This window comes from Bradyrhizobium sp. USDA 4516, from assembly GCF_054055915.1.
Genome location: NZ_JBSRXT010000001.1, coordinates 4,146,206 through 4,201,294, shown reverse-complemented (window position 1 = coordinate 4,201,294; position 55,089 = coordinate 4,146,206). Strand labels below are relative to the sequence as shown.

The following is a 55,089-nucleotide window of genomic DNA, read 5'->3' as shown; positions in this document are numbered from 1 at the left end:
CGTTCACGCGTCGCGCGTGAGCTTGAGCGATTCAAGAAAGCGCTGCGGCACAGGGCTAAAACGCACACACGCTTCGTTAGTGATTCTTAACAGCCGTTCATCTTCAGCGCATCCGACGCGTGCTGCGCGCGACATCGCAAGCACGCGTTAGGGAAATTTGCCGCTATCGCAAAAAAATTCTTGCGCCACGAAGTCAAAAGACTTATTTCCTGCCTTGCCCAATTTCGCACGTGCCTGTGGTCGTGTGTCAGTCGGTAGGTATCCGGACAAGAGGCCGGACAGCCGCCAAGGGGTGGAAGAACCGAGGGTCGCTTACGTCCATCAGGACACGAGGCGGCCAGCATCTCTCTCCAGGGATGCCGTTGAAGGTCTCACCACTCTTTGCAACCGTGACTGGCAGCCGGAGGCGAACCGGCGCACCCCGCTCTCAACGGGGGACGCGACTTAAAGCAACGACGGATCGGGCTTTTTTGGTCTCTACCGGCGGTCCAACGCCGGCCCGGGCTACTGAAAAGGCTTGTCCTTCATTGCCAGGTGATCGGGCGGGAAACTCTCCCAACCAATCCACGGCAGCACAGTCTGGTTTGAGTCTCTTGGCCTCAACGCGCCTCCATCGCGCGATGTGGCCGAAGCGCTCTTACCCGACGTCACGTTGATGCGGATCCCGTCGCTGGGGCCGTTGGAGAGTGCCATGACTGAACGTATCCAGGAATTCCTGCGCCACCGCCGCCAGGATGGACTCGACACCGAGCCGTGCCTCGTCGTCGACCTCGAAGTCGTGCGCGACAATTACCAGACCTTCGCCAAGGTGCTGCCGGACAGCCGCGTGTTCTATGCGGTGAAAGCCAACCCGGCGCCCGAAGTGCTGTCGCTGCTGGCCTCGCTCGGCTCCTGCTTCGACACCGCGACGGTTGCGGAAATCGAGATGGCGCTGGCCGCCGGTGCGACGCCGGACCGCATCTCCTATGGCAACACGATCAAGAAGGAGCGCGACATCGCGCGTGCCTTCGCGCTCGGCATTCGCCTGTTCGCGGTCGATTGCGCCGCCGAGGTCGAGAAGATCGCCCGCGCCGCCCCCGGCGCCAAGGTGTTCTGCCGCATCCTCTATGACTGCGCCGGCGCCGAGTGGCCGCTGTCGCGCAAGTTCGGCTGCGACCCGGAGATGGCGGTCGACGTGCTCGACCTCGCCAAGCGCCTGGGCCTGGAGCCGTGCGGCATCTCGTTCCATGTCGGCTCGCAGCAGCGCAAGGTGAAGGCGTGGGACCGCGCGCTCGCGATGGCGTCGACCGTGTTCCGTGACTGCGCCGAGCGCGGGATCAACCTCACCATGGTCAACATGGGCGGCGGCTTTCCGACCAAGTACCTCAAGGACGTTCCTCCGGTCCTGCAATATGGCCGGTCGATCTTCCGCGCGCTGCGCAAGCATTTCGGCAACCAGATTCCGGAGACGATCATCGAGCCGGGCCGCGGCATGGTCGGCAATGCTGGAATCATCGAGACCGAAGTCGTTCTGATCTCGAAGAAGAGCGACGAGGACGAGGTGCGCTGGGTCTATCTCGACATCGGCAAGTTCGGCGGTCTCGCCGAGACGATGGACGAGTCGATCCGCTACGCCATCCGCACCCCGCATGACGGGGCGGACATGACGCCGTGCGTGCTCGCGGGCCCGACCTGCGACAGCGCCGACGTGCTGTACGAGAAGCTGCCGTATCCGCTCCCGGTGACGCTCGAGATCGGCGACAAGCTGCTGATCGAAGGCACCGGCGCCTATACGTCGACCTACTCGTCGGTGGCGTTCAACGGCATTCCGCCGCTGAAGACCTACCACATCTGACCCGCCTCGTTTTCGAGGCCCGATAAACCGGGAGCCGGCCCCGCCGGCTCCTCCCCGATCATTTTCGATTTTCCTGAACGACGCTTGCCGCGGCGTACGACATGCCGTTGCAAGCGGGGACTGACGTGCCATGACTGCAAAACGGAACACCCCCGTTGCCCTCATCCGAGATGCCGCCCCGTTCGCGATCCGTGCGGAGCGTGGCTCGGACGTCGTCGCACGCGAAGCGCTGCTGGATGCCTGCTTTGGCTGTAATCGCCATACGCGCACCTGCCAGCGCCTGCGCGACGGACGCGCGCCCGCCGAAGGCCTGAGCCTTGCGGCCGTGCGCCAGGACGGCCGGCTGGTTGGAACCGTGCGGTTGTGGCACGTCAGCGCGGGGGGCCGCAGCGCGCTGATGCTGGGGCCGCTGGCAGTCGATGACGACTGCCGCGGCCTCGGCGTCGGCGCCGCGCTGATGCGGCGTGCGCTGGCGGTGGCCAAGGCGCGCGGCCACGGCGCCGTGATCCTGCTTGGCGATGCGCCCTACTACGCCCGCTTCGGCTTCACCGCGGCCAAAACCGGCGAGTTGTCGCTGCCGGGCACATTCGAGCGCGAGCGGCTGCTCGGCGTCGAGCTTGTCGCGGGCGCGCTGGATGGCGCCTGGGGCATGATCACGCCGACCGGCGCGCCGCTGCCCGAGGCCAAGGCATCGCGGACGCGATCCCGGACCCGGAAGGCACCGCTCGCCGTGCCGCACGCGGCGTAAGGCGGGCCGCCATGTCGGAGCACCTTCCCATCACCGATGGCGCGCGCCCGCGTTGGCGCGGCCTCGTCACCACGGTCATGCTGATCCTGATCTCGGTGATGATCGTCAGGGATATCCTGGGCCGGCGCTGGACCGGCACGCCGCCATCGCCGCCGGACGCCACGCAGCAGTCCCGCTAACGCCGCCCGCGCCAGGCCTGAACCAAGGGGTTGCGCGGGCGCCAAAAATGCCCGTAAACCCCGCGCAAAGCCATTTTCAGTCGAGGTCCAATATGTCCCGCCGCCTGATTTCCACCGGCTCGCCCTTTGAGAAGACCGCCGGCTACAGCCGTGCCGTGATCGATGGCGACTTCGCCTTCGTCGCGGGAACCACCGGCTATGACTACGCCACGATGACCATGCCATCAGATGTCACGAGCCAGTCACGGAACTGCTTCAAGACCATCGAGGCCGCCCTCAAGGAGGGAGGCTTTGCGATGGCCGACATCGTCCGCGCGACCTACTACCTCACCGACGCCCGTGACGTGGATGCCCATTTCGCGGTCTGCGGCGAGGTCCTCGGCGACATCCGCCCGGCCGCAACGATGCTGATCGTCGCGGGGCTCTACAAGCCCGAGATGAAGGTCGAGATCGAAGTCACCGCGAAGCGTCGCAACCCCTGATCCACCCTATCCGCCGCTAGGCACTCTCCTGGAGAAAATGATGAGCCCCGCCTCGCAGATCTACGCGAAGATCACAGGTCCCATTGTTATGATCGGCTTCGGCTCGATCGGCAAAGGCACGCTGCCTTTGATCGAGCGGCATCTCGATTACGACAAGTTGCGCGTCACCGTGATCGACCCCAAGGACGAGGGCCGCAAGGCGCATTGCGAGAAGCACAACGTCAAATTCATCCAGAAGGCCGTGACCAAGGACAATTATCGCGACCTGCTGAGCCCGCTGCTCACTGAAGGCGGCGGCCAGGGCTTTTGCGTCAATCTGTCGGTCGATACCGGCTCGACCGACATCATGGAGCTGTGCAACGAACTCGGCGCTCTCTACATCGACACCGTCAACGAGCCCTGGCTCGGCTTCTATTTCGATTCCTCGAAGGGCCCGGAAGCGCGCTCCAACTACGCCCTTCGCGAAGTGACGCTGGCCGCCAAGAAGGCGCGCCCCGCGGGCTCGACGACGGCCGTCTCCTGCTGTGGCGCCAATCCCGGCATGGTCTCATTCTTCGTCAAGCAGGCGCTGCTCAATGTCGCCGCCGATCTGAAGCTCAATGCCCCGAAGCCGAAGACCAAGGCCGAATGGGCGGACTTGATGCGGCAGGCCGGCGTGAAGGGCATCCACATCGCCGAACGCGACACCCAGCGCTCCAAGTCGCCGAAAGAGCCTGACGTCTTCGTCAACACCTGGTCGGTGGAAGGTTTCCTGTCGGAAGGCGTGCAGCCGTCCGAACTCGGCTGGGGCACCCATGAGAAATGGATGCCCGAGAATGCGCATACCCACGAAGCCGGCTGCGGCGCCGCCATCTATCTGATGCAGCCCGGCGCCAACACGCGCGTACGCACCTGGTGCCCGACCCGCGGCGCGCAGTATGGCTTCCTCGTCACCCACAACGAGTCGATCTCGATCGCCGATTACTTCACGGTGCGTGACGCATCGGGCACGGCGATCTATCGGCCGACCTGCCACTATGCCTATCACCCGGCCGACGACGCCGTGCTGTCGCTGCATGAAATGTTCGGCCGCGCAGCGAAGATGCAGGAAAAGCATCACATCCTCGACGAGAACGAGATCGTCGACGGCATCGACGAGCTCGGCGTGCTGCTGTTCGGCCATGACAACAATGCCTACTGGTACGGCTCGCAGCTCTCCATCGAGGAGACCCGCAAGCTCGCGCCCTATCAGAACGCCACCGGCCTGCAAGTGACCTCCGCCGTGCTCGGCGGCATGGTGTGGGCGCTGGAAAACCCGAACGAAGGCATCGTCGAGGCCGACGAGATGGACTTCGATCGTCTGCTGGAAATCCAGCTACCCTATCTCGGCCCCGTGAAGGGTTTCTACACCGACTGGACCCCGCTGACGGATCGTCCGGGACTGTTTCCGGAAGATATCGACACCAGCGATCCCTGGCAGTTCAAGAATATTCTGGTGCGCTGACAGGGTCATCCCGGGATGCGCGCTTAGGCGCGCAGACCCGGGATCTCGAAATCGTGGCGCGAGATTCGCAGGTGCGCGAGTGCGCACCATGGTCCATCGCCGACGCGATGCCCCGGAATGACTTCGTCATCTCGCCATGTAGTCGAACGCGACCGAGCCAAGGCCGAGGGTCAGGTCTGCCTTGAAATGCAGCGCCGAGACCACCTCGCGCACCGGCAGGCGGGCGACATCGCATAGCGCGTGCGGAAACAGGCCGAGCGCGGCGGGGCCGGTCCAGGCCTCCTTCAGCGTGATGTCTTCCAGATGAAACCGCACCAGCTCGCAGATCCGCGGGCTGCCGTCGACATGCGGGATGATCTTCAGAATGAAGTTCGGCGCCGTCATCGACTTCAAGACGGTGTCGTGGTCGACCTTGCGATGCTTGTAGCCCATGGTGGCGGAGGCGCAGAGCACCGAGCCGTAATGCAGCGAGCCGACCAGCACGTCGCTCTCGACCTCGATCCTGGGCTTTGCCAGCTTCTTCGGAAATCCCCACAGCTCGCGGCCGCCGGCGATCGGGCCTTCATCGTCGAGATACATCGCGTGGGTGTAGGCGCCCTCCTCGCCCCTGAAGCGAACCGGGATCACCTGCCCGGTCTCGGTGTAGTCGCCGAAACCGGTCGAGTCCGGCATGCGGATGAACTCGTACTTCACCACCGGCTCGGCGACCTCGAGCGGCTCCGGCACCACGGCGGCGAGCGCTTCCGGGTCGGTCTTGTAGGTGATGATGAAATATTCGCGGTCGAAGAACCGGTAGGGCCCCGGCGGAAACGACGGGTTGGTGAGCGGCATCGAATAGGCGGTGCGCCGGACGTCCTCGATCTTCATGGCAGGCCCCATCTGTCGTTGGCGAGACGACAGATTATGGAGTGTGCCGGTGGCGGAGGCGAGACCGTATAATCGGCAGCGTCCGTCAAATCCGCGTCACAATGCGGGCCGCGGCGCGCTTACTTTTTCTCGATCGGCGGCGCGGTCTTCTCCGCGGGCGCGGGCGGCAGCACCGGCTTGGCGCCGGCCTTCCGTGCCTCATCGTCGGGACGCGCCGGCTGCGGCGCCGGCGTGGTCGGCCGCTCGCCGCCCGGCTTCGACTCGGCCGGCGGCGCCGTCTGCTGCGGCTCCGGCGTCGGCGTCGGTTGCAGCGGCTGGGTCGCCTGCGCGATCTCCTGCGGCGGAGCGGCATAGATCGCGTGCAGCGAAAGCACCGCGATCGCAACGCCCGCTGCCACCAGCGTCGAGGCGATCAGCATGTCGATTCGCAACCTGGTCCGATCCACAGCCATCTCGTTCACCTGCGCCTTGTCCACGGGGTCAACGATCCCGCCACGGCATGGTTCCGAAGCGGTGCCTGCGGGAACCTCGGCTCAATCCGTGGTGCTGACTTCCCAGGTCGCGTGCCGCACGCCGGGCTGATGCTGCAGGTCGACCACCACGGCATTCAGCTCGTTGGGCTCGACCGCGGTCGAGACCAGCGTCGCCACGATCTCGAGGAAGTCGTCGCCGGCCTCGACCACGTCGACATCGGCAACAGGGTAGTTCGCGGCCTCCAGCTTCTCGACCAGGCGATCACGCATGTCTGGCAGCGCTTCCGGGGTAACCGCGAGCTTGAAGTAGTAGGTCGCCTCCGAGGCCTTCTCGTTCAGCGGGATGCGGTTGATGGCGTTGACCAGCGGACGCAGCAGCGTGTTGCCGGCGATCACGAACACGGTCAGCGCCGCCGCCTGCGCCACGAGGTCGGCACCGGCGCAGGAGCCGACCGCGGCCGAGGCCCACAGCGTGGCCGCGGTGTTGAGGCCGCGCACATCCATGCCCTGCTTCATGATGACGCCGGCGCCGAGGAAACCGATTCCCGACACCACATAGGCGATCACCCGCACCGCGCCGTCGGCGCCGGCCAGATGCATCGCGAGGTCGACGAAGGCGGCAGCGCCGACCGCGACCAGCACATTGGTGCGCAGACCCGCGGTGCGCTGCCGGTACTGCCGCTCAGCGCCGATCAGGGTGCCGAATACAAAGGCCGTGGTCAGGCTGACCAGCGTGTCGATGAAGTCGGCGAGCTGGAACGTGGTGAGAAATCGCATGACGCTGCGGCCCCGGCGCGAGCTTCGTCTTTTGACGCGTTTTCTTCATGCGATCCGGTACTCACTTCGCTCGAAAACGCTTCGTCTGCCGCGATCTCTTACATTTCCACGATGCCCGCGTCACCATCTTCCGTGCCGAAGGCGAGCAGCGTGCCCTTGGCATTCCATCCGAGCGCCGACACCGCCGTGCCGGCGTTCCGGCGCACCAGGATCTCGGCGCCGTCCTCGAGCCGGACCATCAGCACGGTGCCGTCGGCATAGCCGACCGCCATGATGTCGTTCTTCGGATGGCAGGCGACCACGGCGACCCGCGCCGGCATCGGCGCCAGCATCGCCGGCTCCTTGCCCATCGGGCCGTCCTTGCTGGTGAACGGCCAGACGATCACGGTATCGGCGCCCGAGGTCGCGAGCCCCTTGCCGCCGACACTCCATGACATCGAGCGCACCCGGCCAGGATAGCCGCTCATCCGCATATGCCGGTTGTCGGCGAGCCGCCAGCCATGCATCGCGGGCTCGTGCATCGCGGTGACGAGGAATTTGTTGTCCGGGCTGAACATGACGGCGAGATGCGAGCCGGCCCATTCCAGAAACTCCGGATTGGCCGCCATGTTGGGAAACCACAAGGTCACGCCGTTGTAATGCGCGATCGCAAGCCGCAGGCCCTTCGGCGCAAAAGCAAGCCCGCCGACGGTCGACGGTACCTCGAAGGTTTTCTCCTCGCCCTTGGGATTGCGCACGAACGCGGTCTTGCCCGCCGACCATGCCAGCGTGCCCTCGCTGTGCAGGGCGACGTTGTCGATCCAGCGCCGCTTGGCGTCGGTCGCAATGACAGCGGTCTCGCCCTTGGCGTCGATCGCGACCAGCTTGCCGTCGTCACCGCCGGTGACGAGCCGCTTGCCGTCGGAGGCGGCGCACAGGATGGCGCCGAAATGCGTCTGCGTCCGTGTGATCTCGCCTTCGGCGGTCGCGATCGCAACACCCTCCTCGGCGCCGACGAAGAACGCGCGGTCGCCGAGGAAATGTACCGAGCTCACCGCCGCGCCGAGCGGCAGCGGCTTGACGCGGTCGGTGATCGAAACGATGGAAGAAGGGGCCTCGCCCGGATCGAACTCTTTCATCACGTGGTGATGCACTGCTCGAAGCCGTCGCGGATCACCTGCTCGGGCAGTTCACGACCGATGAACACGACGCGGCTCTCGCGCTTCTCGCCGTCCTTCCATTTCCGCTGATGGTCGCCCTCCAGCATCATGTGGACGCCCTGGAACACGTAGCGGTCGTCATCGCCGGTGAAGGCGAGGATGCCCTTCGATCGCAGGATCTTCTGGCCCTCGGTGGCGACGAGCTGCTGCAGCCAGGGCATGAACTTGGTCGGGTCGAGCGGCTTCTCGGAACGCAGCGACAGCGATTGCATGTCCTCGTCGTGATAATGCTTCAACCCGCCATGGCCATGGTCGTGATCATGATGGTGGTGGTGATCATGGTCATGCTGATGATGATCGTGATCATGGTCGTGATCGTCGCCGGCCTCGAGGAAATCGGGCTCGATCTCCAGGATGCGGTCGAGATCGAACGCGCCGCGCTCCAGCACGTCGGTCAGCCCGACCTGGCAACGCTCGGTGCGGTGCAGCTTGGCATAGGGATTGATGCCGCGGATGCGGGCTTCGACCTCGGCGAGTTCGGGCTTTGAGACCAGGTCGGTCTTGTTCAGCACGATGACGTCGGCGAACGCGATCTGGTTCTTGGCTTCCGGCGCGTCCTTGAGGCGGTCGCTCAGCCATTTGGCATCGGCGACGGTCACGACCGCGTCGAGCCGGGCGTTCTTCTGCACGTCCTCGTCGACGAAGAAGGTCTGCGCGACCGGCGCCGGATCGGCAAGGCCGGTGGTCTCGACGATGATGGCGTCGAACTTGCCCTTGCGCTTCATCAGGCCGTCCATGATGCGGACGAGGTCGCCGCGCACCGTGCAGCACACGCAGCCATTGTTCATCTCGAACACTTCCTCATCGGCGCCGATGATGAGGTCGTTGTCGATGCCGATCTCGCCGAATTCGTTGACGATGACGGCGTATTTCTTGCCGTGGTTTTCCGACAGGATGCGGTTCAACAGCGTGGTCTTGCCGGCGCCGAGATAGCCCGTCAGCACGGTCACAGGAATTTTTTGCGAAGCTTCAGCCATAACAACTCCGAAGGAACTCTTTGTTTGAACATGATCTTATCGGAAAACCGGACCCCACTTTTCCGGATCATGCTGGTCCGCGCTCAACCCAGACAGGGAGGCCCCTGCCCTACTCGGCGAGCGCGCTGGTCAGGGCCTTTATATTGTGCCTGACCATATCAATGTAAGTGGGTGCATCGCCCTTTTCGGCCGTCAGACCGTCCGAATACAGGGTGCCGCCGACCCGGGCGCCGGTCTCGGCCGCGATCCGCTCGATCAGGCGGGGATCGCTGATATTTTCGAGAAAAACTGCCGGAATTTTCGCAACCTTGATCTGGGCGATGATGGCGGCGATATCGCGCGCGCTGGGCTCGGAATCCGTGGACACGCTGAGCGGCGAGAAGAACGTGACGCCGTAGGCGTCAGCGAAATAGCCGAAGGCGCCATGGGTCGAGATCACCTTGCGCCGCGCCTCCGGCACTTTCGCCACCGCCTCATGCACCTCGCGGTCGAGCGCCTCGAGCTTGGCCAGATAGGCGTCGGCATTGGCCTTGAAGATGGCTGTCTGGTCGGGGGCCGCGGCGATCAGCCCGTCGCGAATATTGACGACGTAGATCTTCGCATTGGCCACGGATTGCCAGGCATGCGGATCGTCATGGCCGCCCATCTTCCGTGGCATGATCCCCTTGGTCGCCACCGCGACCGGTGCCTTGCTGCCCGAGGCCTGCAGCAGCCGCGGCATCCAGCCCTCGAAGCCGAGACCATTAATCACCACGAGCTTGGCGTCGGCGACCTTCTTGGCATCCGCCGGCGTCGGCGCGTAGACATGCGCGTCGCCGTCGGGCCCGACCAGCGCCGTCACGTCGACATTATTGCCGCCGACATTGCGCACCATGTCGGCGAGGATCGAGAAGCTCGCGACGACATTGATGCGTTCGGCGGCGCGCGCCGGTCCACTCGCCAGCAGCAGCGCCAGACCAATCAAACCGAACAATCGCCGCATCGTACTCACGCCTCGAGATGGCGGCCGGGAAACAGCTGCCGCACCAGGCCGCTGACATTACCGAACAGCAGCGACACAATATACAGCCCCGCCGCGACCAGGATGATCGCGGGGCCGGATGGAATCCGGGTCTGGTACGACAGCACCAGTCCGGCATAGCCCGACAGCATCGCGCTCACCACCGCGATGCAGATCATGGTGGTGATGTCGCGCGACCAGAACCGCGCAATGCCCGCGGGCAGGATCATCAGTCCGACTCCGAGCAGCGTGCCGAGCGCGTGGAAGCCGTTGACGAGGTTGACCACGACCAGCGCGAGGAAGGCGAGATGCGCCGGCGCGCCGGCCCGGCTCACGGTGCGCAAAAACACCGGATCGACGCATTCGATCACCAGCGGGCGATAGATCACCGCGAGCACCAGGAGCGTGAGGGTGGCGTTGAACGCGATCACCAGCAGCGTCTGGTCGTCCATCGCCAGGATGTTGCCGAACAGCACGTGCAGCAGGTCGATATTGGTGCCCTTGATGGACACGATGGTGACGCCGAGCGCGAGCGAGACCAGATAGAAGGTCGCAAGCGAGGCGTCCTCCTTCAATTCGGTGGTGCGGGCGACGAGGCCGGCGAGCAGCGCCACGGCAAAGCCCGCGATCAGGCCGCCGGTCGTCATCGCGAACAGGTTGAGCCCGGACAGCAGGAAGCCGATCGCCGCCCCCGGCAGTATCGCATGCGCCATGGCGTCGCCGACCAGGCTCATCCGCCGCAGCATCAGGAACACGCCGATCGGCGCACCGCCGAGCGACAGCGCGATCACCGCCGCCAGCGCGCGGCGCATGAACTCGAATTCGGTGAAGGGCGTGACCAGCGCGTCGGATAGCATCGGCGTCAGGCGGCCCGCGAGCGTGGATCGGCGGCGCAGGCCGCGGCGCTATCGTCGAACGCCTCGCACATCCGCATTGCGACCATCAGATTGTCCGCCGTCAGCGCCTCGGCGGTCGGTCCCCATTCGACCGGGCCGCGCGCCAGCAGCAGCGTCTCCGGGAAATTGTTGCGCACCATGTCGAGGTCATGCAGCGCCGCCAGCACGGTGCGCCCCTCGCCGTTCCACCGCTTCACCAGCGCCAGCAGGTCGGCGGTGGTCTTGGCGTCGATGGCGTTGAACGGCTCGTCGAGCACGATCAGCCGGGCATCCTGCAACAGCACGCGCGCGAACAGCATGCGCTGGGTCTGGCCGCCGGACAGCGTGCCGATCGGGCGGTTCTCGAATCCGTTGAGGCCGACGGCGGCGAGCGCCGCCAAAATCTTCTCGCGCGCGGCCTTGCCGATGCCGCCGAAGAAGCCGGTGGAGCGCCACAACCCGGTGCCGACGAAATCGAACACCGAGATCGGGAAGCTGCGGTCGATGTCGGCAGATTGCGGCAGATAGGCGATGTCGCGATGATCCAGCCCGTCGAGATCGATCACGCCCGAGAGCGGCTTGAGCACGCCGGCGATGCCGCGCAGCAGGGTCGACTTGCCGGCGCCGTTCGGGCCGATCACGGCGAGCAGCGCACCGGCCTCGACGGCGCCATTGAGATGATGCACCGCCGGGTGGCGGTCATAACCGAGCGTGACGTCACGGAAGGTAACAAGAGCAGCCACCGGTCTCACCTCATCGCCAGCCAGACGACAGCCCACAGGCAGGCACTGACCGCGAGCGCCGCGAGCAGTCGGCCCGGCACGGGCATGCGCAGGATCGACCAGTGCGCGGCCTGCGCCGGATGCGCGTGCGGGGCGTGGCTGTGCCCGTGGGGGGCGTGGCCGTGATGGTGGTCCTCGTGGGTGTGCGTATGCGCCATGGAACGACTGTTATATTATAACATAACGCGAGTCTACAAAGGAGGAACTCATGGCGGACCCGCAAAACCGGGGAGATTTGAGCCGCGCCGGCAGAGTGACGTCCCGGTCGACAGCTTTGCCGGAAACCTGCCTGGATGGGAACCGTTGGCTACCTGCGCCGGAGCGAAGGCAGACCCGTGCGCAGTTCTCTCCGCGTCGTCCTGGCGAAGGCCGAGACAACGGCGAATCCGTGGTGCAGATTGCGAGGCCCGCCTGCGCGCCTCAAATTCAGTGTCGTCCCGGCGCAGGCCGGGACCCATACGCCGCGGCGGGTGTTGTTGACGGGACTCGTTATTCCAACGGTGCGTAACGATCGGCATTTGTGGTTATGGGTCCCGGCTTTCGCCTGGCTTTCGCCGGGACGACACTGAGTGTGTGGAGCCGCGAGTAAGACAAACTTCTGCGCTCTCGCGATATGAATTGCCCGAGCTTTGACTTTTCAATCCGCCCTCTCTTGAACTGAGGGCGCGGGAAAGCCGGGTGTCGATCGCACCCATGGGCTCCGTGCGGGGACTTGACACGTTTTGCTGAGTTGTCCGTCGGCAAATCACCGATTGGCGTGGGGAAAATACCGGCGGAACGCCTTCGGCGACGGAGAGGCTGCCCTATGCGAAGAGGCAGCCCTATGCGACCAGCACATAGACCAGCATGGCAGCGGTGATCGCCATCCAGACGAGCGAGAGGCGGAAATACAGCAGGTCCCAATTCATGGGCGCGAGCGTACACGCCCGCGCTGACGTCAACCTTTCACCAGGTTAAGGCATCGCGGATTTAGTAACTAAGCACGCCAGCGGAATGGATCAGTGGTTGGCACGCCGAAAGACACAGCCCTGGCCCTCAATTTATGAACATGGCAATCGCCACGAGGATGACCGGGCTTAGCCCCATCAGTACGACAAACACGCTGTAAAGTAGGTTGCCCATAACGCCGCCCTACGTTGGAAGGAGAAGCTATGCCGGGAGGAACTCGGCAAGCCAGTGCAGTTTGTGCCAGCGGTGTTCGAGCTTTGGGAATTACCCAGTTATCTCCGGGACCTAGCTGGACATCCCCGTAACACTACGTGGGCGACACAGCTCAGGCAGAGAAAAGGGCGACGAGCGCCACCACCGCCAAAGCGGTAGCGACGCACCCTGCGATCATGACCCAGTCCTGACGCTTCGCCATGCCGGGCACGCTCACCCTGGCCAGCGCAGGTCGTGTTGACCTAGGTCAACCGGCCAAAATCATTCATCGGCCGTCGAGGCATCACGCAACGAAGCGCCCTCACGCCTCGCGCGCGTAACTCTTCAACCGTGCCTGGAGCACAGCGATCGGGAGCCTTTCAGCCAGGCGGCGGCGAGCGGCAGGCGGCCGGCGCTGCTGCCGCGCTTCAGGCGGAGCGGCACAAAGCGGACGCCGGGGATCGCCATCCGCGCGGTCCAGCGCGGCACGATGGCAACGCCGAGCCTTGCCGCGACCATGTTGACGATGGTCTGCTTCTCGTCGGCGATCTCCTGGATATGCGGCGTCAACCCGGCCTCGTCGAACAGTTTTGTCATCAGATCGTGGCTGTGCGGCCGCGAGCGGCGTTCCGGCACGATCAGGGGCTGATCCGCGATGTCGGGCAGCACGATCTGCTTGCGCCGCGCCAGCGCGTGCTTGTGCGACAGCGCCACCACGGCGGTCTCCTGCAACAGCGGGACAAATTCGATGCGGCGGTCGGGCCGCTCCGGCGGGCGCACGAAGGCGAGGTCGAGCGCACCAGACAGCAGCTTCGGCAGCAGGCGGATGGTCTTCTCCTCGAGCAGTTGCACGGCAACATCAGGATGGGCGGCGCGGAGGTCGCGCAGCAGCGGCGGCAGCAGGCCGGCCGCCGCGCTGTCGATCGCGCCGATCCGGAAGCGGCGCGCCTGTGGCTTGCGCAGCCGACGGCGAAAGCCGTTCTCGATCGCCAGCAGCTTGATGTGGCGGCCCAGCGCCGACGGCATCGTCTGCAGGCGCAGCGCCGCGCGCCCGAAACGCAGTTCTCAGCAGCCGCCACGAAGCAGCGAAGCTGGTGCAGTTCCAAGACGTGGGGATTCCTTTCGGCTCAGTCATCGTCATGGCCGGGCTCGTCCCGGCCGTCCAGGTCTTCCTTTTATGCAGCCAAGACGTGAATGCCCGGCGCAAGGCCGGGCATAACGCGTTGTGGGGGAAGCGATCGAGCTCGTGTGCTCTCCGGCAAGAGCCGGGCGCGTCGTCACAGTGCGGGGGTCCACCTGTTGCGATGACGGTAGAGCTTTGACAGGCTGAAGTTTCCGACCTCTTGTTCGCCCTTGCGGAAAATGGCTATCGCCTTCTGAACGCTCATTTCCGAAATGATATCGGGCCGGCTTCCACAGAGCATGACGAGCTCGAAGATCAGATTGGTGAGGGCGGGCATATCGGTCCATTGCTGCGTCTGATAGGGCTCCTCCCAATGAGCCCAGGCCCAATCTTCGATCAGATAGAGACCATCGCTCTTGAGATAATGGAAGGACGCCTCGAAGCTTGCTCGCGAGAGCTCGTATTGATGCGAGGCGTCGTCGATAATCATATCTATTCGCTGGCCGGGGAATTCCGTCCTGATGATGGTCTGGACGCGCGCGGTGTCGCCTTGCGACGTATTGTAGTATAATTTGACGCGGTCCGTCAGACCGTGGTCGCGGATCAGGCCAAGCACCGCTGGGCTCGCAGGTCTGATATCGATCCCGACGAACTTGATACGTTCCTCGATCGCGGCAAGAAGCAAAGCCGAACCACCTTCGAAGATGCCGAATTCCAGGATATTGGTAACCCCGTTCTCGCGAATGAGGCTTTTGTAGCGATCAATCATCCCGCGGTTCTTGATGATCGCGATGGAATCCTTCGTCGTCCTGGCATCATTGAAGTTCTGCCTGATCAGGCCAAACTTCATGTTGTTGATCACGAAGGTATTCTCATCACTCCAGACTTCATCCATTGGGAACCCCCTGTCGATATTGACTCAATTAACTGATCGCTGTTGTTTGCCCTGTGGCGTGCAGAGCCTCTCCTGCCAGATAAGCGGTATTTTTTCTCCATCCTCCGACGGTGCTTGGCGCAATTCCTCGCCTGCAATCTGCATGCCTGGCGGACATGGCCACGCAGTTGTCATCGAATCACTGGCCGATTTGCATCCGGCGCCAGCCGTTGTAGTTGAGATCGATGACGAACCGACGGCACACGCCTTCGGATCGATCCGCGTCGGCCACACCAGCTTGAACGGCGGAAGTGTCGGGCGTCGGCCCGCCGCGTTGGCGATCACTTTGAGACGCCGCACGCCTTCAGACAGCGTCGGCTGAATCCAGCCGCCTTCGGAGCTCTCGTTCCAGGCATAGATCACAACGCTCTTGAAGCGATCGTTGCGCGGATTGTTGGCCGCCTGACTGATTGCAGCACGGATTTGCCGTGTCCATTCCTCATCGGTGGCAGGTTGACACCAGTCCGGATTCGGCTTGCGAGTTTTCAGTTCCTGAGGATCGCGCAAAGCCGGTCGATAATCCCAGCCAAGCGTCACGGTTGGCAGGAAGCCTCCAGAACCATTCTGGGCTTCGGCTTGCCAGGCTTTCTGTGCAAGAGCCGCGCAACTGGCGTACGGCAGGGATTTTCCATTCGACCCAAGGGCGGTCGCATATGTACTCGCCGCATCAAATCCTATCCTGTGAGCAACGGGCTCCGTCTCGGACAGGTTGAAGAGCAAGGCAACCAGGTAGAGATCTCGGCCGGTCGCGGCCTTGACCCGATCCCTCATATCCTTCAGGGCCGCCTTTGTACCCTCTTCACCCCCAAGCCCCTTTATCCACGGGGTCATCGTACCAAGCAGGAAGAACACAGGCGCCGAGCCGTCGCTCGCCCGCATGTAATCCGGCCCAGCTACCGCTTTGCTGATTGCATCACTCACCATCGGCACATCACGAGGGGGGAATGACAGGTTGAAATTCAGCGCGTATTTGATGCCGAGCTTGTCTGGAAGCCGAAGAAAATTTCCCAACGCCCGATTGAGCGCCACGGCTCGACTGGGATCGCGTCCCCAGGACGAACTCTCCAGGTAGTAGCCGAAGATGAAATAATCCAAGCCTGCGGACTTCGCGTAATGCACGTCCGCATTCAGTGCTCGTTCGGTGTTTCCGGGAAAACCGAGATTTCCGTTCGGCAGACGCTCTGTGTAATACGGAGCGCGCGCGCGCAATCCAGGGTCGGCCAGGACCTGCCCATAGGGACTGTCGAGACTCCAATTGTCCCACCGAATGGCACCTAATGAGACCTTGCTCGACGAGGCCGGTGCCGCAGTTGGTGCGGCGGGCGCTGCGGGTGCCACGGCGGAAGGACTGCCCTTGCTCACCTGAGCCATGGCTGGGAGTGAGGAGACTGCCGTCGCAAGCACAACAAGCAGACGGATCGAGCAGTGTCGGGCTGTCCACATCATCACTTTCCCTTGGTCCAAAGCCGCCATGATGCGGCTCGGGATTTCGGTAGTTACTCGACATGCATTCAAGAAGTAACAAAGGGCGCTTATGTGGCGGCGCACTGCAATCGTATCCGTTGAAGCGGAACATCGATGCAACAGCGTGAGATCAAACTGCTTTGGTTCTTGCAAGCATCGCGCCGCGATTCACATTAGGTCGAAACAGAACGGGATCGGTGGAACTTTCCGCACCATGCGTTTCAGTTGATCGAGGAACTTTCTGCCGCCGAAATGGGCACAGGCGTTACCGCGCTCCATGCCTCGCGACGACACGGTTGAAAAATCGAATGATCCTTCCATTGGTTGAAGACAGAGGCTCCGCGTTTTGCAACACAGGTCCCGAATCCATCGATCCGCAAAACGCGTGGTGGAATGGATTCCGAGCTCGCGCTTCGCACGCCCCGGAATGAAGAGAGAGAGAGAGAGAGAGAGAGACGTGTTCACGCCTCGCGCGCGTAACTCTTCAACCGTGCCTGGAGCACCGCGATCACCTGGTCGCGGACCGGATCGCGGGAGCCTTTCAGCCAGGCGGCGGCGAGCGGCAGGCGGCCGGCGCTGCTGCCGCGCTTCAGGCGGAGCGGCACAAAGCGGACGCCGGGGATCGCCATCCGTGCGGTCCAGCGCGGCACGATGGCAACGCCGAGCCTTGCCGCGACCATGTTGACGATGGTCTGCTTCTCGTCGGCGATCTCCTGGATACGCGGCGTCAGCCCGGCCTCGTCGAACAGTTTTGTCGTCAGATCGTGGCTGTGCGGCCGCGAGCGGCGTTCCGGCACGATCAGGGGCTGATCCGCGATGTCGGGCAGCACGATCTGCTTGCGCCGCGCCAGCGCGTGCTGGTGCGACAGCGCCACCACGGCGGTCTCCTGCAACAGCGGGACAAATTCGATGCGGCGGTCGGGCCGCTCCGGCGGGCGCACGAAGGCGAGGTCGAGCGCACCAGACAGCAGCTTCGGCAGCAGGCGGATGGTCTTCTCCTCGAGCAGTTGCACGGCAACATCAGGATGGGCGGCGCGGAGGTCGCGCAGCAGCGGCGGCAGCAGGCCGGCCGCCGCGCTGTCGATCGCGCCGATCCGGAAGCGGCGCGCCTGTGGCTTGCGCAGCCGACGGCGAAAGCCGTTCTCGATCGACTCAGCGCGGCCGAGCAGCGCGCGGCCCTCGCGCAGCAGCACAGCGCCGTCCTCGGTCAGCGACACCGCGCGCGTGGTGCGCGCGAACAGCCGCACCCCGAGATCCTCTTCCAGCAGCTTGATGTGGCGGCCCAGCGCCGACGGCATCATCTGCAGGCGCTGCGCCGCGCGGCCGAAATGCAGTTCCTCGGCAGCCGCGACGAAGCAGCGAAGCTGGTGCAGTTCCAAGACGTCGCTTCCTTATGCCCCGCGTTCGTCATGGCCGGGCTTGTCCCGGCCATCCACGTCTTTCTTTGCCGCCAAGACGTGGATGCCCCGCACAAGGCCGGGCACGACGCCAAGTGAGACCGGGTCCGATTATATCATTTTTTTGTATAAACCGGCGTGGGTTGAAGCGGAAGGGCGCGAGCTTCTAGGCTTTCCGATGGCGCGCGACAGGCGCCGTCCCAACAAACAAGACGAACCGGGGGAAGAAGCCCATGGAAAGCCAGCTTGGCGCGCGCGTATTGCGCAAGATCTCACTGCGCATCGTGCCGTTCATCATGCTGCTGTACTTCGTGGCGTTCATCGACCGCGTCAATATCGGCTTCGCCTCGCTGACCATGAACAAGGACATCGGCCTGTCGCCGACCGTCTATGGCTTCGGCGCCGGTATCTTCTTCTGGGGCTACTTCCTGTTCGAGGTGCCTTCCAACATCATCCTGCACAAGATCGGCGCGCGGATCTGGATCGCGCGGGTGATGATCACCTGGGGCCTGGTCTCGGCGGCGATGGCGCTGGTGCAGGGCGCGACCAGCTTCTACGTGCTGCGCTTCCTGCTCGGCGCCGCCGAAGCCGGCTTCTTCCCCGGCATCATCCTCTATCTCTCCTACTGGTTCCCGGCGCGGCAGCGCGCCGCCGTCACCGCGCTGTTCATGGCGGCGGCGCCGCTGTCGACCGTGCTCGGCTCGCCGCTCTCCGGTGCGCTGCTGGAGATGGACGGACTGCTCGGCTTCAAGGGCTGGCAATGGCTGTTCGTGCTGGAGGCCGTGCCCGCCGTGCTGCTCGGCTTCGTCGTGCTGGGCTTCCTGACCGACCGGCCGGAGCAGGCCAGATGGCTGGCCGACGACGAGCGCGCCTGGCTGGTCAAGACCATGAAGGCCGAGAACGACGGCAAGGCCCCGACCGCAAGCCACAGCATCTGGCGCGGCCTCGCCGACCCGCGGGTGCTGGCGCTGGCGCTGGTCTATTTCGGCACCTCGGCCGGGCTCTACACACTTGGGGTGTGGGCGCCGCAGATCATCAAGGCGTTCGGCCTGTCGTCGATCCAGGTCGGCTTCCTCAACGCGGTACCGGCGACGGTTGCCGTGATCGCGATGGTGCTGTGGGCGCGGCATTCCGACCGCACCGGCGAGCGCACCTGGCACGTGGTGCTGGCGTGCCTGATGGCCGCGGCGGGACTTGCGCTCGCCGGGCTGTGGACCGGCCTTGCCGCCGTGATCGCGGCGCTGACCCTGGTCAATATCGGCATCTCCTCGTCGAAGCCGCCGCTATGGAGCATGCCGACCATGTTCCTGTCCGGCTCGGCCGCCGCGGCCGGGATCGCCACCATCAACTCGATCGGCAATCTCGGCGGCTTCGTCGGGCCGGCGATGATCGGCTGGATCAAGGAACGCACCGGCAGTTTCGACGGCGGTCTTTATTTCGTCGCCGGCCTCTTGGTGCTCTCGGCCGTGCTCACGCTGCTGCTGTCGCGCGCGCAGAGCGCGCCGGCACAATCCGAACCGCAACCAAATCCCATGCGAACCCGCTAACCACTCATCCGGAGACAACCCATGCGTACCCATTCCATCGCCGCCATCCCCGCCGACGGCATCGGCCCCGAAGTGATCTCCGCGGGCGTCCGCGTGCTGGAGGCTCTGGCGAAGCGCAGCGGCGACATCAGCTTCAACGTCAAGACCTTCGACTGGGGCTCGGACTATTACAAGAAGCACGGCGTGATGATGCCGGCCGACGGGCTCGCGGAGCTGAAGAACTTCGACGCGATCTATTTCGGCGCGGTCGGCGCACCCGATGTGCCCGACCACATCACGCTGTGGGGCCTTCGCCTGCCGATCTGCCAGGGCTTTGACCAATACGCCAATGTGCGGCCGACCAAGATCCTGCCCGGCGTCGCCTCGCCGCTGCGCAATGTCGGCGTCGGCGATCTCGACTGGGTGATCGTGCGCGAGAATTCCGAAGGCGAATATGCCGGCATGGGCGGCCGCGCGCACAAGGGCCTGCCGGAAGAGGTCGGCACCGAAGTCGCTGTCTTCACCCGGGTCGGCGTGACGCGGATCATGCGCTATGCGTTCCAGCTCGCGCAGTCGCGGCCGCGCAAATTCCTCACCGTGGTGACCAAGTCGAACGCGCAGCGCCACGGCATGGTGATGTGGGACGAGATCGCGGCCGAGGTAGCGAAGGACTTCCCCGACGTCACCTGGGACAAGATGCTGGTCGACGCCATGACGGTGCGGATGACGCTCAATCCGAAGAGCCTCGACACCATCGTCGCAACCAATCTGCACGCCGATATCCTCTCCGACCTCGCCGGCGCGCTGGCCGGCAGCCTCGGCGTGGCGCCGACCGGCAACATCGACCCGCAGCGCCGCTATCCCTCGATGTTCGAGCCGATCCACGGTTCGGCCTTCGACATCACCGGCAAGGGGATCGCCAACCCGGTCGCGACGTTCTGGACCGGTGCGCAGATGCTGGAGCATCTCGGCGAGAAGGACGCCGCGGCGCGCCTGATGGCCGCGGTCGAGAAGGTGTGCGCGGCCGGCGTGCTGACGCCCGACGTCAGCGGCAAGGCGACGACGAAGGAAGTCACCGATGCGGTGATTGACGCGATCCATGGGTCGAATGTGTAAGGCGGCGACGGTCCCGTCGCATCACGCAGTGAGGCGAGCGCGCTAGTCGGACTCCCTTCCCCCTTGTGGGCCCTTGTGGGGGAGGGTTGGAGAGAGGGGTACCGCTTGCTCCGCTCTCCATGAGGATTAGAGACGCCCGCTGCGCACGCTGATCAACGATTGCCCTATCTCTCGCCGTCTCGCCCGGGGCCACCCCTCACCCCACCCTCTCCCACAAGGGAAGAGGGTGCCTGAGAGGGGTGCTCACCTCACGAAAGCGTGCCCGCCTCCGCGCAATTGGTCAGCCGCGCGGGCACGCCGATGGCGGTGCAGCCGGCGGGCACATCCGTCGTCACCAGCGCGCCGGCGCCGATCCTGGCGAAATCGCCGATCGAGAGATGTCCGATCACCGTGGCGCCGGCGCTGAGCAGCACGCCGTGGCCGATCTTCGGCGCGCGGCGCGGATCATCCTGATGCCGCGCGATGGTGACGTTCTGCAAAATCGTGACCTCGTCGCCGACCGAGGCCAGCGCGCCGATGATGATGCCGGTGCCGTGATCGAGGAAAACCGCCGTTCCAATCCGGGCCGACGGGTGAATGCTGATCTGCAATTGGTCCGCCGTCGCGCTTTGCATCATGAGCGCAAGGTCGGGGCGGTCCTGGCGCCACAGCCAGTTCGACACCCGCCAGGCCTGCAGCGCGACGAAGCCCTTGAAGTTGAGCAGCGGCGGCAGGAAGCCCGTGATCGCGGGATCACGGCGCACGATGGCCGTGAGATCGGTGGCCGCGGCATCGACCAGCACGGGCTCGGCCGCATAGGCTTCGCGGGCGGTCCGCGCGAACTGTGCGCGATCCTCTTCCGCGCGGCTGATATGCCGGCCGATCAGAAAAGCGAGCGCCCCGCCGAGGTCGCCCTGATCGAGAATGAAGGCGGCCGACGCCTCGAGGAACGGATCGGCAGCGATCGCCGCCTCCGCCTCGCGCCGGATCGCAAGCCAGAGCTCGCCGGCCGTCACTGTCGCTGATCCCGCCATAGTCTTCGCCTCATCGTCCGGATCCCAAACGATAGAGTGGGCGTCACCATCCCAAAATGCAAACCGCCCGCTTGCTCATCGCAAACGGGCGGCTCAGGGCCATCAGGTTCTATGGGGGCACATCGCCTGAAGGCTAGGACCGATCGACATTCATTGCATCCAGATCATTGCGGCAGCGAGATGGATGAAGCCGGTAAAGTTGTCAGATCGCCTGTCATAACGGGTTGCCAAGCGTCGGAAGTGTTTGAGCTGGCAAAAGCAGCGCTCGATGCGGTTGCGCTGTTTGTATGCGTCGGCGTCGTGCGGAATGATGATCCTGCGGGTGCGGTTTGACGGGATCACCGCCGTTGCGCCGATTTCCGCGATGATCGCACGCAGGGCGTTGCTGTCATAGGCCTTGTCGGCGAGCACGGCATCGCCGCTTTGGCCGTGGAGCAGTGCCGGCGCCTGGGTGATGTCATTAACTTGCCCAGCCGTGACGATGAAGCGGAGCGGACGGCCGAGCGCATCAGCCAGCATGTGGATCTTGGTGGTCAGTCCACCTCGGGAACGCCCCAGCGCCTGATCTTTGGCCCCCCTTTTCCGCTCGTCGCCTGCTGGTGGGCGCGAACGATGGTGCTGTCGATCATCAGATACTGGTTGTCGCGATCGGCGGTCAGAGCAGCGAACACGCGCTCCCAGACGCCGGCATGGCACCAGCGGCTGAAGCGCTGATGCACCGTTTTCCACTTGCCGTACCGTTCCGGCAGGTCGCTCCAGTGTGCGCCCGATCGCAAAACCCACAAACATCCGTTGACGAACAGTCGATTGTCCGCAGCCGTACGTCCCGGGTCGCCAGCTTTCCCCGGCAGCAGTGGCGCAATCCTCGCCCATTGCGCCTCCGTCAGCTCATATCGTTTCGCCGCCACCATCTGCTCCGTGTCTCGAATCACGGAACTCTATGAATCAGCGATCAAACCGCTTGGGAATCCTGAATGTCGATCGGTCCTAGCGCTTGCCTCGCGCGATCAGCTCTGCGGCGGCTGGTCGGTCGGCGGGGTCGGACGGGTCTTGTGCTGCGCCATGAAGGCGTCGAACTCTTCCTTGTCCTTGGCGTGGCGCAGGCGATCGAGGAAGTTCTTGAACTCGACCTGCTCCTCCTCGAGACGGCGCAGCGTGTCCTGGCGGTACTCGTCGAAGGCACGGTTGCCGCTGGAGGGCGGACCGAAGCCGCCGAACGGGAAGCCGCGGCGCTCCATGCGGCTCTTCATCCGCTCCATCTTGTCCTGCATGCGCTCCATCTTGTTCGCCCAGCGATCCTGATCGTAGTGACTCCAACAGGCCATCTTTCTGCTCCCGAGTGTGAAAAAGAGAAGGGCGAGGCCGATCGGCCACCAGATCATGAAGCCGAGGATGATCCCGGCGATCTTCAGGGGATGCCACGGCGTCGCGTAGAAGTAGGGACGGTAGGGCTCTTCGACGGGGCCGCGCCAGCGATTGACATCAGCGGTGTAGGCCATTTCCTTCTCCATCACGGCATCACGCCGTTGTGAATGTAAATAACATTTACATAGGTAGCCGATCCCTTGGGAAAGTCAAGCAGCGCGGGTGACGCACCCCTCGGATTATTTTTGGCTTGGCCGTTGAACCTTATTTCGGCTTGCCCCAGGGACCAGACCTTTCGCCGGCCGGCTTGTCGTCGGCGGCCGCGGTTCCAGGCCGGCGGTCGGTCGGGAAGCCGAGGCCGCGCAGATAGATCAGCACTTCGGCCTCGAGCAGATCCTCCGGCGACATCGGCAGCTTGCGCCGCGCGGCATCGCCGCGGCCGAACAGCGAAGCGACGCCGTGCGACATCGCCCAGATGTGTAGCGCCATCATCATCGCCGGCGGACGCGGCATGCCGGGCGGCGCCAGTGCCGCGAGCCGCTCGGCGGCGGCGCGGATGATCGCGAAGGCGCGCTCGCTTGCGGCCATCAAGGTCGGATTGGAATCGACCGGCAGGCCGGATTCGAACATCGCGGAATAGAACGCGGGCTCCTCGCGGGCGAAGGCGAGATAGGCCTTGCCGACCCGCTCGAACGCCGTGACGGTATCGGGGCGGCCGTCGTCCCAGGCCTGCGTCAGCAGCGATTCGAACTGCTCGAAGCCGCGCTGCGCGATGCTGGCGATCAACTCGTCGCGGTCGCGGAAGTGGCGGTACGGCGCGGCCGGGCTGACGCCGGCCATCCGCGCGGCATCGGCGAAGGTGAAGCCGGCCGGCCCCTTCTTCGAGATCAGGTCGAGGGCGGCCTGCAGCAACGCCTCTTTGAGATTGCCGTGATGATAGCCGCGCTCGGCGCGGCCTTGGTCCTTGCGCCAGCTCATGTGAACGGCTTTTACATGAGCCCGCGGTAAAGGTCACTAGCGGGGCGGCGCCGCGTCAATCAAGATTAACGGGTGTGACGCGGCCTCGCTGCACGCGCTTGACGGCAGTAGCCCGGCTCAAGCATGGCTCGATCTTCTCCTTCCCCCTGAAAGGGGGTCAGCCGCAGTCGACGCTGTATGCGGGGAGAGCAGATCCCACCCGCTTTGCTCTGGCGAGCAAAGCGACCCCCTTTTCAAGGGGAGGTGAATTCTCCCGCCTTAGCGGCCCGGGATCGGTAGCACCGGCATGATCTCCACGGCCTCGCCCGGGAAGATCGAGAAATGCGGGTGGTTCTCGAACAGCTTTGCCGCCGCTTCATGCGAGGGCGCGCGCACCACGGTGAAACCGGTCATCAGATTGGCGATGTCGGTGACGCCGCCCTGCCCGACCTGCTTGGTCTTGCCGAGCGGTCCGCCCATCTCGACGATCACGTCATGATGCTTCTCGACCCAGGCGCCCCAGGCCGCCATGCCCTGCTGCTCCTTGGCACGGCGTTCGGCCTCGGGCAGCGCGTTCCAGGCTGCCATCCGCGAGCCGGTTTTACCGCCGCCGAGATAGACGGCGAGGAAGGTGTTGGTGCTCATGTTGCGTCTCCGTTGTGGTCGTTGTTGGTGGACGATGGTTCGGTGATACGGTGACGCTTTGAAGCGGCATCGTTTCTCGTTGAATGTTCAGCGCGGCGCCTTGCCCCAGCCGCCCTGCGGATGCTCGAAGGTGGCGGCCGCCTGCTGCACCTCTTCGGAGAAATCGGCCATCTCCTGCACCTGGCGGATCTCGATCATCTCGTTCGCGGTGGCCGGGCACTTCCTGGCCCATTCGATTGCCTCGGCGCGCGAGGCGACCTCGATCATCCAGAAGCCGCCGATCACTTCCTTGGCCTCGGTGAACGGGCCGTCGATCACGACCGGCACGCCGGTGTCGAACTTGACGCGCGCGCCGGCGGCCGGCGGATGCAGGCCTTCCAGCGTGATCAGCACGCCGGCGTCCTTCAGCGCCTGATTGTACCGCATCATCGCGGCGACCCGTTCGGGGTCGAGCTCGAGCTTGGCCGGCGCGGACTCGTAGCCGAGCGGGATCATCAGCATCATGAAACGCATTGGTCGGATTTCCTTGCCTGTTGAGTAACTCGCAATCTTCACCCTCGTCATGCCGGGAAGCCCCACGCGGCGCCGGCCCGGAATCCACGACTTGCGACGATGATCATGTATTCCGGGCGCATCGCCGGTGCGATATCGCGGAATGACGTCGGGTGTCATTTCTTGCCCACCTGCGCACGCAGGCGCTCTCCCCGCTCGCGCAGCTCGGGCGTCAGCGCCTCGCCGAAATCCTCCGCGGCAAACACCTGGCGGATTTCGATCTCGGAGCCGCCGTCGAACGGCGCGCGCTTCATCCAGTCGATCGCTTCATCGAGCGACTTGGTCTCGATCAGCCAGAAGCCGGCGACCAGATCGCTGCTCAGGCCGAACGGGCCGCGCGACACCGTGCTCTGCCCGCCGGCATATTTGACGCGGGCACCCTTGCTGGTCGGATGCAGCCCCTCGCCGGCCTGCATCACGCCGGCCTTGACCATCTCCTCGTTGAACTTGCCCATCGCCGCGAGCAGCTCGGTGCTCGGCATCACGCCGGCCTCGGTGTCCCTGTTCGCCTTCACGATCACCATGAACTTCATCTTCCTGCTCCGTTGTCTTGTTCAGCTGCTTTGCCGGTATCTCCGGTGCTCGTCTCAAGGACGACGCGGGGCTTGCCACGCCGACAGGCCAAGCGAAATTATTTGGGAGGTCATTGCATCGCGCGCCACAGCCCTCAGCGGTCCTGCCTGACAAGTTCGCCGTCCTGGTGCGACGGGCCGAAATAGACGTCGATGCGCGACACCTTGTCGCCGTCGAACACGAAGAACTCGGTGTTGCGAAAGCTCTTGCCGTCGCGGGCGACGCAGCGATAGGTGACGAAGGCCTCGACGCCGTCGACCATGATGCGCTCGATCTCGTGGCGGCCGATCCAGCCGGAGTCGCGCCAGCACTCGGCGAAATAGGTCGGCTTGTCGATGTTCTCGCCATAGGGCGTCGAGAAGCGGAAATCCTCGGCGAACGCCGCCTCCACGCTCGCGCGGTCATTGGCGAGGTAGGCGGCGAAGAGGGAGCGGATGATCTCCGCCCTGTTGCCAGCTGCAGCCATGTCGTCTCCCACACGTATCGCCCGGGGCCCCGGAGCGGCCAGCGCTCCGGAAACCCGGGCCTCAGCGAAATGACGAACGGGGCGGCGCGAAAGCGACATCCCGCCACGATTTATTTTTGGAACCGGGTCGGAGGCCGGCTTGCGTCAGGTTTCCCGCGGGAACATGCCGAAATAGGGCTCGGCCTCCCTCAGCACGCGCGCGAAGGACGGCCGCGCCATCAGCCGCTCGAGATAGGCGGCCAGATGCCGATGGCCATCTCCGAACGGCTCGACCTTGTTGCCGTAGAACATCGTCGGCGCGGCCGCGCAATCGGCCAACGAGAAATGCTCGCCCATCATCCAGCCGCCACGCGCGCGTTGCGGATCGAGCTGCTGATCCAGGATCGCATAGGAGGTGCGGAGTTGCGCCCGCGCCTCGGCGACGCCATGCGGATCCTTGCTGTCCGCAGGCCGCAGCCGGTCGCCGACGACCTTCTGCATCGGCAGGTGGACATAGAGATCGAGGAAGCGATCGCGCAGCCGGATTTGCAGCGCGAGGTCCGGGTCCTCGGGGATCAGCCTGACGGCACCGGGATAATGCCGGTCGAGATATTCGATGACGATGCTCGATTCCGGCACCGTCTCATCCCGCGTCTCGTCGCGGAGCACGGGAAAGCGGCCGATCGGCGACAGCGCGAGCAGCGCCGCGCGCTCGGCAGGATCGCCGAGATTGACCATGTTCGGCGTGAATGGCGTGCCGTTCTCATAGAGCGCAATCAGCGCCTTCCAGCAGAACGAGGACAGCGGATGGTAATGCAGGGTAAGCGACATCGGAACTCCATCATGGAATGAGTGACCGGAGGACGAGGCCGGGACCGCCCTTCCGACATCTCTTGCCGTGATATTTTTATGGCGATACTTATTGCGGTCGGCGGGCGTGGACCAAGCATCGAACGCGACGCACATTCATCGAGCACGCGAATCACGTCGCTGCATCGATCGGTGAAAAGCGGCCGGCGATATCAGGCTTCGTAATAGACCCATCAGCATCGCTGAAGTAGACGCGCTTCAATCACCCCGCATCAGACGAAAGTCATCATCGATTTTCGTCCGTATGATTACGGTGAACATCGCGTGCTGCCGGTGGATGATAACGTGCGCTCTGAAAAAAAACCTTTGCGAATTGAAGCGGATGCATGCGCGGAACTTGGCGTTATGCAGTTCGTGCCAGGCGCGCGCGAGCAACAGGCTTTACCGATGCTAAACGGCTCGCTGCAACCTTTCCGTGAGTTGCCGCGATCCGCTTTTCCCTATCCCTTTTATTTGGACCTTCACGGAGCCCTGATGTTCAGTTTCAGCAACAAGGCCAAGATCGAGAATGCGCTGGCGCAGACTGCCGCGATCGGCAAGTCGCAGGCGGTGATCGAGTTCAAGCTCGACGGCACCATCGTCGACGCCAACGAGAACTTCCTGAATGCGATGGGCTACACGCTCGACGAGATCGAGGGCAAGCACCACAGCATGTTCGTCGATCCGGCCACGCGCGGCAGCCAGGACTATCGCGCGTTCTGGGCCGACCTGAACCGCGGCGTATTCCAGGCCGCGCAGTACAGGCGCATCGCCAAGGGCGGCCGCGAGATCTGGATCCAGGCCTCCTACAACCCGATCCTGGACAAGGGTGGCAAGCCGGTCGGCGTGATCAAGTTCGCCACCGACATCACCGCGCAGAAGATCCACAGCATGGAGGATGCCGGCAAGATCGCAGCGATCGGCCGGGCGCAGGCGGTGATCGAGTTCGACATGGACGGCACCATCGTCAATGCCAACGAGAACTTCCTCGGCGCTATGGGCTATTCGCTCGCCGAGATCCGGGGCAAGCACCACAGCATGTTCGTGCCGCCGGCCGACCGCGACAGCGTGGCCTATCGCGATTTCTGGGCGCGGCTGAACCGGGGCGCGTTCGAGGCCGGCGAATTCAAGCGGCTCGGCAAGGGCGGCAAGGAAATCTGGATCCTCGCCACCTACAACCCGATCCTCGACGACCGCGGCAAGCCGTTCAAGGTCGTCAAGTTCGCCACCGACGTCACGCAGCAGAAGGTGAAAACTGCCGACAATGACGGCCAGATCGATGCGATCGGCAAGTCGCAGGCGGTGATCGAGTTCAACATGGACGGCACGATCCGCACCGCGAACCCGAACTTCCTCGCCGCGATGGGCTATTCGCTTGCCGAGATCCAGGGCAAGCATCACAGCATGTTCGTCGAGCCCACTGAGGCGAGCGCGGCCGGCTACCGCGAGTTCTGGGGCGCGCTGAACCGCGGCGAATTCCAGGCCGCCGAATACAAGCGTATCGCCAAGGGCGGCCGCGAGATCTGGATCCAGGCCTCCTACAACCCGATCCTCGATCTCAACGGCAAGCCCTACAAGGTGGTGAAGTACGCCACCGACATCACCGCGCAGGCGATCGGCCGCAAGAAGGCCGACAGCGCGCGCGGCCTGATCGAGGCGGTCGCCGCCGGCAGCGAGGAGATGAGCGCCTCGATCCGCGAGATCTCGGAAACCATGACCAAGTCGAAGCAGAACGCCGCGGTCGCCACCGGCCGGGTCGAGGCTGCCGACGGACAGGCGCAGAAGCTCAATGCGGCAGCTCAGGCGATGAGCGGCATCGTCGAGATGATCTCGAGCATCACCGGGCAAATCAACCTGTTGGCGCTCAACGCCACGATCGAGTCGGCGCGCGCCGGCGAAGCCGGCCGCGGCTTCGCGGTGGTTGCCTCCGAGGTGAAGAGCCTCGCCAATCAGGCCAAGCAGGCGACCGACACGATCTCCTCGGAAATCGACGCGCTGAACTCGATCGCCGCCGAAGTCGTGAGCTCGCTGTCCGAGATCAAGGCGGCGATCGCCGGCGTCAACGAATACATCACCTCCACCGCCGCCGCGGTCGAGGAGCAGAGCATCGTGACGCAGGACATGTCCACCAACATGCAGCGCGCCTCTGCCGAACTCGCAGCGTAAGCCACGGTGCGATCCTCGAAGGATGGGCGGCCCGGGCTGGGGGCCGTGCATCCTTCGAGACGCGCCGCTTTGCGGGCTCTTCAGGATTGCGGCGAGAGGGTCGGCGTGCCGTAGGAAGCCGATACTCCACACTCCCCGGCTGGTGGCCGTGCACCCTTCGAGGCTCGCTACGCTCGCGCCTCAGGGTGACGGAGAGAGAGCATGCCGCGTGTCGCCGTCGGGTTGACACGTCGGAGTAAAGGTCGCAGACGGTCGGGACTTCCTGCCCGAACCGATGGACCATCCGATGAATTCCGCTTCCCCCAAAGTCGCACTCGTGACCGGCGCCGCGCGTGGCATCGGGCTTGCCGCGGCGAAACGCTTTCTCGCCGACGGCTGGCGCGTCGCGCTGCTCGACATCGAGGGCGAATTGCTGCGCGCGGCGGTCGCGGCGCTGAAGCAGCCCGACGACACGCTGGCGCTCACCTGCGACGTATCAGATGCCGCTGGCGTGGCAGCCGCGATCTCTGCGATCACGGACCGGTTCGGCCGGCTCGACGCGCTGGTCAACAATGCCGGCATTGCCGTGTTCACGCCGGTGCTGGAGACCTCGGACGCCGACTGGAGCCGGATCATGGCGGTCAACCTCACCGGCCCGTTCCTGTGCACCAAGGCGGCCGCGCCGTTAATGCGGGAGCATGGCGGCGGTGCAATCGTCAACATCACCTCGATCTCGGCGGTGCGCGCCTCGACGCTGCGCTCGGCTTACGGCACCAGCAAGGCCGGCCTCGCGCATCTCACCAAGCAGCTCGCGGTCGAACTCGCCTCGCTCGGCATCCGCGTCAACGGCGTCGCGCCCGGGCCGGTCGAGACCGCGATGGCCAAGGCCGTCCACACGCCGGAGATCCGCGCCGACTATCATGACGCCATCCCGCTCAACCGCTATGGGCTGGAGGAGGAGCTGGCGGAAGCGATCTTCTTCCTGTGCTCGGATCGCGCCAGCTACATCACCGGACAGATCCTCGCCGTCGACGGCGGCTTCGACGCCGCCGGCATCGGCCTGCCGACCCTGCGCGGCGCGCGACGGAATGGGTAACGGTTGATCGAACGAACTAATGTCACACCGCGACGGGACTGCACTCCCTCGCCCCGTTCTTACGGGGAGAGGGTTTGGGTGAGGGGCCCTCTCCGCGCGCGCAGTACCAGTTAGCCTCGCGGAGACTCCCCCTCGCCCGGAACGCATCTGTCGATGCGTTCCGACCTCTCCCCGCACGCGGGGCGAGGTAAAGCAGAGTCACTGCGCTATCAGCGCCCGTTCACCGCGACCACACGCCAGGCATCCGGCAGCCGGTCGATCCGCGTCAATGACAGCGGATCGATGACGAAGCGCAGCGCGAGCTCCGGGGCAAGCTCGAGCGCGATCGCAAGGATCGCGCGAATGGTGCCGGAATGCACGACCAGTACGACGTCGCCGGACGGCAGACGCGCGAGCCCTGCCCGCGCCCGCGCGATCTGATCGGCAAAGCTTTCGCCGCGCGGCGGCCGGTTGCTGCCCGGCGATTGCCAGAACGCGCGATAGGCCGCGCCGAGCTCGGCTTCGATCTCGCTGTGACGCCGGCCGGTCCAATCGCCAAAATCCTGCTCGCGAAAGGCGTCGTCCTCCGTTGCCGTGAGACCGAGCTTTGCTGCGGTCTCACGGGTGCGCCGCGCCGGACTGCAGACCGCGCGAGCGTGGGCCGGCAGCCTCGCCTGCAACGACGCGAATGCCGCGGCATCGCCGAGGTCGGCGGGCGCATCCGGCGCGTGGATCACGCCGCGCGGACCGTCCACCGGCGCATGACGGATCAGCCAGAAACGCGTTTCGCGATCCATGTTCCGCTCACGCTTTCATTTTGACGCGTTTCTTCACGCGAACCGGTCTCCACTTCGCTCGAAAACGCTCTAACCTAACCGCGCCGCGAGCAGTACCAGGATCGTGGTTTCCGCGACCTGCTCCGCACCGCCAAGCACATCGCCGGTCTGGCCGCCGATCTGCCGCTTTGCCACGAGCGCCATGACCAGCGCGCTCACAGCGGCCGCGATCGCCGCCAGCAGCGCGCTGCTGAACGGCAAGGCGAGGATTGCGATCAGCAGCGCGATGCCGGCCGCGACCACGGCAATGGTCCCATCAGGCCTTCCGGCATTGGCGGCGAGCCCGTCCTTGCGCGCGTAAGGCTGGCTGATCGCAATCCATGGCAGCACGCCGCGGCCCAGCGCGTGCGCCGCGATCAGGCTCTGCACCACGAGACCATTCGGAATTGCCGCGAGAGCCGCGAGCTTGGCGGCAAAGCTCACCACCAGCGCCAGCGCGCCGTAAGTGCCAAGCCGGCTGTCACGCATGATCTCGAGCTTGGTCGCGACATCGCGGCCGCCGCCGAACCCGTCGGCGACATCGGCGAGCCCGTCCTCATGCAGCGCGCCGGTGAGCAGCGCACCGCCGCCGAGCGCGAGCGCCGCCGCGGCGAGATCCGGCACACCGATCGCCCGCAGCAGCAGGCAAAACAGGCCGATCGCCGCCCCGATGGCGGCCCCGACCAGGGGAAACAGCCGCTGCGCCCGCGCAAAGCTCTCCGTCCGCGCGCCGTCCGGATGCGGCATCGGCAGGCGGGTCAGGAAGGCGGTCGCGGTCCGGAGATCGTCGAGCCATTGATTCATGGTGAAGGCCTGGAAATTGGGCTAAAGCGCGACGAGATCGGGCTCGATCTGATCGCGCTTTAGCTTCTTGTTAGGGCATGATCTCCGCGCAAATGCTACGCATTTGTCGCGAGGGAAAACCGCTTCACACGTTTCCGGATCATGCATTAGCTTGCGGCCCGCTCGACGAGGGAATCGCATGCAGTTCAGTACTCTAGACGACATCCGCGGCTTTTGTCGCGACCTGCCGCAGGGCGACGAGGCCAGTGCCGCGGCCGCCACGCAGCGCCAGCAGAACCTGACCAAGCCGCCGGGAAGCCTCGGCCGCCTGGAGGAGGTTACGATCTGGCTGGCGCGCTGGCAGCGGCGTGAGATGCCCCGGCTCGACCACGTCACGATCGCCGTGTTCGCCGGCAATCACGGCATCGCCGAGCGCGGCGTTTCAGCCTATCCCTCCGAGGTCACCGCGCAGATGGTGGCGAACTTCGCCGCCGGCGGCGCTGCGATCAACCAGATCGCCAGGCTTGCCGGCGCCGAGCTGCGCGTCGAGCCGCTCGAGCTGGCGCGCCCGACCCGCGATTTCACGACCGGACCGGCGATGGACGCCGCCGATTTCCTCGTCGCGCTCGATACCGGCTGGCGCACGGTGCCCGAGCAATGCGATCTGCTCGTGGTCGGCGAGATGGGCATCGCCAACACCACGGTCGCCGCGACGCTGTGCGCCGCCTTGATGGGCGGGCGCGGAGTGCGCTGGGCCGGCCGCGGCACCGGCGTCGACGATGCCGGGCTGATACGCAAGCGCACCACGATCGATGCGGCGCTCAAGCTGCATCGCGGCGCGATCGACGATCCGCTCGCCACCGCAATGTCGCTCGGCGGACGCGAGCTGGCGGCGATCGCGGGCGCCGTGCTGGCGGCGCGCGCACGCTGCATTCCGGTGCTGCTCGACGGCTTCGTGGCGACAGCGGCGGTGCTGCCGCTGGCGCGGCTTCAACCCGACAGCCTCGCGCATTGCCGCGCCGGACATGTGTCGGCCGAGCTCGGCCACCGCGAATTGCTGCGCGAGCTCGAGCTCGCCCCCTTGCTCGACCTTAACATGCGGCTCGGCGAAGGCTCCGGCGCGGGGGTTGCGATCCTGCTGTTGCGCGCGGCGCTCGCCTGTCATGGCGGCATGGCTACCTTTGCGGAGGCCGGCGTCTCCGGCGCGGACTGAGGCTCCCGGGAGAGCCGGAGGGTTCCCTCAAAAAAGCCGGTGCATAGCGTCGGCGCGCGTCGACAATCTTCGCGTGTGCAGCATGGCCTCTGCGCGCTGGCGGCCTAACCTTCGCGGCGGTGGGACGCCGGCTGGCGTCTCACCCGTGCTGAACCAGATACCGGGAGAAATCACCTCGTGTCGGGCGTTCTCATCAATCTGATCATTCAGGTCATCAGCGGAGCCGTCGGCGGCAATGTCGCGGCGGGAGCGGCCAAGAACATCGATCTCGGCACGCTCGGTAACGCCATCGCAGGCGCCATCGGTGGCGGCGCGGGCGGACAGCTTCTGGGCATGCTGATCCCGCTGCTCGCCAATTCCGGCGCGACGCCTGACATCGGCAGCATCATCGGCCAGGTCGCCGGCGGCGGCGTTGCCGGCGCCGTGCTCACTACGATCGTGGGGGTCGCTCAAGAACCGCGCGGCCTGAGCCACGTGCTGTCGCAACCGGGACATCGGTCTTGACGATGCCCCATTCCGGCGCGAGCCTTCCGGCTTCAGATGCGGCGGCACCTCGATCGCATCGTGGCAGGGATTGCGCGCATGAAAATACTTGTCGCGGCGGCAGCTCTCTGCGCAACGGTTAGCTGCGCGCAAGCCGATGTTCGTATCCTCGCCAGCCCCGGCGGGCAGGTCGGCCCGTTCATCGAGCTGTTCGACAAGGTGCGCGAGTCGGGCGAGCGCGTCGTGATCGACGGGCCCTGCCTGTCCGCCTGCACCCTGGTACTCTCGATGGTGCCGGGCGACCGCATCTGCGTGACGCGGCGCGCCGTGCTCGGCTTCCACGCCGCGCGCTCGATCGACCAGCGCGGCCGCACCTATGCAGAGCCGGAAGCGTCCGTCGCGGTGCTGCAAGCCTATCCGGCGCCGGTGCGCGGCTGGATCGCCCGCCGCGGCGGCCTGACTTCGCGCCTGCTATTGCTGCGCGGCCGCGAGCTCGCGGCGATCTATCCGCGGTGCAGGTAGCGGCAAATTACACGGTCATTGCGAGGAGCGAAGCGACGAAGCAATCCATGTCCCCGCTTGCGGAGCGATGAATTGCTTCGCGGAGCCTGTCATCAGGCGCGCTTACGCGCGACCCGTGGGCTCGCAATGACGTGGATAGCCGGCACGCACAATCTCCGTGAGCGCGAGCGAACAGAACCTGCGCGGCCTACATCCCCTGCTGGCAGTTCACCATCCAGGGGATGCCGAACTGATCGACGCACATGCCGAAGCCGTTGGAGAAGAAGGTCTTGCCGAACGGCATCGTCACCGTGCCGCCCTCGGACAGCGCCTTGAAGCGGCGTTCGGCTTCCGCGGGATCCTCGACCTGCAACGCGACGTGGAAGCCCTGCGGCTTCTGGAAGTGGCCGGGCGGGGCGTCGGAGGCCATGATGATCTCGCCGTCGATCGTGAGGCGGGCGTGCATGATCTTGTCTTTCCAGCCGGGCGGCGTCTGCATCTCCGCACTGCCCTCGCCGTAGGGGAAGGTGTCCTCGATCCGGGCGCCGAGAACCTTCTCGTAGAATTTCAGCGCGGCGCCGCAATTGCCGTCGTAGGAGAGATAGGGGTTGACCTGCATCGCATGCTCCCTTGGGTCATTCGAGCCTCGTCCCGATGGTATCGGAACGAGGGCTCCGGATTGTTATCTTGACGCGTTTTCCTGACACGAACCGGTAACCACCTCGCTCGAAAACGCGCTACTTCTCAGTCAGTTTCTTCAGATTGGCGAGACCGGCCTCGAAATCCCTGCCGATCATGCGATCCAGGTTCATGAACACCTGCATCACCTTCGACATGAAGACGGCCGGACCATACATGGTCCATGTGACGCTGGTCGCATTTCCCTGCGGCAGCATTGTGAACTCGGCGGTGTTGTGGCCTTCGAACGGCTTGATGAAGTCGAGCTTGATGACGATCTTCGACGGCGCGGAGGATTGCAGGATCTCCATGCGGCCGGCGCCGACATTCTTGTTGCCGTCCCAGGCATAGGCCGCACCCTGCCCGCGCCCGGCGCCGCCATAGATCCGCTTCATGGCCGGATCCCGGTTCTCGTAGGGCGACCATAGCGTCCACTGATGGAAATCGTCGATCAATGGAAATATCCGCTCGGCCGGCGCGTTGATGCTGATCGCACGCGTGACGCGGAGCGTGCCCGGCTTGGTCGCCGCGAGGATGGGGATGACGGCGATCGCGACGCCGAGGACAATCGCGATGATGGCAATGGTCTCCAACATGACAGTCTCCACAAGGATGGATTGAACAATACCTCACCGGCGAAATGGAAGCATTGCGCGCAGATTGCCGTCGCGCAGATAGAGCCCGCCCCACAGCATCAGGCCGAGATAGAGCCCGAACAGCGTGTGGGTGAAAAGCGGGCTGCCGATCCGCACATGCGATGCGATCGCGCCGCCGAGATAGCCGGTGAGCAGGATGGCGCCGAGGATCGAGGTCGGCGGCACCGAGTAGAGCAGCGTGCAGACGATGGTGATGATGCCGAGGCTGCGCGCCAGCGCATCGCTCGCGCCGAAGCCCATCCTGTCCATGGTCTCGGTGACGACCGACAACGGCACCAGCTTGATCGCGCCGTCGAACAGCAGGAACAAGACGACCATGCCGCTCATGACACGGCCGGTGATGCGGGCGGGCTTTGAGACTTCGGTGTCGACGGTCGTCGGCATGACAGGCTCCGTAACGCTTGGTGATGCTCTCTGCCTTCATGACGAACGGCGGAGTACGCGGCCGACAAGGCGGGCGAAGATTTTTTCGGAAGTCAGGCAGAGTCGATTGAGAGCTGCGACAAGCTCCCTCTCCCGAACCAACACGTGGATGCCCGGCACAAGGCCGGGCATGACGAGTTTGTGGAGCTATCGAGCCCATATGCGATTGCCCTGCACTCGCGGGGGAGGCGCGTTGCCAAAATATCGAAAACAACCCCATGCAAAGTAGCCGGCGGTGGCCGGCGGCCGACCGGGCTGCTTGACACGTCGGGCAACTCAGGGATATTTTTCCAATATTCCGAAATCACGCAGACTCGCGCTCGCCCCCGGGGGCATATGGCCTTCGCGCGCTTCTGTACGCGACGTTTCCACGTCGTCATGACCGCCAGCCATATGCGATAGCCCTGCGCTTGCGGGGGAGGTGCAGCGAGTATGCCGGTGCGCTGTTGCTGACCGCTACTTCGCCTTCGCGTTGTGCGGCTGGCTGTCGCGCATCAGGCGGTCGATATGCATGCGGATGTGGGCGGCTTCGGCTGTGGTGTTGGCGAGCGCGATGGCGCGGTCGAAGGCGATGCGGGCGTCCTCGTTGCGGCCGAGCTGCATCAGGAAGGCGCCGCGGACGCCGAAATAGTGGAAGTAGTTGGCAAGCCGCGGCGCCAAGGGCTCGATCATCTCGAGCGCGGCTTCCGGCCCCTTTACCTTGGAGACCGCAACGGCGCGGTTGAGCGTGATCACCGGCGACGGCTGCATGACCTCGAGCGCGCCGTACAGCAGATCGATCTGGGTCCAGTCGGTATCCTCGGGCTTTTCCGCACGGGCGTGCAGCGCTGCGATCGCCGCCTGCACCTGATACGGCCCGCTGCGGCGGTGGCGCATCGCCTTGTCGATCAGCGCGAGGCCCTCGGCAATCTGCTTCTGATTCCACAGGCTGCGGTCCTGGTCGTCGAGCAGGATCACCTGGCCATCGGCATCGAAGCGCGCCTCGGCGCGGGCATGCTGCAGCAACAACAACGCCGTCAGCCCCATGATCTCCGGCTCGCTCTGGAACAGCCGCAGCAGCAGGCGGGCGAGACGAATCGCCTCCTCGCACAGTGGCGCGCGGATTTCGGCGGTGTCGCCGCTCGCCGAATAGCCCTCGTTGAAGATCAGATAGATCATCGCCGCGACCGAGGCGAGCCGCTCGCTGCGCTCGACCGCGCCAGGCGTCTCGAACGGCACGTCGGCATCGGCGACGCGCGCCTTGGCCCGCGTAATGCGCTGCTCCATCGCGGCTTCCGAGACCAGGAAGGCGCGCGCGATCTGCTTCACCGTAAGACCTGAGACGATGCGCAGCGCGAGCGCGATCTGCTGCGTCGCCGGCAGATCCTTGTGACAGCAGATGAACAGCAGCCGCAAGATGTCGTCGCGGTAATGCGAGCCGTCGAGCCGCTCGGCGATCTCGTCCTCGGCGTCGTCGAGGTCGGAGATCGCCTGGTCGTCGTCGGACAGCGGCTGCTGCTTCTTGTTGCGGCGGACCTCGTCGATCGCGACGTTGCGGCCGACCATGATCAGCCACGCCGCGGGATCGCGCGGCGGGCCGTTCTGCGGCCAGCTCTTGAGCGCCCGCAGGCAGGCGTTCTGGAACGCCTCCTCGGCGGTGTCGAGATTGCGGAAGTAGCGCAGCAGGGCGCCGACCGCCTGGGGACGCGCGGACGTCAACGCAGCATCGATCCAGGCGGTGTCGGTCACGCTCACGCCTTGGTACCTCCCTGATTGAAGTAGCCGACCGGGCGGATCTCATAGGTGCCGCCGGGATTGGCCTCGCCGAGGTCGCGCGCGATGTCGAGCACCTCGTCGAGGTTCTTGCCCTCGACCAGATAGAAGCCGAGCAGCTGTTCCTTGGTTTCGGCGAACGGGCCGTCCAGCACCAGCGGCGGGTTTTCCTTGCGCAGCGTGGTGGCCGCGGTGGTCGGCAACAGCCGCGCCACCGGGCCGAGCTTGCCCTGCTTAGCGAGCTTGTCCTGCACGACGGACAGTTTCTGCATGACGGAGGCGTCGTGTTCCTTGCTCCAGGAGCCGACCATGTCTTCGTCATGATAGCAGAGGATGGCGTACAGCATCGAAAAGGCATCTCCGTTCATTGCAAGAACGAACGATTATGCCCGCTGCCGACAGGGGGCGCGAAAGAAATTTAGGTTCCGGATGCCAACGGTGGATCTTGATCGCGGCTCCATGGCGCGCTTCGACGGACGGGACGTTTGTCGCGGCGGCGATGAACGTGCGGTTGCCGATAGACGCCGTAGCGGGCGGCGATCCAGCGCGCCTTGGCTTCATCGCTCTCGCGATGGCGGACGTGGCTCCTCGTCATCGGACGGGACGCCTGCTGCCGCGGAGACGCCACGGGTTGCGCCTGAGCCTGCGATCGGGCCGACCGGGCCTCGCCCTGCGTTGGAGCAACGGTCGGTTGAGCCTCAGCCGGCGTGTCAGCGTTTACGAGCACGGGCGTGGGCCGTGGCGCCCGGCGACGCGGATGAAAGCCGACGCCCGGATCAGTTTGCGCATGGAAGTTCTCCCCTGTTGATGGCAGGACATACGAGCGGGCCGGACCCGCTCTGTGACATGCATCACATAGACGTTGGAGGTATCGGGATGGGTAAGGGCGCGCTCGCGCTGCTGATCAATGGCGGCTCGGAAAACTGGTCGTCGGGGCGCTGGAAGGCGCGGTTCGACGCGGTCTGCCCGGACCGCCGCGTGGTGCTGCTGCCGGACGGCGCGCTCGATCCCGCCGAGGTGCATTACGCCGCGGTGTGGAAGCCGAAGCCGGGCGAGCTCGCGGCATTCAAGAACCTGCGCGTCATCTTCAATCTCGGCGCCGGGGTCGACGCGCTGATGGCTGATCGCTCGCTGCCCGACGTGCCGCTGGTGCGGGTCGCGGTCTCCGATCTCACCGACCGCATGACCGAATATGTCGTGCTGCACGTTCTGATGCATCACCGCCAGGAGCTCTATTTGCGCGAGTCGCAGCGGGTGAAGCGCTGGGCGCCGGACTATCAGTGGGCGGCGAGCGCGATCACCGTCGGCATCATGGGGCTCGGCACGCTCGGCGCCGCCGCGGCGCAGGCACTGCGCGCGCTCGGCTTCCGCGTCGTCGGCTGGAGCCGCAGCGAGAAGCGGATCGACGGCATCGCCTGCTATCACGGCGCGGACGGGCTCGACGCATTCCTGCGCGAGACCAACATCCTGGTCTGCCTGCTGCCGCTGACGCCGGACACAAGGCACGTGCTCAACCGCGACGCGTTCGCGAAGCTGAACCGCAACAGCCCGCTCGGCGCGCCCGTCATCATCAATGCCGGCCGCGGCGGCCTGCAGAACGAGGCCGACATCCTGCGCGCGCTCGATGAAGGCACGCTGGGCGCCGCCTCGCTCGACGTCTTCGAGACCGAGCCGCTGCCCGAGGCGAGCCCGTTCTGGAGCCATCCGAAGGTGGTGCTGACGCCGCACAACGCCGCCGACACCGACGCCGACGAGATCTCGAAATATGTCGCGCAGCAGATCGCGCGCTTCGAGGCCGGCGGCGCGCTGGAGAACCTCGTCGATCGCAAGCGGGGGTATTAGCACCGGCGCGTAGCCCGGATGCAGCGAAGCGAAATCCGGGGTTCTTTGCGCCGGACAAACCGCTCCCGGATTGCGCTACGCTCCATCCGGGCTACGAAACCGGCGATGCGGAATCACGCCTGAGCGTCATTGCGAGGAGCGAAGCGACGAAGCAATCCATCCTTCCGCATACGCGGGGACATGGATTGCTTCGCTTCGTTCGCAATGACGGACAAGATGCACGGATGACTAAGACGCCTTGCGCGCGAAGGTGACGTGGGTCGCGTGCGGGCTCGCGACATGCGAGACGACGGCGTAGCCGAGGGCAGGCAGATCGAGGCCCGCGAACAAACTCTCACCGGCGCCGAGCACGACCGGCGGCAGCACCAATTGCAGCTCGTCGAGCAGACGCGCCTGCAGGAATTGACGCACCACCGAGACGCCGCCGCCGACGCGGATGTCCTTGTCACCGGCAACCGCGCGCGCCCGCTCCAGCGCCGCGAGCATGCCGTCGGTCACGAAGTGAAACGTCGTGCCGCCTTCCATCTCGATGTCGGGCCGCGCGTGATGGGTCAGCACGAACACCGGCGTGTGGTACGGCGGATTGTCGCCCCACCAGCCTTTCCAGGCATGATCCGGCCACGGCCCGCGGATCGGGCCGAACATGTTGCGGCCCAGGATCCAGGCGCCGATCCCCTCCATCGACTTGCGCGCGATCTCGTCGTCGAGGCCGGTGGTGCCGCCGTCCTGGCCGAATGTCTGGCGGAACGTCCGTGTCTGGAGGAACCAGCCGGGCAACACCATGCCGCCTTCGCCGAATGGATTTTCGAGACTCTGACGCGGCGCCGCGCCGAATCCGTCGATCGATACCGAGAATGCTGAAGTCCTGACTTTTCCCATGATGTTCCGCTTCCGTGAGTGGGGGGACCTTACGGAAGACGGGCGGGAAAGCCAGCGCCCGACATTTGCCCGGCGAGAAAATTTGGACGGCTATTTCGCGCCGCACAGCACGTCGATGGCGCCCTTCACGATCGCCTCGAGCTCCTTGCGCGGCACGCGGGCGCGGGCGCGGATCGCGATGGTGTGGATGGTGGCGGACGCCAGATGCGCCAGCGACGCCGGATCGGTCTCCTCAGGCAGTTCCCCGCGTTCCCTGGCATGGCGGAAGCAGATGCCGAACGCCTTGTCGAGCTCGGTCAGGCCCTCGACCACCATGGTGCGGATGTCCGGATCCGACACCGCCTCGGACGCCGCCGTCATCACGGTGAAGCAACCGCGCGGGCCGGACTCGCCGGACAGATAGATGTCGAGCGCGATGCGATAGATGCGCTCGAGCCGCTCGCGCAGCGGCGCGTCGGCGCGGAAGATATCGACCATCGCGGCGCGCGCGTCGTCGCGATAGCGCTGGTAGCTCTTGATGTAGAGCTCGCGCTTGTCACCGAACGCGCCATAGAGGCTCGGCCGGTTCATGCCGGTCGCAGCGCTCAGATCATCGAGCGAGGTCGCGGCGAAGCCGTCGCGCCGGAACAGATTGAGCGCCTTGCCGAGCGCGACATCGGGCTCATACGCGCGCGGCCGCCCGCGGCGCTTCGGCGTGACCGGCCCCGCGATTTTGGCAGCAGTTGGCGGCCTCTTACTTTTTTGTACCATTTCGCATTTAATTCCTTGACGCCGCCAATATTATCCAAGACAGTACAAAAATCAACAACGGCCGGACCCCCGCGCCGGACACTGGAGGCACCCATGGACCTTTATTTCTCGCCCCTCGCCTGCTCGATGGCGACCCGCGTCGCGCTCTATGAAGCGGGCCAGCCGGCCAACTATCTCGAGGTCGATCCGAAGACCAAGGCGGTGCGCAACGACGGCTCCGACTTCAACAAGGTTAACCCGCTCGGCCTGGTGCCGACGCTGCGCACCGACGACGGCGTCGTGCTGACCGAGAACGCCGCGATCCTGCAATATGTCGCCGACCAGTTTCCGCGCGCCGGCATCGGCACCGCGTCGAACGCCGAGCGTTCAAAGCTGCATCAATGGCTGTGCTTCATCGGCACCGAGCTGCACAAGGGCCTGTTCCTGCCGCTGCTCGACAAGAAGGCGCCGCCGGAGGCCAAGACCTATGCCGTGGAGAAATACGTCTCGCGGCTCGACTATGTCGAGGAGCACCTGAAGGGCCGCGACTATCTGCTCGATCATTTCAGCGTCGCCGACGCCTATCTCGTCACAGTCATCAACTGGACCATGGCAACGCCGCCGATCGAGCTCGCGAAATGGCCGGCGCTGAAGGCCTATTACGAACGCCTGCGCGCCCGTCCCTCGGTCGCGAAGGCGATCGCGGAGGAGTTCGAACTCTACAAGGCCGAGATCGCGCGGCATAAGGCGGCGGCGTAAGGCTTCTTACGACGGAGGCACAGTCTTCTCTCCCTCTCCCCGTTCTTACGGGGAGAGGGTTGGGGTGAGGGGCCGCTTCCGCGAGTTGCGAATGCGGTGAGACCTGTACCCCCTCACCCGGATCGCATCTTGCGATGCGATCCGACCTCTCCCCGCAAGCGGCAGGGGTGTCCGGGGAATGATTCACTGTGTCGCGGTGCATGCTCGGCAGGACCGAGGCAAATCGGTCTTTTCTGGTTGTCGAGACACAGAGGGCCGAGCATGCGATATCGCGGTAGCATTTTTGGAAGGCTGCTTGAACCGATCAATCGACGGCAGTTTCAGACGGTTGTGGATCGTCTGGACGGGGATGCCTACGACAAGTCGTTCAGGAGCTGGGATCATCTGGTGGCGCTGATCTATGCCCAGCTTAGCGGCAACAGCAGTCTGCGCGGGGTGGTGACTGGCTTCAACGCCAATTCGCAGCATCACTATCACTTGGGAACCGGCAAGCTGTCGCGCTCGACGTTGTCCGATGCCAATGCCCGCCGTCCGATCGGCATTTTCGCGCAAACCTTTGCGGCGCTGTCGGCGATGGCGCGTCGCCAGCTGCGGAGTGAAGGCATGGAGATGGTGCGTCTGATCGACGCCAGTCCGATCCCGCTCGGCAAGGTCTGCAGTTGGGCGACGTGGAACGGCCGCATCCGCGGCATGAAGCTGCATGTCGTCTACGACCCAAGGAGCGATGTCCCGACCTGCGTCGAGATGACGGCCGCGAACGTCAATGACATCGAGATCGGCCGACAGACCCCAATCCAGCCCGCCACCACCTATGTGTTTGACAAGGGCTATTGCCGTTTCGACTGGTGGCAGAAGATCAATGATAGTAAGGCTTTCTTCGTTACCCGGGCGAAGACGAGCATCCGTCTTCGCTCGCTCAGGCATCGCGCCATCCGCAAGCGTAACGGGGATGGCTTCGAAATCCTTGCCGATGACGAGGTGAAGCTCACCAGCAAGGGCGATTCGCGCCTTCCAATCCCGCTCCGCCGCATCAAGATCAGACGCGAGAAAGGCGGCAAGATCACACTCCTGACCAACGACCTTGCCCGTAGCGCCGTCGAGATCGCCGCCCTCTACAAGAGCAGATGGCAAATCGAGCTGCTGTTCCGCTGGATCAAGCAGCATCTCGATATTCGCAAGTTCCTCGGCGCCAACGACAACGCGATCCGCCTTCAGGTGCTCGCTGCGATGATTGCCTACCTGCTGCTGCGCATCGCCGCTCACACCAACTGCATCAAAATGCTCCCGCTCAGGTTCGCCGAACTCGTCGGCCAGCTCCTGCTCACGCGTCGATCCCTCGCTGCCATCGACAAACCTCCGCCCATCAACCCCAGCCGTCGGAAATCAACCATCTCACCTGACCAGATGGAGCTCCACTATGCCTGAATTTCCCCGGACACCCCTGCGCAAGCGGGGCGAGGTGAAGGGGTGCCGCCGTCAGCATCCTCGGCAAATCGAAAGCTTGCGCTTATCGAGCTCCCCGGCTGCAGGCTTCCCCTTCCCGCCGGGAGGGGACGGCATCTCTAGAAACACCGGCATGAAGTATTTCCATTCATCGCAGTATTCGGCCGGCAAGGAATATGGCTGGCATAGCGTGATCGCTTGCAGCGCGCTCTTGCGATAGGCTTGGGAGTAGTCTGACACGGCCGGACTGTTCTGCGACGACACCGACGGTTGCTCCGCCAGCGAGCCCTCGCGCGTCAGCCTGATCTCGACAACCAACTTTACGTTCGCTGCCTCGTCCCCAACGGGGGCAGGTTTACGCCAACACTTGGTGACCTGAGAGCGAAACAGCGGCCCCCATTTTGCGGAATGGTCTGCGCTGCTCTGCGCAGCCGCGGGCTGGGCAAGGATGAGAGCAGTCGCGAGCAAGAGGCCTGCCAGCACTACGGCTGTAGAACGTTCAATTGGCCTGTAATGGATCCGGCGGACGCGGTGAGGTTGCAATCGCCGACCAGCATAAATCAGCCCTCTTCGAGACGCGCAAACGTTTTCGATGAGTCACCACAACGACCCGTAGCCCCGGATGGAGCGCAGCGCGATCCGGGATCGACCGCACAACAGGAGAGATCGTCCCGGATTTTGCTTCGCTCCATCCGGGCTACAAGGCTACGGAGAGCCGATCAGAACGGCTCCTGCCCCAGGCCTGGCACGTCGGCCGGACGCGGGCCCGGGGCGGGCCAGTGGAAGCGGCGGTCCTTCTCCGAGATCGCGATGTCGTTGATCGAGGCCTCGCGGCGGCGCATCAGGCCGTGCTCGTCGAACTCCCACTGCTCGTTGCCGTAGGAGCGAAACCAGTTGCCGCCGGCATCGTGCCATTCGTACTGGAAGCGCACCGCGATGCGGTTGCCGTCGAATGCCCAGAGATCCTTGATCAGGCGATACTCCTGCTCCTTTTCCCATTTGCGGGTCAGGAAGGCCACGATCGCCTCGCGGCCCTGAAACACCTCGGAGCGGTTACGCCAGCGGCTGTCCTCGGTATAGGCGCCGGCAACCCGAACGGGGTCGCGCGAATTCCAGGCGTCCTCCGCCATGCGCGCCTTCTGCACGGCGGTCTCGCGGATGAAGGGTGGCAGCGGCGGGCGTGACATTGGCGATCCCTCGTTGTTGAAGCATGATCCGGAAAAGTGTGAAGCGGTTTTCCGAAAAGATCATGCTCGAAATGTAAGACAAACGCGATCAATCTGATCGCGCTTTGTCAGCCGCAAATCTATCGCCGCGCCGCGCAGAGTCGATGGGTCGGTTCTTATCGCCCGATAGCTGGAGCCTATTCCGTTCCGATCGCATCGGAACGGGGCTCCAGCTTCTTGTTTTGACGCGTTTTCTTCACGCGAACCGGTGCCCACTTCGCTCGAAAACGCTCTAAGCCAGATCGGCCTTCATCAGCGCGCGAATAGCCTTCGGAATCGGCTGCGCGCGGCCGCCGCTGATGAAGGCGACGCGGACCTCGGCCTTCACAAGCACGTCATCGCCGCGCCGGACTTCCTGAGCGAGCATGATGGAGGCGCCCTTCACAGCGATCGGCCAGGTCACGACGTCGAGCACGTCATCCATCCGCGCCGGCTTGAGGAAGTCGAGCGTCATCGAGCGCACGACAAAGGCGAAGCCGCCGGTCTCCTCCTGCGCTTCATCGAACAGCGCCTGCTGCTCGGCGCCCATCAGGCGGAGATGATTGGTGCGGCCGCGCTCCATGAAGCGCAGGTAATTGGCGTGATAGACGATGCCGGAAAAATCGGTGTCTTCGTAATAGACGCGGACCTGCATATGGTGGCGGCCGTCGCGGATCTGGCCGTCGAGAATGGGTGAGGTCATTTGCAGCCCCCGATTGCGCAAGACTTTGGTTCGTATTGCGCAAAATCGCCGGCCGACGCAAGCACGGTCGGGAAATCTTGGGATCGGCTGGCGATCTGGATCAGGCGACCTTCTGGAATACCTTGTTTCTGACGACCTCTTGGTACCGATGATCTGTTCTGACCAGGTCGTCAACGATCATCTTGACTTGAAAAGCGTCGATCTGCTCATCGGTATATTGATCGCCGATTGCCGGAATTTTCGTCGGATCGAGTGACGATCCCCTCAGACGCCATTCATAGTCGTCGAAATCCATGTAACCGCCAACCTTGAGCAGTTTGTCGCACAAGAAGTAGTTCAAAGCGTCGACTGCGACCGTGTGCGCGCCGTCGAGAAAGCAATAATCATAGATCGGAGCGCCCTCATACTGCCTGATCAGCTTCATGAGAGACCAGTTGTAGGAATCGTTGAACTTCTGGGTGTTGCCGAAATATGAGATCTTGTTGGGGTAGGCGCTGAGCTTTGTCTCCGCGCGCTGGACCGCATCGTTGAAATCGAAAAGATGCAGCTCACACTCGGGAAACAGCTGGCAGACGTTTCTTGCGGTATCCGCCATGTAGATTCCAAATTCGGCGTAACGGAACGGCTGCTCCCGGCCGAAAACGGTTTTCATGAACTCGTAGGTGCCTGTCGTCCCCTGAACGCCGACGACGAGCTTCTTGGGATACCAATCCTGCATTTTGCGCAATCCCTCCCGCTACCTTAGGGTGAAGGGTACCGCCCACAGAAATATGCGGCAACTTACCATCCTTCATCGCGGCCATGTCGAAAGGCGCCACTCCGGAACCGGAACGCATACAGCAGTTACTTTCGACGGAACCGCCGTCGGCCCGCATCCGATGCGCAGCTCTCGCCCACGCAAGCGCGCTCAGGACACCACCGGCCCCTTTGCGCCGAGCGTGACCTGCACGATCTCGGGCGGCACGCCGAGGCGGAACGGCATGATGCTGCAGCCGAGGCCGCCGGAGACGACGACGTCGCATTTCAGCTTGATATGGCCATAGGCGAGCCGCATGCCGTGCTTCATCGGCACCGCCGGCGACCAGCCGAGCAACCGGACCTGCCCACCATGGGTGTGGCCGGACAGCTGCAACGCGACGCGCGAGGGCACCCGGAGCGCGACGTCGGGCTCATGCGCGAGCAGGATCACCGGCGCGTCGTCCGTGACCTTGGCAAGCGTCGCGTTGAGATCGTCGACGCCGATGCGCGAGACCTGGCGATAGGGCCGCGCCGCCATGAAGGCGAGCTGGTCGCCGAGACCGGCGAGCCAGAACGGACGACCGTCCTTGGCGAGCCGCACCGCGTCGTTCTCGTAGACCGGAATCCCCGCCCCCTCCAGCGCGCGGCGCGCGAGCGGGATGCCGCGCCCCAGGCGCTGTACCGCCTTGTCTTCCCAGTAGTCGTGGTTGCCGAGCACGGCGTGTACGCCGAGCGGCGCCTTCAGGCCCTTCAGCACCGCGGCCCAGTCGGAGGCCGGAATGAAGCGGGTGACGTGGCGCAGCCCGGCGACATAGTCGCCGAGCAGCACGATGATGTCGGGGTTCAGACCGTTCGTCCGCTCGACGATCTCAGCGATGCGATCGAGCGACATCCAGGGATCGCAGGCGTGGATGTCGGCGAGCGCGGCGATCTTGAGCGGAAAATCCGCCGGCCATTGCCGCGGTGACAGATCGTAGCGCGTGAGCGCGAGGCGGACGACCGGCTCGCTCAAGCCATAGGCCGCGGTCGAAGCGGTGGCGGCGGTCAATCCGCCGAACCCGCGCAGAAAATGACGACGTGAAATCATGGACGTGTGATCGGTGATGCCTGGCGCTTGTCGAAAACACTCTGGGCTATCATAGGCCCTTTGATTGGAGCGAAATTGGGCCGTGCTTGTGCAGACAGCCTGCAGAGATGCCGCAATGGTTAGCAGGCAAGGTTACCGGCGGCGCGACGCGCCGCATCAACACGTCTCTTCACGTCTTCGAGAGCGGAGGGCTTTTGTTCAAGCATGAAAACCGCTTCGCCCTCTTCCGGATCATGCGTCAGTCCTCGTCGCCATTGCTGCCGAACAGGCCGAACTGCGAGGGATCGCGGTTCGGCTCGGCGAGGCCGAGATGGCGGAAGGCGTGCGAGGTCAGAAGCCGGCCACGCGGAGTACGCTGCAGATAGCCGCACTGGATCAGATAGGGCTCGATGATGTCCTCGATCGCATCGCGCGGCTCCGACAACGCCGCCGCCATGGTCTCGACGCCGACCGGCCCGCCGCCATAGTTCAAGGCAATGGTGGTGAGATAGCGCCGGTCCATCGCGTCTAACCCGGCGCTGTCCACCTCGAGCGCGCTCAACGCCCGGTCGGCGATGCCGCGGTCGACGGAATCGGCGTCCGCCGCGGAGGCAAAGTCGCGCACCCCGGCGCAGCAGGCGGCCGGCGATGCGCGGCGTGCCGCGGGCGCGGCGCGCGATCTCGTTGGCGCCGTCGGCCGTCATGCCGATGTTGAGCACGCGGGCACCGCGGGTGACGATCTTCTCGAGCTCTTCCTCGGTGTAGAAGTTGAGCCGGATCGGAATGCCGAAGCGGTCGCGCAACGGATTGGTGAGCAGGCCTGCGCGCGTCGTCGCGCCGACCAGCGTGAACTTCGACAATTCGATCTTGACCGAGCGCGCCGCCGGACCCTCGCCGATGATCAGGTCGAGCTGAAAGTCCTCCATCGCGGGATAGAGCACTTCCTCGACCGCTGGGCTGAGGCGATGGATCTCGTCGATGAACAGCACGTCGCGTTCTTCGAGATTGGTCAGCAGCGCCGCGAGATCGCCGGCCTTCGCAATGACAGGGCCGGAGGTGGCACGAAAGCCGACGCCGAGCTCACGCGCGACGATCTGCGCCAGCGTGGTCTTGCCGAGGCCGGGGGGACCGACGAACAGCACGTGATCGAGCGCCTCGCCGCGTTTCTTCGCAGCCTCGATGAAGATCGAGAGATTCTTGCGCGCCTGGGCCTGACCGACGAACTCCGTCAGCGACTGCGGCCGCAGCGCGGTGTCACCGACATCGTCGGAGCGGCGTTCAGGCGAGACCATGCGCGAGGGCGTATTCATGATGCGAGACTAACACGAGATTGTTCTCCCTCTCCCCGCTCTTGCGGGGAGAGGGTTGGGGTGAGGGGCTGCTTCCGCGAGCGCAATGTGTGTCGAGACCCGTACCCACTCACCCGGATCGCATCTGCGATGCGATCCGACCTCTCCCCGCAAGCGGGGCGAGGTGAAGAACAGAGGCGCTCCAATCCACTGATCACTTCGACAGTTCCTTCAACCCCAGCCGGATCAGCTGCGCGGTCTCGGCCTTCTCACCGGCGCTGCGCGAGGCGGCGGCGATGGCGGCGGCGGCCTGCGGCTGGCCGTAGCCGAGATTGACCAGCGCCGAGATCGCGTCGGTGACCGGACGTGGCGCGCGGTTGTTGTCGATCGCGCCTGACAGTTGCACCACCGCGGGATCGACATCGGCAAAGCCTGGCGCCTTGTCCTTCAATTCGCTGACGATGCGCTCGGCGACCTTCGGCCCGACTCCCGGCGTCCGCGCCACCGCCGCCTTGTCGCGCAGCGCGATGGCGTTGGCGAGATCGGTCGGCGGCAGCGTGCCGAGCACCGCGAGCGCGACCTTGGCGCCGACCCCCTGCACGGTCTGCAGCAGGCGAAACCATTCGCGCTCATGATCGGTGCGAAATCCGAACAGTTTGATCTGATCCTCGCGGACATAGGTCTCGATCGAGAGCACGGCGGCGCCGCCTGGCGACGGCAACGCCTGCAACGTGCGGCCCGCGCAGTGCACCTGATAGCCGACGCCGCCGACGTCGAGGATCACATAGTCCTCGCCATAGGAATCGATCAGGCCCTTCAGCTTGCCGATCATAGGTTCGCCACCCTGAGCCGCAGCGCGGTGCTCTGGCGGTGATGCGCGTGGGTGATCGCGACCGCGAGCGCGTCCGCGGCGTCGGCGGACGGCGGCTCGGCTTTCGGCAGCAGGATCTTCAGCATCACCTGGATCTGGTTCTTCTCGGCATGTCCGGCGCCGACCACCGTCTTCTTGACCTGGTTCGGCGCGTATTCGGCGACCGAGATACCGAACATTGCGGGCGCCAGCATGGCGACGCCGCGCGCCTGGCCGAGCTTCAAGGTGGCAACGCCGTCTTTGTTGACGAAGGTCTGCTCGACGGCCGCCTCCACCGGTCGGTGGTCGGCGAGCACGGCGGCCAGCCCCTCATGGATCGCGAGCAGCCGGTTCGCCAGCGGCAGATCGTCCGGCGGTTCGACCGAACCGCAGGCGATATAGACGAGACGATTGCCTTCGGTCTCGATCACCCCCCAGCCGGTGCGGCGGAGACCCGGATCGATACCGATGATGCGGACGGGAGAGCGAATCGGCTGGGATGTCATGGGCTAGTGATACCGCCTGCGCCGGGAGAACGAAACACAAACGGAGCCTCATACCCGGGAAAGCACAATAGCCGCAATCGTCATGCGCGGGCTTGACCCGCGCATCCATCGATCAGAGAAGCCTTTGCTTTTTGATGGATTGCCGGGTCAAGCCCGGCAATGACAAAGCAAACTACCCGCCCATCTTCGCGATCAGTGCGTCGGACACCTCGAAATTGGCGAACACGTTCTGCACGTCGTCATGCTCGTTGAGCAGGTCCATCAGCTTCAGCAGTTTTTCGCCGGTCTCGTCGTCGACCGCGACGGTGTTCTGCGGCTTCCAGGTCAGCGCCGCCTTGCGCGGCTCGCCGAACTTCGCTTCCAGCGCTTTTGCGACTTCGCGGAAAGTGTCCTGCGAGGCGTAGACCTCGTGGCCGCCTTCGCTGGAGACCACGTCGTCGGCGCCGGCCTCGATCGCGGCGTCCAGCATGGCGTCGTCGGAGGCGACCTTGGCGTCGTATTCGATGATGCCGGTGCGGTCGAACATGAAGGCGACCGAGCCGGTTTCGCCGAGATTGCCGCCCGACTTGGTGAAGAAGGAGCGGATATCGGAAGCGGCGCGGTTGCGGTTGTCGGTCAGCGCCTCGACGATGACGGCGACGCCGCCGGGGCCATAACCCTCGTAGCGGATCTCGTCATAGTTCTCGCCCTCATTGCCCGCGGCCTTCTTGATGGCGCGGTCGATATTGTCCTTGGGCATGTTCTCGGCGCGGGCCGCGACCACGGCGGCGCGCAGCCGCGGATTCATCGCCGGGTCCGGGGTGCCGAGCTTGGCCGCCACGGTGATTTCGCGGGCCAGCTTGCCGAAAAGCTTCGACTTCTGGGCATCCTGCCGGCCCTTGCGGTGCATGATGTTCTTGAATTGGGAATGGCCGGCCATGCGACGTCTCTTCGGAGCTTAGGGTCTGAACAGGGATGGAAAACGCGGCCTTATAGGCCCCTCACGGTCAAAATCAAAGGATCGGCGGGGCCCTCCGGCGGAGGAATACTACCGCAAGCCGGAATATGAGGCACTTGTTAACCATGACTTCATGCCCGGGTGCGAGGATCGCCCCGTCCCGCCGCAACTTTCCACAGCCCCAAAGAGCCCACATGGCGTTCGGTTTGTTTCGAAAGCAAGTGCCGGAGCCGGCTGCGCCGGCCGTCGCGCCGCAGGTTCCAACCGCGGCCGCAGCCCCTGAGGTCTCAGCCGAGACTGATTCGGCCAAGGATTCATCCAAGGATTCCTCCAAGGAGATCCTGGAATTGCTGGAACTCGAGCTCGGCGCGATGATCCGCCAGCTCGAACGCGCCGCGAGCTCGGTCGCCGACGGCGCCGAGGCAACGGCTGCCAAGCTCGCTACGATCCGCGCCCGCACCGACGCGCTGACCGGCCGCAGCAGCGATGCGCAGAGCACCGCGACGACGTTCTCGCAAGCCGCCGACCGCTTCACCCACTCCGCCGAGGGCATCGGGGCACAGGTGCGCAGCGCGAGCCAGCTCGCCGACGACGCCGCGGCCGCGGCGCGCGAGGCCACCGCCAATGTCGATCGCCTGCGCGAATCCTCGGCCGCGATCGGCAACGTCGTCAATCTGATCGCACAGATCGCGCGGCAGACCACGCTGCTCGCGCTGAACTCGACGATCGAGGCGGCGCGCGCCGGTGCCGCCGGCAAGGGCTTTGCGGTGGTCGCAACCGAGGTCAAGGCGCTGGCGGTGCAGACCCAGAGCGCGACCGAGGAGATCACCCGCAAGATCGAGGCGTTGCAGAAGGACGCCACCGGATCGGCCGACGCGGTGCATCGCATCTCCCAGGCGATCGAAAAGATCCGCCCGGTGTTCGAGAACGTCAACGGCGCGGTTGCCGAGCAGAATGAAATCACCGGCGAGATGGGCCAGAACGCCGCCTCCGCCTCGCACTTCATCGTCTCGGTCGGCACCAGCGCCGGCGAGATCGACAGTGCAACGCGCGAAGCCGCCGCGCATGGCGACAATGTCGCCAGGGCCGGCAAGGCGGTGACTGCATTCGCGCAGAAGCTGAAAGCGCGCTGCGCGGTGCTGCTGCGCCAGGACGAGCGCGGCGATCCGCGCAAGAACGAGCGCCTGCCTTGCAGCCTCAAGATCGAGATCACGACCGCGCGCGGCCTCGTCACCGCGCCGGTCTACGAGATCGCGATGGACGGCATTCTGATCGGCGGACCCGATGCCGGGAAGCTGCCGGTGCAGGAGACCCTGAACGCGACATTGCAGGAGATCGGCGCGTGCCGGATCCGGGTCGGCGAGCGCTCCAAGGCAGGCAGCCAGGCCCGCTTCGAGGCGGCAACGGCCGAGCTGCGCGAAAAAATCGAAGACCGGATGTGGGCGATCCACGAGGAGAACGCCGAGCTCGTCACCCGCGCGATCGAAGCCGGCAGCACGCTGAGCAAGATGTTCGAGAACGGGCTGGCGAGCGGCGCGATTACAATCGCCGACATGTTCGACACCGACTATGTCGAGATCGCAGGCACCAACCCGGTGCAGTACCGCACCAAAATGCTGGACTGGGCGGAGCGCACCCTGCCGGCGTTCCAGGACGCATTCCTCGCCAGGGACAAGCGAATGGCATTCTGCGTGATGATCGACCAGAACGGCTATCTGCCGGTCCACAACAAGCTCTACTCGCAGCCGCAGCGGCCGGGCGACGTGGCATACAACACCGCCAACAGCCGCAACCGCCGCATCTTCAACGACGCCGCGGGCCTCGCCGCCGGCCGCAACCAGCGCGCCTATCTGATCCAGACCTATGCGCGCGACATGGGAGGCGGCAACACGGTGATGATGCGCGAGATCGACGTACCGATCCGCGTGCGCGGCCGGCACTGGGGCGGGTTCCGCACCGCCTACAAGCTTTGAACGCTTCGTAGCCCGGATGCAGCGAAGCGTAATCCGGGATGCATGTTTCCACGGGCAGGAGTCCCGGATTTCGCTGCGCTGCATCCGGGCTACACAGTGCGCGCTCAGGCAAGACCGGCAGCGCGAATCACGCTTTAGGGTTGGAATGGGGAATGCTGCGGCGGCCGACGGGCCGCTGTAACGGAGGAAGCGTCGACATGTCGGCCGCGCAGCTTGCAGTTCTGGATACGTCATCGGACCGAACGCTGGCCGAGCGGCTGGTGGACCAGCTCGCCGACCGCATCGGCGGCCTCGGGGTGGAACTCGCCGACATCGCCGGCAACGTCCAGGAGGTCGCGAACCGCGTCAGCAGCCAGTCCGAGCGCTTCCATCATTTGCAGACGACGGCCGAGACGATGGTCGCCGCCAATCACGACATCGCCAACGCATCGCAGGCGGTGCAAACGACCGCATCCGCCGCGGTCGGCCAGATCGCGGAGTCGCGTCATGTGGTCGAGACCGCGGTCAGCCATATCGCAGAGCTCGTCGCGGCGGTCGGACGGATCGAGGCGCGGCTCGCCGCGGTCGGCTCCGCGCTGAGCCAGGTCGCCAAGGTTTCCGGTTCGATCGAAGCGATCGCCAAGCAGACCAATCTGCTGGCGCTCAACGCCACCATCGAGGCGGCGCGCGCCGGCAATGCCGGCCGCGGCTTTGCCGTGGTCGCGAGCGAGGTCAAGAACCTTGCGGAAGCAACCCGCCAGGCGACGCATCAGATTTCCGACACCGTGCGCGATCTCGACGGCCAGATCGGCAGCCTGATCGGCGAGAGCAGCGATGCCTCGTTGCGCGCCAAGAGCGCCGGCGAAGGCGCCCAGCAGATTTCGGGCATCATCATGCGCGTGCAGGAAGGCTTCTCATCCGTCGGCGCCGAGATCGGCAGCGTGGCGCGCGCCGCGACCTCCAATCTCGGCCATTGCGACAGCGTGATCGCGGAGCTGAACGAGCTGGCCAAGGGCGTCGATCTCTCCTCGCGCGACCTCAAGCACGCCGACAGCCGCGTCGCGAAACTGCTCGAGCTCTGCGAGAGCCTGATCGTGACCATCGCCGACAGCGGCGTGCAGACCAGCGACACGCCGCTGATCCGCGTCGTGATCGACACCGCAAGGCAGATCTCGGAGCTATTCGAGAATGCCGTGGCGCGCGGCGAGGTCACGCTCGCGCAATTGATGGACGAGAATTATCGCGAGATCGCCGGCACCAATCCGAAGCAGTACCTGACCGACTACGTCGCGTTTACCGACCGCGTGCTGCCCGCGATCCAGGATCCGATCCAGAAGAGCGATCCGCGCATCGTGTTCTGCGTCGCCTGGGCGCGCAGCGGCTATCTGCCGACCCACAATCCGAACTACCGGCAGCCACAGGGGCCGGACCCGGTCTGGAACAACGCCAATTGCCGCAACCGCCGCCTGTTCAACGACCGCGCGGTGAGCAAGGTCGCAGCCAACACAAAACCGTTCCTGCTGCAGACCTATCGCCGCGACATGGGCGGCGGCAATTTCGTGCTGATGAAGGACCTGTCATCGCCGATCGTCGTGAACGGCCGCCACTGGGGCGCATTCCGGATGGGTTTTCGGCAGTCGTAGTTCGTAGCCCGGATGCAGCGAAGCGCAATCCGGATCAATGCGACCGCGGAGAGATTCCCGGATTTCGTTTCGCTGCATCCGGGCTACGGCAACCTCACTTCACCCAAAACCCCGGCACCGCAGGCTCGAGCCGCCCGCCGGCGCGCACCGGCGCGACCTTCACCGCGAGGCCGGTCGCATCGTCGGTCTCGACCGCGATGCCGCTCAGTGTTGCCACGCCGCCCGCCGGCTCGAAACGGCCGGAGGGAATGCCGGTGAGGAAGCGCTGCAGCGGCTCCTCCTTCTGCATGCCGATCACCGAGTCATAGTCGCCGGTCATGCCGGCATCGCTCATATAGGCGGTGCCGCCCGGCAGCACCTGATGATCGGCGGTCGGCACGTGGGTATGGGTACCGACCACGAGGCTGACGCGGCCGTCGCAGAAGAAGCCGACGCCCTGCTTCTCGCTGGTCGCCTCGGCATGGAAATCGAGCACGATGGCATCACAGCCCTCGCGCAGCGGGCAGGCCTCGAGCTCGCGCTCGATGGCGCTGAACGGATCGTTCGAGGACGGCTCCATGAAGACGCGGCCGATCGCGTTGAGGACCAGCGCGCGCTTGCCGCTCTTGGTATCGACCAGCGTGGCGCCGCGGCCGGGCGAATGGCGCGGAAAATTCAGCGGGCGGATCAGGCGCGGCGCGCGCTCGATGAAGACCAGCGCCTCCTTCTGATTCCAGGCGTGGTTGCCGAGCGTGATCGCATCGGCGCCGGCGTCGAGCAGCTCCTGATAGATCGCCTCGGTGATGCCGAAGCCGCCGGCGGAATTCTCGCCATTGACGACCACGAGATCGAGCGACCAGTCCCTGATCATGCCGGGAAGGTGGTCGGCGATGGCGGTGCGGCCGGTCCTGCCGACGACGTCACCAACGAAGAGAATTCGCAAGGCTAGCTACTCCGGAAATCGAACGTCTTGCGCTCCGTTAGCACAAAATCGAGCGGGACGTCGTGCGACAGCGCCGGAATCGCCTTGGTTTCCTGTGCAGCAAAGGCAAGTCCGACCCCGATCACATGCTTGGCCTTGCGCAGATGCGCGAAGGTATAGTCGTAATAACCGGCGCCGTAGCCGATGCGGTGACCGAGCTTGTCGAATGCCGCGAGCGGCACCAGCATCACGTCCGGATGCACCTCGGCGGCGGCCGGCGACGGCTCGGGAATGCCGAGCGGCCCGAGCATCAGCCGGTCCTGCGGCGACCAGCTGCGGAAGGTCAGC

General features: G+C 64.8%; 57 protein-coding genes and 3 pseudogenes (2 of these 60 only partly in view). 18 read left to right on the top strand and 42 right to left on the bottom strand.

Going from position 1 to position 55,089, the window contains the following annotated elements; translation table 11 throughout:
• The 6 genes from ACVI1L_RS19490 to ACVI1L_RS19465 all read left to right on the top strand — a co-directional run.
• Positions 1-20, top strand: partial view of a hypothetical protein gene (locus ACVI1L_RS19490; RefSeq protein WP_168857868.1) — the end only. Its footprint begins 241 nt before the window's first position; only the last 20 of its 261 coding nucleotides appear in the window; its start codon lies off the left edge, out of view; the stop codon is at positions 18-20.
• A 671-nt stretch (positions 21-691) separates the two neighbouring features.
• Positions 692-1,834, top strand: a complete 1,143-nt coding sequence (locus ACVI1L_RS19485; RefSeq protein WP_057016239.1) for a type III PLP-dependent enzyme — start codon at positions 692-694, stop codon at positions 1,832-1,834.
• A gap of 130 nt (positions 1,835-1,964) precedes the next feature.
• Positions 1,965-2,582 carry a GNAT family N-acetyltransferase gene (locus ACVI1L_RS19480; RefSeq protein ID WP_456783578.1) on the top strand — a complete coding sequence of 206 codons (618 nt, stop codon included), beginning with the start codon at positions 1,965-1,967 and terminating at the stop codon, positions 2,580-2,582.
• 11 nt (positions 2,583-2,593) lie between these two features.
• Positions 2,594-2,761, top strand: a complete 168-nt coding sequence (locus ACVI1L_RS19475; protein ID WP_456783577.1) for a hypothetical protein — start codon at positions 2,594-2,596, stop codon at positions 2,759-2,761.
• Positions 2,762-2,853: 92 nt separating this feature from the next.
• On the top strand, positions 2,854-3,243 hold the full coding sequence (locus ACVI1L_RS19470) for a RidA family protein (protein ID WP_028332860.1): 390 nt from the start codon (positions 2,854-2,856) through the stop codon (positions 3,241-3,243).
• Between the two features lie 40 nt (positions 3,244-3,283).
• Positions 3,284-4,726 carry a homospermidine synthase gene (locus ACVI1L_RS19465; RefSeq protein WP_456783576.1) on the top strand — a complete coding sequence of 481 codons (1,443 nt, stop codon included), beginning with the start codon at positions 3,284-3,286 and terminating at the stop codon, positions 4,724-4,726.
• 126 nt (positions 4,727-4,852) lie between these two features.
• Here the strand turns inward: ACVI1L_RS19465 and ACVI1L_RS19460 are convergent, their stop codons facing one another.
• The 13 genes and pseudogenes from ACVI1L_RS19460 to ACVI1L_RS19400 form a co-directional block, all read right to left on the bottom strand.
• Complete coding sequence (locus ACVI1L_RS19460) at positions 4,853-5,593, bottom strand: acetoacetate decarboxylase (protein WP_076827705.1); 741 nt, start codon at positions 5,591-5,593, stop codon at positions 4,853-4,855.
• 119 nt (positions 5,594-5,712) lie between these two features.
• Positions 5,713-6,045: a hypothetical protein gene (locus tag ACVI1L_RS19455; protein ID WP_168857865.1), complete on the bottom strand. Its 333-nt coding sequence runs from the start codon at positions 6,043-6,045 to the stop codon at positions 5,713-5,715.
• 81 nt (positions 6,046-6,126) lie between these two features.
• On the bottom strand, positions 6,127-6,843 hold the full coding sequence (locus ACVI1L_RS19450; RefSeq protein ID WP_038384367.1) for an MgtC/SapB family protein: 717 nt from the start codon (positions 6,841-6,843) through the stop codon (positions 6,127-6,129).
• Positions 6,844-6,941: 98 nt separating this feature from the next.
• Positions 6,942-7,961 carry a WD40 repeat domain-containing protein gene (locus ACVI1L_RS19445; protein WP_076827707.1) on the bottom strand — a complete coding sequence of 340 codons (1,020 nt, stop codon included), beginning with the start codon at positions 7,959-7,961 and terminating at the stop codon, positions 6,942-6,944.
• Entirely contained in the window at positions 7,961-9,019 is a 1,059-nt protein-coding gene (locus ACVI1L_RS19440) for a CobW family GTP-binding protein (protein ID WP_076827709.1), read from the bottom strand. The genes ACVI1L_RS19445 and ACVI1L_RS19440 overlap by 1 nt, the downstream gene beginning before the upstream one ends.
• 109 nt (positions 9,020-9,128) lie before the next feature.
• Complete coding sequence (locus ACVI1L_RS19435; RefSeq protein WP_076827710.1) at positions 9,129-10,001, bottom strand: metal ABC transporter substrate-binding protein; 873 nt, start codon at positions 9,999-10,001, stop codon at positions 9,129-9,131.
• Between the two features lie 5 nt (positions 10,002-10,006).
• Positions 10,007-10,876 (bottom strand): metal ABC transporter permease, encoded by an 870-nt coding sequence (locus ACVI1L_RS19430; RefSeq protein WP_168857863.1) that lies wholly within the window; start codon positions 10,874-10,876, stop codon positions 10,007-10,009.
• Between the two features lie 5 nt (positions 10,877-10,881).
• Entirely contained in the window at positions 10,882-11,637 is a 756-nt protein-coding gene (locus tag ACVI1L_RS19425) for a metal ABC transporter ATP-binding protein (protein ID WP_028332852.1), read from the bottom strand.
• A gap of 5 nt (positions 11,638-11,642) precedes the next feature.
• On the bottom strand, positions 11,643-11,834 hold the full coding sequence (locus ACVI1L_RS19420; protein WP_057016232.1) for a hypothetical protein: 192 nt from the start codon (positions 11,832-11,834) through the stop codon (positions 11,643-11,645).
• Positions 11,835-13,138: 1,304 nt separating this feature from the next.
• Positions 13,139-13,922 (bottom strand): annotated as a pseudogene (locus tag ACVI1L_RS19415) (LysR family transcriptional regulator).
• Positions 13,923-14,093: 171 nt separating this feature from the next.
• Positions 14,094-14,834 (bottom strand): class I SAM-dependent methyltransferase, encoded by a 741-nt coding sequence (locus tag ACVI1L_RS19410; protein WP_057016230.1) that lies wholly within the window; start codon positions 14,832-14,834, stop codon positions 14,094-14,096.
• 24 nt (positions 14,835-14,858) lie between these two features.
• Entirely contained in the window at positions 14,859-16,490 is a 1,632-nt protein-coding gene (locus ACVI1L_RS19405; RefSeq protein WP_156436127.1) for a glycoside hydrolase family 71/99 protein, read from the bottom strand.
• Positions 16,491-16,798: 308 nt separating this feature from the next.
• Complete coding sequence (locus ACVI1L_RS19400) at positions 16,799-17,716, bottom strand: LysR family transcriptional regulator (RefSeq protein ID WP_456783575.1); 918 nt, start codon at positions 17,714-17,716, stop codon at positions 16,799-16,801.
• A 251-nt stretch (positions 17,717-17,967) separates the two neighbouring features.
• Here ACVI1L_RS19400 and ACVI1L_RS19395 point away from each other — a divergent pair, with 251 nt between their 5' ends.
• Positions 17,968-19,281 (top strand): MFS transporter, encoded by a 1,314-nt coding sequence (locus ACVI1L_RS19395; RefSeq protein ID WP_456783574.1) that lies wholly within the window; start codon positions 17,968-17,970, stop codon positions 19,279-19,281.
• 21 nt (positions 19,282-19,302) lie between these two features.
• Complete coding sequence (locus ACVI1L_RS19390) at positions 19,303-20,376, top strand: tartrate dehydrogenase (protein ID WP_057016226.1); 1,074 nt, start codon at positions 19,303-19,305, stop codon at positions 20,374-20,376.
• A 248-nt stretch (positions 20,377-20,624) separates the two neighbouring features.
• Here ACVI1L_RS19390 and ACVI1L_RS19385 read toward each other — a convergent pair whose 3' ends face one another.
• The 9 genes and pseudogenes from ACVI1L_RS19385 to ACVI1L_RS19345 form a co-directional block, all read right to left on the bottom strand.
• A complete protein-coding gene (locus ACVI1L_RS19385) occupies positions 20,625-21,389 on the bottom strand; it encodes a serine O-acetyltransferase (RefSeq protein WP_057016225.1) in 765 nt (254 codons plus the stop codon).
• A 150-nt stretch (positions 21,390-21,539) separates the two neighbouring features.
• A pseudogene (locus ACVI1L_RS19380) lies at positions 21,540-22,300 on the bottom strand (IS5 family transposase).
• Positions 22,301-22,396: 96 nt separating this feature from the next.
• Positions 22,397-22,888, bottom strand: coding sequence for a DUF2852 domain-containing protein (locus ACVI1L_RS19375; RefSeq protein WP_057016264.1), 492 nt, complete (start codon positions 22,886-22,888; stop codon positions 22,397-22,399).
• Between the two features lie 130 nt (positions 22,889-23,018).
• Positions 23,019-23,732 carry a TetR/AcrR family transcriptional regulator gene (locus ACVI1L_RS19370; RefSeq protein WP_050385230.1) on the bottom strand — a complete coding sequence of 238 codons (714 nt, stop codon included), beginning with the start codon at positions 23,730-23,732 and terminating at the stop codon, positions 23,019-23,021.
• Positions 23,733-23,990: 258 nt separating this feature from the next.
• On the bottom strand, positions 23,991-24,356 hold the full coding sequence (locus ACVI1L_RS19365; protein ID WP_057016224.1) for a YciI family protein: 366 nt from the start codon (positions 24,354-24,356) through the stop codon (positions 23,991-23,993).
• Positions 24,357-24,443: 87 nt separating this feature from the next.
• A complete protein-coding gene (locus ACVI1L_RS19360; RefSeq protein ID WP_456783573.1) occupies positions 24,444-24,869 on the bottom strand; it encodes a YciI family protein in 426 nt (141 codons plus the stop codon).
• Between the two features lie 155 nt (positions 24,870-25,024).
• The gene (locus tag ACVI1L_RS19355; RefSeq protein WP_057016223.1) at positions 25,025-25,441 is read right to left on the bottom strand and encodes a YciI family protein; all 417 of its coding nucleotides are present in this window, start codon (positions 25,439-25,441) and stop codon (positions 25,025-25,027) included.
• 134 nt (positions 25,442-25,575) lie between these two features.
• Positions 25,576-25,947, bottom strand: a complete 372-nt coding sequence (locus tag ACVI1L_RS19350; RefSeq protein ID WP_057016222.1) for a nuclear transport factor 2 family protein — start codon at positions 25,945-25,947, stop codon at positions 25,576-25,578.
• Between the two features lie 144 nt (positions 25,948-26,091).
• Positions 26,092-26,757 (bottom strand): glutathione S-transferase family protein, encoded by a 666-nt coding sequence (locus ACVI1L_RS19345; protein WP_316396510.1) that lies wholly within the window; start codon positions 26,755-26,757, stop codon positions 26,092-26,094.
• 513 nt (positions 26,758-27,270) lie between these two features.
• On the opposite strand from ACVI1L_RS19345, the gene ACVI1L_RS19340 reads away from it, so the two are divergent.
• Both ACVI1L_RS19340 and ACVI1L_RS19335 read left to right on the top strand, forming a co-directional pair.
• The gene (locus ACVI1L_RS19340; protein WP_456783572.1) at positions 27,271-28,941 is read left to right on the top strand and encodes a methyl-accepting chemotaxis protein; all 1,671 of its coding nucleotides are present in this window, start codon (positions 27,271-27,273) and stop codon (positions 28,939-28,941) included.
• 286 nt (positions 28,942-29,227) lie between these two features.
• Positions 29,228-30,016, top strand: a complete 789-nt coding sequence (locus tag ACVI1L_RS19335) for an SDR family NAD(P)-dependent oxidoreductase (RefSeq protein ID WP_028341382.1) — start codon at positions 29,228-29,230, stop codon at positions 30,014-30,016.
• A 209-nt stretch (positions 30,017-30,225) separates the two neighbouring features.
• Here the strand turns inward: ACVI1L_RS19335 and ACVI1L_RS19330 are convergent, their stop codons facing one another.
• On the bottom strand, positions 30,226-30,792 hold the full coding sequence (locus tag ACVI1L_RS19330; protein WP_057016219.1) for a histidine phosphatase family protein: 567 nt from the start codon (positions 30,790-30,792) through the stop codon (positions 30,226-30,228).
• 69 nt (positions 30,793-30,861) lie between these two features.
• A complete protein-coding gene (gene cobS, locus ACVI1L_RS19325) occupies positions 30,862-31,614 on the bottom strand; it encodes an adenosylcobinamide-GDP ribazoletransferase (RefSeq protein WP_253624966.1) in 753 nt (250 codons plus the stop codon).
• A gap of 178 nt (positions 31,615-31,792) precedes the next feature.
• Between cobS and cobT the strand changes: the two genes are divergently transcribed.
• The 3 genes from cobT to ACVI1L_RS19310 all read left to right on the top strand — a co-directional run bounded on the left by cobT (position 31,793) and on the right by ACVI1L_RS19310 (position 33,811).
• A complete protein-coding gene (cobT, locus tag ACVI1L_RS19320; protein ID WP_456783571.1) occupies positions 31,793-32,806 on the top strand; it encodes a nicotinate-nucleotide--dimethylbenzimidazole phosphoribosyltransferase in 1,014 nt (337 codons plus the stop codon).
• A 177-nt stretch (positions 32,807-32,983) separates the two neighbouring features.
• Entirely contained in the window at positions 32,984-33,310 is a 327-nt protein-coding gene (locus ACVI1L_RS19315) for a hypothetical protein (RefSeq protein WP_456783570.1), read from the top strand.
• A gap of 78 nt (positions 33,311-33,388) precedes the next feature.
• Positions 33,389-33,811, top strand: a complete 423-nt coding sequence (locus ACVI1L_RS19310) for a S49 family peptidase domain-containing protein (protein ID WP_057016263.1) — start codon at positions 33,389-33,391, stop codon at positions 33,809-33,811.
• 187 nt (positions 33,812-33,998) lie between these two features.
• Here the strand turns inward: ACVI1L_RS19310 and ACVI1L_RS19305 are convergent, their stop codons facing one another.
• From ACVI1L_RS19305 to ACVI1L_RS19285, 5 genes are all read right to left on the bottom strand, one after another.
• The gene (locus ACVI1L_RS19305; RefSeq protein ID WP_456783569.1) at positions 33,999-34,409 is read right to left on the bottom strand and encodes a VOC family protein; all 411 of its coding nucleotides are present in this window, start codon (positions 34,407-34,409) and stop codon (positions 33,999-34,001) included.
• Positions 34,410-34,527: 118 nt separating this feature from the next.
• Positions 34,528-35,064: an SRPBCC family protein gene (locus ACVI1L_RS19300; RefSeq protein ID WP_456783568.1), complete on the bottom strand. Its 537-nt coding sequence runs from the start codon at positions 35,062-35,064 to the stop codon at positions 34,528-34,530.
• A 33-nt stretch (positions 35,065-35,097) separates the two neighbouring features.
• On the bottom strand, positions 35,098-35,508 hold the full coding sequence (locus ACVI1L_RS19295) for a DoxX family protein (protein ID WP_076827733.1): 411 nt from the start codon (positions 35,506-35,508) through the stop codon (positions 35,098-35,100).
• A 495-nt stretch (positions 35,509-36,003) separates the two neighbouring features.
• Positions 36,004-37,281, bottom strand: a complete 1,278-nt coding sequence (locus ACVI1L_RS19290) for an RNA polymerase sigma factor (protein WP_456783567.1) — start codon at positions 37,279-37,281, stop codon at positions 36,004-36,006.
• Positions 37,278-37,646, bottom strand: a complete 369-nt coding sequence (locus ACVI1L_RS19285) for a YciI family protein (RefSeq protein WP_028332829.1) — start codon at positions 37,644-37,646, stop codon at positions 37,278-37,280. The genes ACVI1L_RS19290 and ACVI1L_RS19285 overlap by 4 nt, the downstream gene beginning before the upstream one ends.
• A gap of 529 nt (positions 37,647-38,175) precedes the next feature.
• Between ACVI1L_RS19285 and ACVI1L_RS19280 the strand changes: the two genes are divergently transcribed.
• On the top strand, positions 38,176-39,141 hold the full coding sequence (locus ACVI1L_RS19280) for a 2-hydroxyacid dehydrogenase (RefSeq protein ID WP_456783566.1): 966 nt from the start codon (positions 38,176-38,178) through the stop codon (positions 39,139-39,141).
• A gap of 228 nt (positions 39,142-39,369) precedes the next feature.
• Here ACVI1L_RS19280 and ACVI1L_RS19275 read toward each other — a convergent pair whose 3' ends face one another.
• The gene (locus tag ACVI1L_RS19275) at positions 39,370-40,020 is read right to left on the bottom strand and encodes a dihydrofolate reductase family protein (protein WP_456783565.1); all 651 of its coding nucleotides are present in this window, start codon (positions 40,018-40,020) and stop codon (positions 39,370-39,372) included.
• Positions 40,021-40,110: 90 nt separating this feature from the next.
• Positions 40,111-40,770 (bottom strand): TetR/AcrR family transcriptional regulator, encoded by a 660-nt coding sequence (locus ACVI1L_RS19270; protein ID WP_456783564.1) that lies wholly within the window; start codon positions 40,768-40,770, stop codon positions 40,111-40,113.
• Positions 40,771-40,863: 93 nt separating this feature from the next.
• Between ACVI1L_RS19270 and ACVI1L_RS19265 the strand changes: the two genes are divergently transcribed.
• Positions 40,864-41,508, top strand: coding sequence for a glutathione binding-like protein (locus ACVI1L_RS19265; protein ID WP_253624971.1), 645 nt, complete (start codon positions 40,864-40,866; stop codon positions 41,506-41,508).
• A gap of 261 nt (positions 41,509-41,769) precedes the next feature.
• Positions 41,770-42,933 carry an IS4 family transposase gene (locus ACVI1L_RS19260; protein WP_456783563.1) on the top strand — a complete coding sequence of 388 codons (1,164 nt, stop codon included), beginning with the start codon at positions 41,770-41,772 and terminating at the stop codon, positions 42,931-42,933.
• Positions 42,934-42,984: 51 nt separating this feature from the next.
• Here the strand turns inward: ACVI1L_RS19260 and ACVI1L_RS19255 are convergent, their stop codons facing one another.
• The 9 genes and pseudogenes from ACVI1L_RS19255 to ACVI1L_RS19215 form a co-directional block, all read right to left on the bottom strand.
• Positions 42,985-43,269: a hypothetical protein gene (locus ACVI1L_RS19255; protein ID WP_456783562.1), complete on the bottom strand. Its 285-nt coding sequence runs from the start codon at positions 43,267-43,269 to the stop codon at positions 42,985-42,987.
• A 401-nt stretch (positions 43,270-43,670) separates the two neighbouring features.
• Positions 43,671-44,138: a nuclear transport factor 2 family protein gene (locus tag ACVI1L_RS19250; RefSeq protein WP_456783561.1), complete on the bottom strand. Its 468-nt coding sequence runs from the start codon at positions 44,136-44,138 to the stop codon at positions 43,671-43,673.
• A gap of 271 nt (positions 44,139-44,409) precedes the next feature.
• Positions 44,410-44,859, bottom strand: a complete 450-nt coding sequence (gene ybgC / locus ACVI1L_RS19245; RefSeq protein WP_028332822.1) for a tol-pal system-associated acyl-CoA thioesterase — start codon at positions 44,857-44,859, stop codon at positions 44,410-44,412.
• A 100-nt stretch (positions 44,860-44,959) separates the two neighbouring features.
• The gene (locus tag ACVI1L_RS19240) at positions 44,960-45,577 is read right to left on the bottom strand and encodes a hypothetical protein (RefSeq protein ID WP_076825032.1); all 618 of its coding nucleotides are present in this window, start codon (positions 45,575-45,577) and stop codon (positions 44,960-44,962) included.
• Between the two features lie 189 nt (positions 45,578-45,766).
• On the bottom strand, positions 45,767-46,684 hold the full coding sequence (locus ACVI1L_RS19235; protein ID WP_456783560.1) for a metallophosphoesterase: 918 nt from the start codon (positions 46,682-46,684) through the stop codon (positions 45,767-45,769).
• A 238-nt stretch (positions 46,685-46,922) separates the two neighbouring features.
• Positions 46,923-47,973 (bottom strand): annotated as a pseudogene (gene ruvB / locus ACVI1L_RS19230) (Holliday junction branch migration DNA helicase RuvB).
• A gap of 193 nt (positions 47,974-48,166) precedes the next feature.
• Positions 48,167-48,784, bottom strand: a complete 618-nt coding sequence (gene ruvA, locus ACVI1L_RS19225; protein ID WP_057016205.1) for a Holliday junction branch migration protein RuvA — start codon at positions 48,782-48,784, stop codon at positions 48,167-48,169.
• Positions 48,781-49,308, bottom strand: coding sequence for a crossover junction endodeoxyribonuclease RuvC (gene ruvC / locus ACVI1L_RS19220; RefSeq protein WP_253624975.1), 528 nt, complete (start codon positions 49,306-49,308; stop codon positions 48,781-48,783). Before ruvC ends, ruvA begins: the two co-directional genes overlap by 4 nt.
• 172 nt (positions 49,309-49,480) lie before the next feature.
• A complete protein-coding gene (locus ACVI1L_RS19215) occupies positions 49,481-50,227 on the bottom strand; it encodes a YebC/PmpR family DNA-binding transcriptional regulator (protein ID WP_016842553.1) in 747 nt (248 codons plus the stop codon).
• A 212-nt stretch (positions 50,228-50,439) separates the two neighbouring features.
• On the opposite strand from ACVI1L_RS19215, the gene ACVI1L_RS19210 reads away from it, so the two are divergent.
• Both ACVI1L_RS19210 and ACVI1L_RS19205 read left to right on the top strand, forming a co-directional pair.
• Positions 50,440-52,218 carry a methyl-accepting chemotaxis protein gene (locus tag ACVI1L_RS19210; protein ID WP_456783559.1) on the top strand — a complete coding sequence of 593 codons (1,779 nt, stop codon included), beginning with the start codon at positions 50,440-50,442 and terminating at the stop codon, positions 52,216-52,218.
• A gap of 197 nt (positions 52,219-52,415) precedes the next feature.
• Entirely contained in the window at positions 52,416-53,840 is a 1,425-nt protein-coding gene (locus ACVI1L_RS19205; RefSeq protein WP_456783558.1) for a methyl-accepting chemotaxis protein, read from the top strand.
• A gap of 94 nt (positions 53,841-53,934) precedes the next feature.
• Here ACVI1L_RS19205 and ACVI1L_RS19200 read toward each other — a convergent pair whose 3' ends face one another.
• Together ACVI1L_RS19200 and ACVI1L_RS19195 are read right to left on the bottom strand one after the other, a co-directional pair.
• Positions 53,935-54,762, bottom strand: coding sequence for a TIGR00282 family metallophosphoesterase (locus tag ACVI1L_RS19200; protein ID WP_253624978.1), 828 nt, complete (start codon positions 54,760-54,762; stop codon positions 53,935-53,937).
• A gap of 2 nt (positions 54,763-54,764) precedes the next feature.
• A protein-coding gene (locus ACVI1L_RS19195) for a 5-formyltetrahydrofolate cyclo-ligase (RefSeq protein ID WP_057016202.1) crosses the window boundary here: on the bottom strand, positions 54,765-55,089 show its 3' portion. It continues 254 nt past the right edge of the window; 325 of the gene's 579 nt are visible here — the last part of the coding sequence; the start codon falls outside the window, past its right edge — the gene reads right to left on this strand; its stop codon occupies positions 54,765-54,767.

Excerpts from the sequence above, each read along its gene's own strand:
- ACVI1L_RS19485 (WP_057016239.1), top strand. The coding sequence starts at position 692 with ATGACTGAACGTATCCAGGAATTCCTGCGCCACCGCCGCCAGGATGGA.
- ACVI1L_RS19480 (WP_456783578.1), top strand. The coding sequence starts at position 1,965 with ATGACTGCAAAACGGAACACCCCCGTTGCCCTCATCCGAGATGCCGCC.
- ACVI1L_RS19475 (WP_456783577.1), top strand. The coding sequence starts at position 2,594 with ATGTCGGAGCACCTTCCCATCACCGATGGCGCGCGCCCGCGTTGGCGC.
- ACVI1L_RS19470 (WP_028332860.1), top strand. The coding sequence starts at position 2,854 with ATGTCCCGCCGCCTGATTTCCACCGGCTCGCCCTTTGAGAAGACCGCC.
- ACVI1L_RS19465 (WP_456783576.1), top strand. The coding sequence starts at position 3,284 with ATGAGCCCCGCCTCGCAGATCTACGCGAAGATCACAGGTCCCATTGTT.
- ACVI1L_RS19460 (WP_076827705.1), bottom strand. The coding sequence starts at position 5,593 with ATGAAGATCGAGGACGTCCGGCGCACCGCCTATTCGATGCCGCTCACC.
- ACVI1L_RS19455 (WP_168857865.1), bottom strand. The coding sequence starts at position 6,045 with ATGGCTGTGGATCGGACCAGGTTGCGAATCGACATGCTGATCGCCTCG.
- ACVI1L_RS19450 (WP_038384367.1), bottom strand. The coding sequence starts at position 6,843 with ATGCGATTTCTCACCACGTTCCAGCTCGCCGACTTCATCGACACGCTG.
- ACVI1L_RS19445 (WP_076827707.1), bottom strand. The coding sequence starts at position 7,961 with ATGAAAGAGTTCGATCCGGGCGAGGCCCCTTCTTCCATCGTTTCGATC.
- ACVI1L_RS19440 (WP_076827709.1), bottom strand. The coding sequence starts at position 9,019 with ATGGCTGAAGCTTCGCAAAAAATTCCTGTGACCGTGCTGACGGGCTAT.
- ACVI1L_RS19435 (WP_076827710.1), bottom strand. The coding sequence starts at position 10,001 with ATGCGGCGATTGTTCGGTTTGATTGGTCTGGCGCTGCTGCTGGCGAGT.
- ACVI1L_RS19430 (WP_168857863.1), bottom strand. The coding sequence starts at position 10,876 with ATGCTATCCGACGCGCTGGTCACGCCCTTCACCGAATTCGAGTTCATG.
- ACVI1L_RS19420 (WP_057016232.1), bottom strand. The coding sequence starts at position 11,834 with ATGGCGCATACGCACACCCACGAGGACCACCATCACGGCCACGCCCCC.
- ACVI1L_RS19410 (WP_057016230.1), bottom strand. The coding sequence starts at position 14,834 with ATGGATGAAGTCTGGAGTGATGAGAATACCTTCGTGATCAACAACATG.
- ACVI1L_RS19395 (WP_456783574.1), top strand. The coding sequence starts at position 17,968 with ATGGAAAGCCAGCTTGGCGCGCGCGTATTGCGCAAGATCTCACTGCGC.
- ACVI1L_RS19390 (WP_057016226.1), top strand. The coding sequence starts at position 19,303 with ATGCGTACCCATTCCATCGCCGCCATCCCCGCCGACGGCATCGGCCCC.
- ACVI1L_RS19385 (WP_057016225.1), bottom strand. The coding sequence starts at position 21,389 with ATGGCGGGATCAGCGACAGTGACGGCCGGCGAGCTCTGGCTTGCGATC.
- ACVI1L_RS19375 (WP_057016264.1), bottom strand. The coding sequence starts at position 22,888 with ATGGCCTACACCGCTGATGTCAATCGCTGGCGCGGCCCCGTCGAAGAG.
- ACVI1L_RS19370 (WP_050385230.1), bottom strand. The coding sequence starts at position 23,732 with ATGAGCTGGCGCAAGGACCAAGGCCGCGCCGAGCGCGGCTATCATCAC.
- ACVI1L_RS19365 (WP_057016224.1), bottom strand. The coding sequence starts at position 24,356 with ATGAGCACCAACACCTTCCTCGCCGTCTATCTCGGCGGCGGTAAAACC.
- ACVI1L_RS19360 (WP_456783573.1), bottom strand. The coding sequence starts at position 24,869 with ATGCGTTTCATGATGCTGATGATCCCGCTCGGCTACGAGTCCGCGCCG.
- ACVI1L_RS19355 (WP_057016223.1), bottom strand. The coding sequence starts at position 25,441 with ATGAAGTTCATGGTGATCGTGAAGGCGAACAGGGACACCGAGGCCGGC.
- ACVI1L_RS19350 (WP_057016222.1), bottom strand. The coding sequence starts at position 25,947 with ATGGCTGCAGCTGGCAACAGGGCGGAGATCATCCGCTCCCTCTTCGCC.
- ACVI1L_RS19345 (WP_316396510.1), bottom strand. The coding sequence starts at position 26,757 with ATGTCGCTTACCCTGCATTACCATCCGCTGTCCTCGTTCTGCTGGAAG.
- ACVI1L_RS19340 (WP_456783572.1), top strand. The coding sequence starts at position 27,271 with ATGTTCAGTTTCAGCAACAAGGCCAAGATCGAGAATGCGCTGGCGCAG.
- ACVI1L_RS19335 (WP_028341382.1), top strand. The coding sequence starts at position 29,228 with ATGAATTCCGCTTCCCCCAAAGTCGCACTCGTGACCGGCGCCGCGCGT.
- ACVI1L_RS19330 (WP_057016219.1), bottom strand. The coding sequence starts at position 30,792 with ATGGATCGCGAAACGCGTTTCTGGCTGATCCGTCATGCGCCGGTGGAC.
- cobS (WP_253624966.1), bottom strand. The coding sequence starts at position 31,614 with ATGAATCAATGGCTCGACGATCTCCGGACCGCGACCGCCTTCCTGACC.
- cobT (WP_456783571.1), top strand. The coding sequence starts at position 31,793 with ATGCAGTTCAGTACTCTAGACGACATCCGCGGCTTTTGTCGCGACCTG.
- ACVI1L_RS19310 (WP_057016263.1), top strand. The coding sequence starts at position 33,389 with ATGAAAATACTTGTCGCGGCGGCAGCTCTCTGCGCAACGGTTAGCTGC.
- ACVI1L_RS19305 (WP_456783569.1), bottom strand. The coding sequence starts at position 34,409 with ATGCAGGTCAACCCCTATCTCTCCTACGACGGCAATTGCGGCGCCGCG.
- ACVI1L_RS19300 (WP_456783568.1), bottom strand. The coding sequence starts at position 35,064 with ATGTTGGAGACCATTGCCATCATCGCGATTGTCCTCGGCGTCGCGATC.
- ACVI1L_RS19295 (WP_076827733.1), bottom strand. The coding sequence starts at position 35,508 with ATGCCGACGACCGTCGACACCGAAGTCTCAAAGCCCGCCCGCATCACC.
- ACVI1L_RS19285 (WP_028332829.1), bottom strand. The coding sequence starts at position 37,646 with ATGCTGTACGCCATCCTCTGCTATCATGACGAAGACATGGTCGGCTCC.
- ACVI1L_RS19280 (WP_456783566.1), top strand. The coding sequence starts at position 38,176 with ATGGGTAAGGGCGCGCTCGCGCTGCTGATCAATGGCGGCTCGGAAAAC.
- ACVI1L_RS19275 (WP_456783565.1), bottom strand. The coding sequence starts at position 40,020 with ATGGGAAAAGTCAGGACTTCAGCATTCTCGGTATCGATCGACGGATTC.
- ACVI1L_RS19270 (WP_456783564.1), bottom strand. The coding sequence starts at position 40,770 with ATGGTACAAAAAAGTAAGAGGCCGCCAACTGCTGCCAAAATCGCGGGG.
- ACVI1L_RS19265 (WP_253624971.1), top strand. The coding sequence starts at position 40,864 with ATGGACCTTTATTTCTCGCCCCTCGCCTGCTCGATGGCGACCCGCGTC.
- ACVI1L_RS19260 (WP_456783563.1), top strand. The coding sequence starts at position 41,770 with ATGCGATATCGCGGTAGCATTTTTGGAAGGCTGCTTGAACCGATCAAT.
- ACVI1L_RS19250 (WP_456783561.1), bottom strand. The coding sequence starts at position 44,138 with ATGTCACGCCCGCCGCTGCCACCCTTCATCCGCGAGACCGCCGTGCAG.
- ybgC (WP_028332822.1), bottom strand. The coding sequence starts at position 44,859 with ATGACCTCACCCATTCTCGACGGCCAGATCCGCGACGGCCGCCACCAT.
- ACVI1L_RS19240 (WP_076825032.1), bottom strand. The coding sequence starts at position 45,577 with ATGCAGGATTGGTATCCCAAGAAGCTCGTCGTCGGCGTTCAGGGGACG.
- ACVI1L_RS19235 (WP_456783560.1), bottom strand. The coding sequence starts at position 46,684 with ATGATTTCACGTCGTCATTTTCTGCGCGGGTTCGGCGGATTGACCGCC.
- ruvA (WP_057016205.1), bottom strand. The coding sequence starts at position 48,784 with ATGATCGGCAAGCTGAAGGGCCTGATCGATTCCTATGGCGAGGACTAT.
- ruvC (WP_253624975.1), bottom strand. The coding sequence starts at position 49,308 with ATGACATCCCAGCCGATTCGCTCTCCCGTCCGCATCATCGGTATCGAT.
- ACVI1L_RS19215 (WP_016842553.1), bottom strand. The coding sequence starts at position 50,227 with ATGGCCGGCCATTCCCAATTCAAGAACATCATGCACCGCAAGGGCCGG.
- ACVI1L_RS19210 (WP_456783559.1), top strand. The coding sequence starts at position 50,440 with ATGGCGTTCGGTTTGTTTCGAAAGCAAGTGCCGGAGCCGGCTGCGCCG.
- ACVI1L_RS19205 (WP_456783558.1), top strand. The coding sequence starts at position 52,416 with ATGTCGGCCGCGCAGCTTGCAGTTCTGGATACGTCATCGGACCGAACG.